At 66.6% G+C, this 55,851-nt stretch carries 50 protein-coding genes (2 of these 50 only partly in view); 25 read left to right on the forward strand and 25 right to left on the reverse strand.

The genetic code is table 11. The annotated features are described in order from the left end of the window. From ACQR0Z_RS05015 to ACQR0Z_RS05055, 9 genes are all read right to left on the reverse strand, one after another. Window positions 1-264: the beginning of a hypothetical protein gene (locus tag ACQR0Z_RS05015; RefSeq protein WP_434917849.1), read on the reverse strand. 1,095 nt of this gene lie to the left of the window's left edge; 264 of the gene's 1,359 nt are visible here — the first part of the coding sequence; it begins with the start codon at window positions 262-264; the stop codon falls past the left edge of the window. A 137-nt stretch (window positions 265-401) separates the two neighbouring features. Beyond that, window positions 402-1,466: a phospholipase gene (locus ACQR0Z_RS05020; protein WP_434917850.1), complete on the reverse strand. Its 1,065-nt coding sequence runs from the start codon at window positions 1,464-1,466 to the stop codon at window positions 402-404. A 224-nt stretch (window positions 1,467-1,690) separates the two neighbouring features. Next, a complete protein-coding gene (locus tag ACQR0Z_RS05025; protein ID WP_434879893.1) occupies window positions 1,691-2,662 on the reverse strand; it encodes a S1C family serine protease in 972 nt (323 codons plus the stop codon). Window positions 2,663-2,831: 169 nt separating this feature from the next. After that, window positions 2,832-3,137, reverse strand: coding sequence for a hypothetical protein (locus tag ACQR0Z_RS05030; RefSeq protein WP_434917851.1), 306 nt, complete (start codon window positions 3,135-3,137; stop codon window positions 2,832-2,834). After that, window positions 3,121-4,224 (reverse strand): hypothetical protein, encoded by a 1,104-nt coding sequence (locus tag ACQR0Z_RS05035; RefSeq protein ID WP_434917852.1) that lies wholly within the window; start codon window positions 4,222-4,224, stop codon window positions 3,121-3,123. The genes ACQR0Z_RS05030 and ACQR0Z_RS05035 overlap by 17 nt, the downstream gene beginning before the upstream one ends. Continuing rightward, window positions 4,221-4,661 carry a DUF4383 domain-containing protein gene (locus ACQR0Z_RS05040; protein WP_434917853.1) on the reverse strand — a complete coding sequence of 147 codons (441 nt, stop codon included), beginning with the start codon at window positions 4,659-4,661 and terminating at the stop codon, window positions 4,221-4,223. The genes ACQR0Z_RS05035 and ACQR0Z_RS05040 overlap by 4 nt, the downstream gene beginning before the upstream one ends. Then, complete coding sequence (locus tag ACQR0Z_RS05045) at window positions 4,658-6,103, reverse strand: FAD-binding oxidoreductase (RefSeq protein ID WP_434917854.1); 1,446 nt, start codon at window positions 6,101-6,103, stop codon at window positions 4,658-4,660. Before ACQR0Z_RS05045 ends, ACQR0Z_RS05040 begins: the two co-directional genes overlap by 4 nt. A 70-nt stretch (window positions 6,104-6,173) precedes the next feature. Continuing rightward, on the reverse strand, window positions 6,174-7,691 hold the full coding sequence (locus ACQR0Z_RS05050; protein WP_434917855.1) for an AMP-binding protein: 1,518 nt from the start codon (window positions 7,689-7,691) through the stop codon (window positions 6,174-6,176). Window positions 7,692-7,758: 67 nt separating this feature from the next. After that, window positions 7,759-8,778, reverse strand: a complete 1,020-nt coding sequence (locus tag ACQR0Z_RS05055; protein ID WP_434917856.1) for a helix-turn-helix domain-containing protein — start codon at window positions 8,776-8,778, stop codon at window positions 7,759-7,761. Window positions 8,779-8,797: 19 nt separating this feature from the next. Between ACQR0Z_RS05055 and ACQR0Z_RS05060 the strand changes: the two genes are divergently transcribed. Together ACQR0Z_RS05060 and ACQR0Z_RS05065 are read left to right on the forward strand one after the other, a co-directional pair. Continuing rightward, the gene (locus ACQR0Z_RS05060; RefSeq protein ID WP_434917857.1) at window positions 8,798-10,918 is read left to right on the forward strand and encodes a primary-amine oxidase; all 2,121 of its coding nucleotides are present in this window, start codon (window positions 8,798-8,800) and stop codon (window positions 10,916-10,918) included. 346 nt (window positions 10,919-11,264) lie between these two features. Continuing rightward, window positions 11,265-11,669, forward strand: a complete 405-nt coding sequence (locus ACQR0Z_RS05065) for a four-helix bundle copper-binding protein (protein WP_434917858.1) — start codon at window positions 11,265-11,267, stop codon at window positions 11,667-11,669. A gap of 122 nt (window positions 11,670-11,791) precedes the next feature. Here ACQR0Z_RS05065 and ACQR0Z_RS05070 read toward each other — a convergent pair whose 3' ends face one another. Then, window positions 11,792-11,962 (reverse strand): Flp family type IVb pilin, encoded by a 171-nt coding sequence (locus tag ACQR0Z_RS05070; RefSeq protein ID WP_434859816.1) that lies wholly within the window; start codon window positions 11,960-11,962, stop codon window positions 11,792-11,794. A 160-nt stretch (window positions 11,963-12,122) separates the two neighbouring features. Beyond that, the gene (locus tag ACQR0Z_RS05075; RefSeq protein ID WP_434917859.1) at window positions 12,123-13,670 is read right to left on the reverse strand and encodes a winged helix-turn-helix domain-containing protein; all 1,548 of its coding nucleotides are present in this window, start codon (window positions 13,668-13,670) and stop codon (window positions 12,123-12,125) included. Between the two features lie 144 nt (window positions 13,671-13,814). On the opposite strand from ACQR0Z_RS05075, the gene ACQR0Z_RS05080 reads away from it, so the two are divergent. Continuing rightward, on the forward strand, window positions 13,815-14,861 hold the full coding sequence (locus ACQR0Z_RS05080) for an alpha/beta fold hydrolase (RefSeq protein WP_434917860.1): 1,047 nt from the start codon (window positions 13,815-13,817) through the stop codon (window positions 14,859-14,861). On the opposite strand, the gene ACQR0Z_RS05085 is transcribed toward ACQR0Z_RS05080, so the two are convergent. Next, window positions 14,858-15,439 carry a GNAT family N-acetyltransferase gene (locus tag ACQR0Z_RS05085; protein WP_434917861.1) on the reverse strand — a complete coding sequence of 194 codons (582 nt, stop codon included), beginning with the start codon at window positions 15,437-15,439 and terminating at the stop codon, window positions 14,858-14,860. The two genes, ACQR0Z_RS05080 and ACQR0Z_RS05085, sit on opposite strands and share 4 nt — an antisense overlap. A gap of 331 nt (window positions 15,440-15,770) precedes the next feature. Between ACQR0Z_RS05085 and ACQR0Z_RS05090 the strand changes: the two genes are divergently transcribed. The 3 genes from ACQR0Z_RS05090 (at window position 15,771) to ACQR0Z_RS05100 (ending at window position 20,454) form a co-directional block, all read left to right on the forward strand. Further along, complete coding sequence (locus ACQR0Z_RS05090; protein WP_434917862.1) at window positions 15,771-17,198, forward strand: hypothetical protein; 1,428 nt, start codon at window positions 15,771-15,773, stop codon at window positions 17,196-17,198. A gap of 2 nt (window positions 17,199-17,200) precedes the next feature. After that, complete coding sequence (locus ACQR0Z_RS05095) at window positions 17,201-18,607, forward strand: hypothetical protein (RefSeq protein ID WP_434917863.1); 1,407 nt, start codon at window positions 17,201-17,203, stop codon at window positions 18,605-18,607. Between the two features lie 401 nt (window positions 18,608-19,008). Then, entirely contained in the window at window positions 19,009-20,454 is a 1,446-nt protein-coding gene (locus tag ACQR0Z_RS05100; protein ID WP_434917864.1) for a hypothetical protein, read from the forward strand. Window positions 20,455-20,463: 9 nt separating this feature from the next. Here the strand turns inward: ACQR0Z_RS05100 and ACQR0Z_RS05105 are convergent, their stop codons facing one another. Continuing rightward, window positions 20,464-21,720 (reverse strand): Hsp70 family protein, encoded by a 1,257-nt coding sequence (locus ACQR0Z_RS05105; protein ID WP_434917865.1) that lies wholly within the window; start codon window positions 21,718-21,720, stop codon window positions 20,464-20,466. Between the two features lie 101 nt (window positions 21,721-21,821). On the opposite strand from ACQR0Z_RS05105, the gene ACQR0Z_RS05110 reads away from it, so the two are divergent. Continuing rightward, a complete protein-coding gene (locus ACQR0Z_RS05110; protein ID WP_434917866.1) occupies window positions 21,822-22,463 on the forward strand; it encodes a WG repeat-containing protein in 642 nt (213 codons plus the stop codon). A 254-nt stretch (window positions 22,464-22,717) separates the two neighbouring features. Here ACQR0Z_RS05110 and prfH read toward each other — a convergent pair whose 3' ends face one another. The 3 genes from prfH to ACQR0Z_RS05125 form a co-directional block, all read right to left on the reverse strand. After that, on the reverse strand, window positions 22,718-23,341 hold the full coding sequence (gene prfH, locus ACQR0Z_RS05115) for a peptide chain release factor H (protein ID WP_434917867.1): 624 nt from the start codon (window positions 23,339-23,341) through the stop codon (window positions 22,718-22,720). After that, window positions 23,338-24,477, reverse strand: a complete 1,140-nt coding sequence (locus ACQR0Z_RS05120; RefSeq protein WP_434917868.1) for an RNA ligase RtcB family protein — start codon at window positions 24,475-24,477, stop codon at window positions 23,338-23,340. Before ACQR0Z_RS05120 ends, prfH begins: the two co-directional genes overlap by 4 nt. 358 nt (window positions 24,478-24,835) lie before the next feature. Continuing rightward, entirely contained in the window at window positions 24,836-25,288 is a 453-nt protein-coding gene (locus ACQR0Z_RS05125) for a hypothetical protein (protein ID WP_434917869.1), read from the reverse strand. Between the two features lie 334 nt (window positions 25,289-25,622). On the opposite strand from ACQR0Z_RS05125, the gene ACQR0Z_RS05130 reads away from it, so the two are divergent. Both ACQR0Z_RS05130 and ACQR0Z_RS05135 read left to right on the forward strand, forming a co-directional pair. After that, complete coding sequence (locus ACQR0Z_RS05130; RefSeq protein ID WP_434917870.1) at window positions 25,623-26,864, forward strand: APC family permease; 1,242 nt, start codon at window positions 25,623-25,625, stop codon at window positions 26,862-26,864. A gap of 28 nt (window positions 26,865-26,892) precedes the next feature. Continuing rightward, window positions 26,893-28,167, forward strand: a complete 1,275-nt coding sequence (locus ACQR0Z_RS05135; RefSeq protein WP_434917871.1) for an MgtC/SapB family protein — start codon at window positions 26,893-26,895, stop codon at window positions 28,165-28,167. An 8-nt stretch (window positions 28,168-28,175) separates the two neighbouring features. On the opposite strand, the gene ACQR0Z_RS05140 is transcribed toward ACQR0Z_RS05135, so the two are convergent. The 5 genes from ACQR0Z_RS05140 to ACQR0Z_RS05160 form a co-directional block, all read right to left on the reverse strand. Further along, on the reverse strand, window positions 28,176-30,134 hold the full coding sequence (locus ACQR0Z_RS05140; protein WP_434917872.1) for a putative bifunctional diguanylate cyclase/phosphodiesterase: 1,959 nt from the start codon (window positions 30,132-30,134) through the stop codon (window positions 28,176-28,178). Window positions 30,135-30,382: 248 nt separating this feature from the next. After that, window positions 30,383-30,940: an HNH endonuclease gene (locus ACQR0Z_RS05145; protein WP_009025578.1), complete on the reverse strand. Its 558-nt coding sequence runs from the start codon at window positions 30,938-30,940 to the stop codon at window positions 30,383-30,385. Between the two features lie 219 nt (window positions 30,941-31,159). Next, on the reverse strand, window positions 31,160-32,134 hold the full coding sequence (locus tag ACQR0Z_RS05150; RefSeq protein WP_434917873.1) for a peptidyl-alpha-hydroxyglycine alpha-amidating lyase family protein: 975 nt from the start codon (window positions 32,132-32,134) through the stop codon (window positions 31,160-31,162). 30 nt (window positions 32,135-32,164) lie between these two features. Continuing rightward, window positions 32,165-33,937: a flavin-containing monooxygenase gene (locus ACQR0Z_RS05155; RefSeq protein WP_434917874.1), complete on the reverse strand. Its 1,773-nt coding sequence runs from the start codon at window positions 33,935-33,937 to the stop codon at window positions 32,165-32,167. Window positions 33,938-34,021: 84 nt separating this feature from the next. Continuing rightward, on the reverse strand, window positions 34,022-34,666 hold the full coding sequence (locus tag ACQR0Z_RS05160; RefSeq protein ID WP_434917875.1) for a DNA-3-methyladenine glycosylase family protein: 645 nt from the start codon (window positions 34,664-34,666) through the stop codon (window positions 34,022-34,024). Window positions 34,667-34,756: 90 nt separating this feature from the next. Between ACQR0Z_RS05160 and ACQR0Z_RS05165 the strand changes: the two genes are divergently transcribed. The 3 genes from ACQR0Z_RS05165 (at window position 34,757) to ACQR0Z_RS05175 (ending at window position 38,137) form a co-directional block, all read left to right on the forward strand. Further along, on the forward strand, window positions 34,757-35,623 hold the full coding sequence (locus ACQR0Z_RS05165) for a nucleotidyltransferase domain-containing protein (RefSeq protein WP_434859834.1): 867 nt from the start codon (window positions 34,757-34,759) through the stop codon (window positions 35,621-35,623). Further along, window positions 35,623-36,492: a tRNA glutamyl-Q(34) synthetase GluQRS gene (gluQRS, locus tag ACQR0Z_RS05170; RefSeq protein WP_434918028.1), complete on the forward strand. Its 870-nt coding sequence runs from the start codon at window positions 35,623-35,625 to the stop codon at window positions 36,490-36,492. The genes ACQR0Z_RS05165 and gluQRS overlap by 1 nt, the downstream gene beginning before the upstream one ends. 469 nt (window positions 36,493-36,961) lie before the next feature. Then, entirely contained in the window at window positions 36,962-38,137 is a 1,176-nt protein-coding gene (locus tag ACQR0Z_RS05175) for an ATP-binding protein (protein WP_434859835.1), read from the forward strand. On the opposite strand, the gene ACQR0Z_RS05180 is transcribed toward ACQR0Z_RS05175, so the two are convergent. After that, window positions 38,064-38,957, reverse strand: a complete 894-nt coding sequence (locus tag ACQR0Z_RS05180; RefSeq protein ID WP_434859836.1) for a YihY/virulence factor BrkB family protein — start codon at window positions 38,955-38,957, stop codon at window positions 38,064-38,066. The genes ACQR0Z_RS05175 and ACQR0Z_RS05180 overlap by 74 nt on opposite strands. Before the next feature lie 130 nt (window positions 38,958-39,087). Between ACQR0Z_RS05180 and ACQR0Z_RS05185 the strand changes: the two genes are divergently transcribed. From ACQR0Z_RS05185 to ACQR0Z_RS05210, 6 genes are all read left to right on the forward strand, one after another. Further along, complete coding sequence (locus ACQR0Z_RS05185) at window positions 39,088-39,282, forward strand: twin transmembrane helix small protein (protein ID WP_434859895.1); 195 nt, start codon at window positions 39,088-39,090, stop codon at window positions 39,280-39,282. A 57-nt stretch (window positions 39,283-39,339) separates the two neighbouring features. Beyond that, window positions 39,340-39,912: a cob(I)yrinic acid a,c-diamide adenosyltransferase gene (locus ACQR0Z_RS05190; RefSeq protein WP_434917876.1), complete on the forward strand. Its 573-nt coding sequence runs from the start codon at window positions 39,340-39,342 to the stop codon at window positions 39,910-39,912. Window positions 39,913-40,030: 118 nt separating this feature from the next. Beyond that, on the forward strand, window positions 40,031-40,780 hold the full coding sequence (locus ACQR0Z_RS05195; protein WP_008964844.1) for an electron transfer flavoprotein subunit beta/FixA family protein: 750 nt from the start codon (window positions 40,031-40,033) through the stop codon (window positions 40,778-40,780). Beyond that, a complete protein-coding gene (locus ACQR0Z_RS05200) occupies window positions 40,780-41,715 on the forward strand; it encodes an electron transfer flavoprotein subunit alpha/FixB family protein (protein WP_434917877.1) in 936 nt (311 codons plus the stop codon). The genes ACQR0Z_RS05195 and ACQR0Z_RS05200 overlap by 1 nt, the downstream gene beginning before the upstream one ends. A gap of 98 nt (window positions 41,716-41,813) precedes the next feature. After that, entirely contained in the window at window positions 41,814-42,692 is an 879-nt protein-coding gene (locus ACQR0Z_RS05205; RefSeq protein WP_434859839.1) for a 3-hydroxybutyryl-CoA dehydrogenase, read from the forward strand. 73 nt (window positions 42,693-42,765) lie between these two features. Next, window positions 42,766-42,963 (forward strand): putative motility protein, encoded by a 198-nt coding sequence (locus ACQR0Z_RS05210; protein WP_172111345.1) that lies wholly within the window; start codon window positions 42,766-42,768, stop codon window positions 42,961-42,963. A gap of 150 nt (window positions 42,964-43,113) precedes the next feature. Here the strand turns inward: ACQR0Z_RS05210 and tlpA are convergent, their stop codons facing one another. Further along, a complete protein-coding gene (gene tlpA, locus ACQR0Z_RS05215) occupies window positions 43,114-43,803 on the reverse strand; it encodes a thiol:disulfide interchange protein TlpA (protein ID WP_434917878.1) in 690 nt (229 codons plus the stop codon). Between the two features lie 95 nt (window positions 43,804-43,898). Between tlpA and argH the strand changes: the two genes are divergently transcribed. The 3 genes from argH (at window position 43,899) to lysA (ending at window position 47,292) form a co-directional block, all read left to right on the forward strand. Further along, window positions 43,899-45,290 carry an argininosuccinate lyase gene (gene argH / locus ACQR0Z_RS05220; RefSeq protein WP_434917879.1) on the forward strand — a complete coding sequence of 464 codons (1,392 nt, stop codon included), beginning with the start codon at window positions 43,899-43,901 and terminating at the stop codon, window positions 45,288-45,290. A gap of 98 nt (window positions 45,291-45,388) precedes the next feature. Then, window positions 45,389-45,667 carry an LPS translocon maturation chaperone LptM gene (gene lptM / locus ACQR0Z_RS05225; RefSeq protein WP_434859842.1) on the forward strand — a complete coding sequence of 93 codons (279 nt, stop codon included), beginning with the start codon at window positions 45,389-45,391 and terminating at the stop codon, window positions 45,665-45,667. 359 nt (window positions 45,668-46,026) lie between these two features. After that, window positions 46,027-47,292 carry a diaminopimelate decarboxylase gene (gene lysA / locus ACQR0Z_RS05230; protein ID WP_434917880.1) on the forward strand — a complete coding sequence of 422 codons (1,266 nt, stop codon included), beginning with the start codon at window positions 46,027-46,029 and terminating at the stop codon, window positions 47,290-47,292. A 220-nt stretch (window positions 47,293-47,512) separates the two neighbouring features. Here lysA and ACQR0Z_RS05235 read toward each other — a convergent pair whose 3' ends face one another. After that, complete coding sequence (locus tag ACQR0Z_RS05235; protein WP_434859844.1) at window positions 47,513-47,809, reverse strand: HigA family addiction module antitoxin; 297 nt, start codon at window positions 47,807-47,809, stop codon at window positions 47,513-47,515. Window positions 47,810-48,002: 193 nt separating this feature from the next. Here ACQR0Z_RS05235 and argC point away from each other — a divergent pair, with 193 nt between their 5' ends. From argC to ACQR0Z_RS05250, 3 genes are all read left to right on the forward strand, one after another. Next, window positions 48,003-48,977: an N-acetyl-gamma-glutamyl-phosphate reductase gene (argC, locus tag ACQR0Z_RS05240; protein WP_434917881.1), complete on the forward strand. Its 975-nt coding sequence runs from the start codon at window positions 48,003-48,005 to the stop codon at window positions 48,975-48,977. A 1,520-nt stretch (window positions 48,978-50,497) separates the two neighbouring features. Then, complete coding sequence (locus tag ACQR0Z_RS05245) at window positions 50,498-51,841, forward strand: DNA sulfur modification protein DndB (protein ID WP_434917882.1); 1,344 nt, start codon at window positions 50,498-50,500, stop codon at window positions 51,839-51,841. Between the two features lie 109 nt (window positions 51,842-51,950). Continuing rightward, complete coding sequence (locus ACQR0Z_RS05250; protein WP_434917883.1) at window positions 51,951-53,417, forward strand: hypothetical protein; 1,467 nt, start codon at window positions 51,951-51,953, stop codon at window positions 53,415-53,417. Window positions 53,418-54,112: 695 nt separating this feature from the next. Here ACQR0Z_RS05250 and ACQR0Z_RS05255 read toward each other — a convergent pair. Then, window positions 54,113-54,385, reverse strand: coding sequence for a hypothetical protein (locus ACQR0Z_RS05255; protein WP_434917884.1), 273 nt, complete (start codon window positions 54,383-54,385; stop codon window positions 54,113-54,115). A 223-nt stretch (window positions 54,386-54,608) separates the two neighbouring features. On the opposite strand from ACQR0Z_RS05255, the gene ACQR0Z_RS05260 reads away from it, so the two are divergent. Beyond that, window positions 54,609-55,851 carry the 5' portion of a TIGR02302 family protein gene (locus tag ACQR0Z_RS05260; protein ID WP_434917885.1) on the forward strand. The gene runs 1,376 nt beyond the window's last position, so 1,243 of the gene's 2,619 nt are visible here — the first part of the coding sequence; its start codon is at window positions 54,609-54,611; its stop codon lies off the right edge, out of view.

The raw sequence follows: 55,851 nt of genomic DNA on the forward strand, positions 1-55,851 counted from the left end.
GAACTGCATCATGAACACCCAGAAGGCGTAGATGCCGACGGAGACCGCGACCGAATAGATCACGGCGGCGAAGAACACCGTCGTGGGACTGCCGTTGAGCAGCTCGCGGACGCCGAGATAGGTGTAGACGCCGGCAGCCAGCGCCAGGATCGCGGTCGTGAGCTTGAGCGTGACCTCGAGGCGGTTCACGCCGTCGGCGAGCACGACGGACGTGGCGGAGCGGGCAGACGAGACTTGCGCAACGGACGCGGCAGGCGAGGGCATAAGCGGACCTTTGGCGGCCTCATGACCGCCCCTGTGCAGCGCCCCCGCTGTATGGCTAGGCTGTTATCAATGAGAACAAAATCCGCCGAGATTGTGTCCCCGGCATTACCGATCGGCCATGTCGGGCGCGACTCGCCTCACCGCATCAGCCAGCGCAGCAGCTCGACATTGGCTTCGCGCGGGTAGCAATGGCTGAGATCGTCGATCTCGCGATAGACGACCTCAGCGCCCGATTTGGCCAGCGCGTCGCGCGTGTGCCGCGCGATCTCGACCGGGAACATCCAGTCGAGCCGGCCGTGCACGATCTGGATCGGCAGGCCGCGCAGGCGATCGCGATCGGCGATCTGCGCCATCAGAGGATGGAACGTCGCGGCGATCGGCGCGAGGTGGGTGAAGGGCGAGCCGGCCTGCAGCCCGCTGACATAGCAGAAGGTGCCGCCGTCGCTCATTCCGGTCAGCAGCATGCGGGCGGGATCGACGGCAACGCGGCTGCGCACGAGATCGAGGATGCGGATCAGGTTCGGCGTATCGGCGTCCTCGCCCATCAGCGCCCAGGTCGGCCCCGTCGCGGTCGGCGCGACCAGGATGGCGCCGAGGCTGCGCGCAGCACGCATCCAGGTCCAGAGAAAATCACGGCCGTTGCCGCTGCCGCCATGCAGCGCCATGACCAGCGGCCAGGCGCGATCGGCCGTGTAGTACTCCGGCACATACAGCGAAAAGCCGCCGCGATTGCCGATCTCGTTGTGATCGTGAAACACGGCGTCCTTGCCGGCGGAGGTCGCCAGCAGCTGCCGTAGCGCGTCGTTCTCGCCGATAGCCGGTTCGAGGAAGAATTCGCTCAGGGGCGGCAGCGTCGCCGCAAGCGGGAACAGCGCCTCGAGGGCGCGCGGCAGCTGGCGAAGGGCCCTGAACACGTCGACGAGATCGCCTTGTCCGCCCTGCACCGCGCGCAGGCCCGCGAACGACATCAGCGCCGCATCGGCTGCGGTATCGAAGGCGATCCGGATGTGGGAAAAGTCCGCCGGCCATGACGTCAGATGTGCGCGCGCGACCTGCAGCGCGTGGTCGGGATCACCGATCTCCGACATCACGCGGTCGAAGTCCGGCGGGTTCAGGTAGCGGGCGACGTAGGACAGGGCTTCGAGCGACTGCAGCAGTGGCGGCAACACGATGAGAATGTCATCCACCACGGCATCCGTCATGCAGGTCTCCTCGATCCAGCGGGGCAGGTCGTCTCACCCACGGGCAATCATCATCTCGGCACGCCGCTCGTCGCGCGATGCGGCAATGTCGTGACGCGGCTCGCCCAAGTCAACACGCGCGAAGGCCGTCAGCGCTTGCTGATGAATTGAGCCGACGCAGGAGGCTCCATGTCGAAGTTGTGGCCGAACTGCGGCGGGATGTGCTGCGCGACGCGCCCGCCCGCTCAGTGCAGCCGCGGCGCCTTCAAGAGCTTGGCGCGATCGGTCGAGGCGATGGTGACGTCGAAGGTGACGCCCTCATGATGCACCGTCAGCGGCACATCGACTCCGGCTGCGCCGAGCGCCCAGAGCTTGCGATAGAATTCGCTCTGGCTCGTGACCTTGTCGCCGTTGATGCCGAGGATCACGTCGCCGGCCTTGAGCTCGGCGCGCGCCGCCGGTCCGTTGTCGGAGACGCCGATCACGACGACGCGGTCCTCGACCTCGGTCGCGTACATGCCAAGCCAGGGACGGGCCGGCTTGTTGACGCGGCCGAAGCGGCGCAGGTCATCGATGATCGGCTTCAGCAGATCGATCGGCACCACCATGTTGACGTGCTCGGCCTTGGCATCGCGCTCGCGCTCGAGCTGCAGTGAGCCGATCCCGATCAATTCACCCTTCGCCGAGATCAGTCCGGTGCCGCCCCAGTTCGGATGCGCGGGATGGGTGAAGATCGCCTCGTCCAGCAGATACTCCCAATAGCCCGCGAATTCCTGCTTGGCGATGATCTGGCTTGCCACCGAGCGCGTCCGGCCGCCGGCGCCGCCGAGCACGACATGGTCGCCGATCTTCGTCTCGGCCGACGATCCGAGCGGCAGCGCCGGCAGATCGAGCTGTCCCAGCGCCTGCACCAGGCCGAAGCCGGTCGTGAAGTCGAAGCCGAGCACATGACCTTGCACCACCCGGCCATCATTGAGGTGCAGCCAGACCGACTCCGCTTCGGTGATCAGATAGCCGATGGTCAGCACCAGCCCGTCGTCGATGACGACGGCGTTGCCGGCGCGCTCGGTGCCCAGCGTTTCCGCGCTGAAGGCATCCGGCGGGATGATGGCATGCAGGCCCACGATCGAGGACAAGACCTGGTCGAGATCATACTGATAGTCTTCGGCACGAGGCTGGAAGGCAAACGGCACTTTCCATTCGGTCAAAGAAGGCATTTCGTTCTCCTGCCAGTCGACCCTCCCCGGAGGGAGCGTCGACCAGGCGTCTGTTCTGTGTCGCGTGACCGCCTCAGCGTGACCGCGAGCTTAACATCTTTGCGCGGCGGCGCCAGTTCCGGGGGCGTCCGCCCGAGTGTCGGAAAACCCAGCGCCCGCCACGCGGTGACTAGAGGCGTCCGCAGCCTTTGCCCATGATCGGCCAGACCAGCCAGGCGCCGGCAGCGTAGAGGCTGCCGATCGTCGTGGCCCCCGGCCGTGCCGAGACGTGGAAACGCCCGGCATCGAGCAAGGCTCCATCGGAGGCGACGATTGCGGGAATCATGCGGTCCGACGGGCCGAAGACGACGACGGCCTCGGGCTTGATCAGCAGCGTCATGGCGGCCATGCCGGCAAACCACGCCACGGCGACCGCCGCCGCGCCCATGACGGGGACGGAGCGGGCCGGCGGGGACCGATCAATAGTCGTAGGCATGCTCGAACGTATATCCGGCGGCGTCGAAACGGGCGATGTCCTGAACCAGCGACCGGACCGGCACGTCGACGCCGATGCGGCGCGCGCCGGGACGGGACTGGACCGGGACACTGAATATAGGCAGCCCGTCGAAAGCTGCCAGCCGGCCGTCGCCGGGCGGAATGACGATGGTCACGAGGATGCGGTGGTTGCCGGCGACCTCGCCGAACGCGGCGCCGGGATGCCGTCCGAGCTCCCGCGCGAAGGCGTCGAACTTGGCGTAGCGCTCGGTCTCGACCAGCACGCCCTTGCCGCCCTTGCTGTCGGTGACCTCGCGGATCACCTTCACGCCGGGGATGGCGGCCAGCTCGGCCGCAGGCAGGCCGGTAACGACGCTCCGGATCGTCAGGACGGCCGGATCGTATCCCGCAGCATAGCCGATGATCGCGGCGTAGGCGGCCCGTCCGGCATATTGCAGGCTGAGGGAGAACCGGCGCTCGACCGCGCGCAGCGATGGCACGAATGGCGTCTCGCGCCAGAACTGATCGAGTTTGGCGGCGAAGGGATAGCGATACCACGGCGTCTGATAGAGAAACGCCGCGTAGTCCTTCAGCAAAGCGAGGTTGAACGCGTCCTCCGCTGTCTTGACGCCTTCGGTGGTCTCCGCGCTGAGCGCGCCGATGGACTTCTCATAGCCGCCCTGCAGCGCCATCTCGGCGGTGAAGCTGAAGCCGATGATGTAGTTGGTGAGCTTCTGGTCCGATGTCGCGGGACCGGATCCCGCCGCCTGGCGTGTCGCCCGGCACAGGCTGCGCCAGAAACCGCTGATACTCGTCAGGTAATGGAATTGCGACTCGGAGCTCTGGCCGGTGACATCGGCGAGATCGCGATAGGCGTGGACGATGTACCATTCGGGGAAGGTCAGGAAGCTGTCGCCCTGCGAACGGGCGTAGCCGGGATCGGTGATTCCGTAGTCCGAAGTCACGGCGGGGGTCGGCACGTCCGCCGTGCACACCGTCTCCACGGTGGCCACGGTGGTCGCGATGCCGATCGCGGCGGCCGCGGCGAGGGCACCGAAAAGAACCAGGGCTTTGCGACGCAGGCTCATGCGACGGCGGCCTGCCTGCGCCAGGGCGACCAGCCGACAGCTATACCGATCGCGCCCAGCGCGAGATGCGGCAGGCTCGAGAGCAGCTTCACCAGCCAGGACGTGTTGCGGATGCCGTCGATGATGATGGACAGATCGAGATAGCCGGAGCCGGTGAACACGCCCATCACGCCGTCGAGGAAATACAGCGAGCCGAAGACGCGCAGGAAGAAGATGGCGCTACGGCGGGACAGCATCGCGCCGAGCGCCCACAGGCCGGAGGCGACATGCAGCGCGTCCTTGTAGATGTCGAGCTGAAACAGGCCGAAGACGCGGCCCTGCGCATCGATGAAGGCGGGGATGTAGTCGGTCGCCGCGGCGAACAGCAGTGCCACGGCGAGCGCGAGGGCTGCGATGCGATAGCGGTCCAGGGAGAATCCGTCGGCTGAGGTCGTCATGCGAAATAGGCGTCCCACATCGCGTTGCGGAACAGAAGGTTCGGATCATAGTGCCGCTTGGCGGCGACGAAGCGCGCAACGGCCGGATAGGCCTTCTCGACCTGGTCGCGGCGCGCATGCAGACGATACGGCAGATAGAACGCGCCGCCAATCGCGGTGATGCGGTCGATGAGGGCTTCCGTCGTGCGCAGCATGTCGACCTCGCCCTCCGGCGAGGTGACTTGCGAGAACGACATCACCGCCGCGATGCGGCGCACCGGCGCGATGGTCAGCGCCGGCGTCTTGTCCTCGGCGACGTAACGCAGGGTGACGTTGAGGAATTCCGCGCGCGCTTTCGGGATGATCTCGCGGCAGGCGGTGAGGAACTCGCCGAACCGCTCGGGCGCGACGAAGTATTCATGCAGAATGTCGGTGCGGTGCATGTCCTTCTGCGCGAGGTTCGCGACCGGCTCGGCCATCAGCGAGTTGCGCGTGTAGTGGCTGTCGGAGATGGCGGGGCCGAGCCGCGTCTCCATGAACCAGCGCAGACCCTTGGCGACCTCCCAGCCGGTCTGCGCGCGATAGATCGTGTTCGCGACGCCGGTCAGCTTGCCCGAGCTCGCCACCGGCGGCAGCGTCGCGGGCGCATCCGGCGCGGGGCGGAAGCTGACGAGCAGCGCGTCGTCGAAGAACGCCTTGCGCGACACCGACATCCGGCCATAGGCCATCTTCACATTGGGATCGCTGTCGATGGTGCGTGTGAACGCCTCAGCAAACTTCTCCGGCGCCATGCGCTCGAAGCGCGGCTCCAGCAGCACGTTCGGCACCATCTCAACCTCGATATCGACAATGATCCCGAACAGGCCATAGCCGCCCATGGCAAGGCCGAACAGCTCGGCATTCTCGGTGCGCGAGCACTGCACCAGCGTGCCGTCGGCGAGCAGCATCCGGATCGATTTCACCGTCGACCCGAACGGGCCGTACGGCACCGGCCAGCCATGGGCGTTGACGCTGAATGTGCTGCCGACGCCGAAATCGCTGTTGGACTGCATCACGGCCGGCGAGAAGCCCTTGGCGTCGAGCGTGGCGATCACGTCCCACCAGCGGTTGCCGGCGGCGGTGCGATAGGTCCGTGCCGCCGTGTCGAGCTCGATGGCGCCGCCGTCGAGCGTGATGGCGGTGCCGTCGCGTGGCAGGCTCTGGCCGCCCATCGAATGCCGGGCGACGGCGGCGGTCACCGGCCGCTTCGCGGCGGCAGCCTCCTTCAGCTCCGCGCGCAGCCGCGCGATGAGATCGTCGGTTGCTGGCTTCGAAATCACGACATGCTTGGCGACCGGCGTCGGGTTAAGCCGGCTGGCGTCGTTGAGGATGGTGCGCGGCTCGGCGCGCGCCCCCGGCATCCGCGCCAGGGGCAGCGCCGCAGCCGTGGCTGCGGTGCCGAGAAACCGTCGTCGTGAGATCATGGCGTGCGCACTCCTGACTGATTGGGGAGTCTACGCCAGCATCGTAAACGTTCGAAAAATTGGCGGCCGATCAGTCCGCCGAGGGACGCAAGCGGGCGGGAACCAGCCGGAAGTCGCGGCCATCCTTCAGCCACGCCGCGCGCTCGTCGCGTAGCAGCGTTCGCCGCACCTTCCCGGAATCGTCGCGCAGCATCATGTCGACCAGCTCATAGCTTTCGGGATGCTTGTAGCGCGACAGCCGGTCCGCCAGGAACGCGCCCATGCCGTCGACGATCGTCTGCGCGTCCTTGGCGCGATCGATCTCGACAATCGCATGCACGCGCTGGCCGAGTTCGGGATCGGGCAGGCCGACGACGACGCAGGAGCGGATGTCGGGATGCGCCATCAGTGCCGCCTCGACCTCGGCCGGATAGATGTTGGCGCCGCCGCGCAGCACCATGTCGGCGAGCCGGTCGCCGAGATAGAGATAGCCGTCGGCATCGAGCCGGCCGATGTCGCCGAGCGATTCCCAGCCGTCGGCGCGCCGCTTCGGCTCGGCGCCGAGATAGTGATAGGTGCTGCCGGGACCATCCGCCGGAAGGAAGTAGATCTCGCCGCTCTCGCCGGGCGCGACGTCATGGCCGTCGGGGCCGAGGATGCGCAAGCCGCAGGTGTCGTCGATCTTGCCGACCGAGCCCTTGTGCTGCAGCCATTCGGCTCCGGAAATGATGGTGCGTCCCTGCCGCTCGGTGCCGCCATACAGCTCGTAGACGCGCTCGGGGCCGAGCCACTCGATCCATTTCTCCTTCAACCATGCCGGCATCGGCGCCGCCATGTGGAACACCATCTTCAGGCTCGACACATCGTAGCTGTTGCGCGCCGCCTCCGGCAGCGCCCAGATCCGGTGCATCATGGTCGGGACGAAATTGACCCACTGAATGCGCTGCGCCTGGATCAGCCGCAGCGTTTCCTCCGCGTCGAACTTCACCATGCCGGTCAAGGTGCCGCCGGCGAACAGCGCGTAGTGCGACACGATGAAGGGGGCGTTGTGATAGAGCGGCCCGGGATTGAGCAACGACGCACCCCTGGGAATCCCGAGCGGCGGCTCGGCTGCGGTGTCCGTCACCGCGGGCTGATGATCGAGGATCACCTTGGGGCGCCCTGTCGAACCGCCGGATGTCATTGCCTTCCAATAGCGCGACACCGGCGCGGTCAGCGGCTCGTCTGAGAATCCCTGGGGTGTGAAATCGGCGGGCAGCGTATTCGGCGCATTCCAATCGGCCTCGCCGCCGACCACCAGCGACGGCTTGAGGATCTCCAGCACGGCCGCGGCTTCGCCGCGCGGCAATCGCCACGACAGCGAGGTCGGCGTGGCGCCGCATTTCCACACCGCAAAACTGGTCTCGAACAGCGCATTGCCGTTGGGCAGGCCGATCGCGACGAAGTCGCCGGGTTTGACGCCTTTGGCGGCGAAGGCGCGGGCGCGCGCATTGGCGCGGCGTTCGAGCTGCTCCCAGGTGAGGCGATCGGCTCCGTGCTGAACAGCGATGCTGTCTTTGGGTTTGCGCTCGGCGTACCAGCGCGGCACATCCGCCATCGGGATCAGCATCTCGTCCTCCACACCATCGGCGCGTTGCTTGTGCGCCGTTCTTGGTCGGCAGATCGCGCGGCCGACGTCAATGATGCGAGACGTTGTGCCTCATCTCGGAAGACGCGTCCATACGCGCACGCCGCAGGGTTTCGGATGGCAGTTCTGCGAAATGGCGCTTGTAGTCGAGCGAGAACTGGCTGAAGTGCCAGAAGCCGTGGCGCACGGCGACGTCGTAAATTCCGTCACGTGGATCGCGCGACGATTTGAGGTCGCGCCGCACGCGATTGAGGCGCACCGCGCGCCAATAGGCCAGGGGACTGGTGCCGAGCACGTCCCGGAAGCAGTAGCTCAGCTTGCGGTGGCTGACGCCGACCGCCTTGCAGACATCCAGCAATGAAATGGATCGCTCCGATGAGGCGAGCATCAGGTCGCAGGCCCGATCGACGATGCGCTTGCGCGCGGCGCCGCTGCGGCTGTCATCGCAAGGCCGTGCGTCCGGCAACAGGTCGGTGATCGCCAGCAGCAGGCCGTCCTGCAACGTAGCGGCGGACGCTGCGTCCTGCGGCAGTTCCGTGTGCGCGCAAGGCGGTGTGTCGAGTATCGCCAGCGCGGCCCGGAAGCGAGCCAGCGTCGCGGCCGGCGCCGAGATCGCGCGCATCTGATGGCGCAGGCCACGCGGCAATTCGATCGCCAATTGGCTGGCGATCTCGTCGATGAGTTGGGCCGACAGGGTTACGCCGCGCAGAGCGAAGCCCCGCGGCGTGCAGATGTCGACCTCGGCATCGAAGGACACGATCAGTGCGTCATGCGTGATGCTGGCGCCGTTGACCTTCACCGGGCCTTCGCCGCCGCAGGGCTCGGCCAGGCCGCAGCAGTCGCGGCCGAGTTCGCCATGCTGCCGCACCTGCTGGCTCGTCACCTCGTGGAAGACGTCGAGGCGCGGCATCGACAACTGCGTAAAGTTGCCACGGAAGGCGCCGGCGCTGATCTGGTCATAGCGCAGCCGCCAGCCGCCGAGCTTGGCGCAATGCTCGTCGACATCGGCGCTCGTCGTCTGCACGAAGCCAGGGCGCGCCACGCTGCTATGGGTCGGGTTCAAGCTCATGACATCACGGCGAAATTGAATGAGCAGGTGCAAGACGCGCGCCAGCGTGGCCCGCCGGCCGGTCCGGCGTGCGATCTTGCCCGATTTCGATAACGCTGTCCTGCGTCTGATTGGCAGTCTCGCACGCCATGACCGGCCCTATCAGGAGATCGTCGTGCAGGACATCGCCGCAATCGCCATCAGCCATCCGCTCGATCCGCTGACGCCGGACGAGATCGCCGCGGCCTGCCGTCTGGTGCGTGCGAGCGCGGCATCCGCCGAGAATTGCCGCTTCCCCATCGTGCGGCTCGAGGAGCCGACCAAAGCGGAACTCGTGGCCGCCGACGGCGGGCAGGCGCTGCCGCGCAAGGCCTTCGTGGTCTCGCTCGACATCCAGAGCGGCGAGTCGGTCGAGCATGTCGTCGATCTCGGCGCCGAGGCCGTCGTCGCGCGCAAGGTGGTGCCAAACCGCGAGGCACCCTATGGCCAGCCCCCGGTCATGCTGGAGGAGTTCTTCCGCTGCGAGGCCGCGGTGAAGGCCGATGCCGGCTGGCGCAAGGCGATGCATCGTCGTGGGCTCACCGACAAGGACATCGAGCTGGTGCAGGTCGATCCGTTCTCGTCGGGCTTCTTCGATCTGCCGTTCGAGCGCGGCGCCCGCATCGTGCGCGCCGTGAGCTATTTCCGCGAGCATCCGCAGGACAACGGCTATGCGCATCCGATCGAAGGCGTGGTCGCCGTCGTCGACCTGATCGCCGGGAGGGTCCTCGATCTGACGGATGAAGATCCGGTCGTTCCGATCCCGCGCAAGAAGCGCAACTACGGCGCCCATGAGGTGACGGCGCCGCGCACCGACATCAAGCCGCTGAACATCGAGCAGCCGCAGGGGCCTAGCTTCACGGTCGATGGCTGGAAGGTCGAGTGGCAGAAATGGAGCTTCCGCGTCGGCTTCACGCCGCGCGAGGGTCTCGTGCTGCATCGGCTGTGCTATCAGGACGGCGAGCGCACGCGCCCTATCATTCATCGCGCCAGCGTCACTGAGATGGTCGTGCCTTACGCCGATCCGACCGCCAATCATTTCTGGAAGTCGGCGTTCGATGCCGGCGAATATGGTCTCGGCATGCTCGCCAACGCGCTGGAGCTCGGCTGCGACTGTCTCGGCAACATTCATTATTTCGACGTGCCCGCCGCCGACAGCAAGGGCGAGCCGTTCGTGATGCAGAACGCGATCTGCATGCACGAGGAGGACTACGGCATCCTCTGGAAGCACTACGAGTTCCGCAACGGCCTGTTCGAGGTGCGGCGCTCGCGCCGGCTCGTCATCAGCTTCTTCGCCACTGTCGGCAATTACGACTACGGCTTCTACTGGTACCTGTACCAGGACGGCACCATCCAGCTCGAATGCAAGCTGACCGGCATCATCCAGACCGCGGCGGTGGCGCCCGGCGCGACCTATCCCTGGGGCGGCATGGTCGATGACAATCTCGGCGGCCCGACGCACCAGCATTTCTTCAACGCGCGCCTGCACATGGACATCGACGGCGGCGGCAACACCGTCACCGAGCACGAATTCGTGCCGCGGCCGTGGGGCCGCGACAATCCGCATGGCAACGTGTTCGACACCACCAGCCGCGTGCTGGCGCGCGAGCGCGACGCGGCGCGCCTCGCCAATGGCGAGACCGGGCGCTACTGGAAGATCTCCAATCCCAACGAAAAGAATTCGGTCGGCGGGGCGCCCGGCTACAAGCTGGTGGTCAATCCGAGCCCGGTGATGCTGGCGCAGGAGGGCAGCTTCGTGCGCAGCCGCGGCGGCTTTGCCACCAAGCATGTCTGGGTCACGGCCTACGATCCGGCGGAGAAATACGCTAGCGGCGACTATCCGAACGTGCACGCCGGCGGCGACGGCCTGCCGCGCTACATCGCGCACAACCGCAACATCGAGAACACCGACATCGTCGTCTGGCATTCGTTCGGGCACACGCATGTGTGCAAGCCGGAGGACTTTCCGATCATGCCGGTGGAGTATGCGGGCTTCATGCTCAAGCCCGTCGGCTTCTTCGTCGCCAATGCCGGGTTCGACATTCCTGCGGAGCGGAATGCGAAGAGTGTGCTGAGTGCAGAGGGGACGGCGGGCACGGATGGCGGCAGTTGCTGTCACTGAGCAGTGCTGTCGGTGACAAAGCTGCTGACACGCGGCGGAGCAGAGGTGCATATCGGTTGTCTCCCGGCATCCGCACCGCTCTGTCCACTCCCCTCCCCCTTGCGGGGAGGGGTCGGGGGTGGGGGTCCCCGCGGGTGGTCTCACCTCCGGGATTCCATTTTGGCCGACGTCCAAACGAAGCTCATCGCCCGGGGACCCCCACCCCCAACCCCTCCCCGCAAGGGGGAGGGGAGTGCACCGCCTTCGTCGCGTGATGGTGGGTTTCAGTGAAATCGCATCATGCTTCTAGAACCTTTTCCGTGCGCGATCATTGACGCGAGGCGGGGGCTGACTGATGGGAGGTCCCATGCACGCCCAACAAATGATCGAAACCCATCCGCATGTCCGCGGGCAGGTCGATGACGCGCTGATCCGCTGCATCGAGGAGTGCTATTCCTGCACCCAGATCTGCACATCCTGCGCGGATGCATGTCTTGGCGAGGAGAGCGTCGCCGAACTGACCCAGTGCATCCGGCTTAACCTCGATTGCGCCGATGTCTGCAACATCACGGGCCGCCTCGCCACGCGGCGCACCGGCTCGGACCAGGAGATGATCCGCCGCATGCTCGATGCCTGTGCCGCCGCGTGCCGGCTGTGCGCGGAGGAATGCGAGCAGCACGCCGGCATGCATGCGCATTGCCGGATCTGCGCCGAATCCTGCCGCCGCTGCATGAGCGCCTGCGAGGATGCTGGCCGCAACATGGCGCATTGAGGCGCCGCGCAGTGTGTAAAAAGAAGTGTGTCAAAAGATAAGGCCGGGCACGAGGCCCGGCCTGTCCGACCATGGCAACCGGATTGCTCCGGCCCTGAGAACGCCATTACAGACGGCAAGTATCAGCCACCGTTCAGCTTGGTCGTGAGCGTCGTGAAGATGCCTTCGAGCGTGAGCCCGAGCTTGTTGAGAATGGTAATGATGGCGAGGGCGATGCCGGCGGCAATGAGGCCGTATTCGATGGCAGTCGCGCCCGATTCATCTTCATAAAATTTGAGTAGCAATGTCGTCATCGATCCCCTTCGCCATCAGGCGAAGTCCCTCATGGAGCAGTGACCGCGAAACTACGGGATGGAACCTAAGGTAGTGTGAATGGCTTGTCGCCAAGTTTCCTCACTTGGATCGAAATGGCAGAAATTCCAGTTGTAGCCGGTGTCGTTGCACGCAGCGGCCTCAGGCCGGCACGCCGGCCGCGCGCAGAGAGTCCGCGTAGGTTGTGGCCATGCGGCTGATGGGAAAGGGAATTCGCGCCAGGAAGCCGGAGACCGTGAGCTGCGGTTCGAGCGTCAGCAACTGACGCGCGGCCTCCGTCGCGCGAGCGAGATCTCCGGCGCCGACGCGCGCGACGATGAGGACACGCAGCGCAACGGCGAAGCGGCGGTTCTGGGCGAGCGCCCGCTCGGCCCAGTGGATCGCGCTGGCGAAATCCTCGTCGGCGACGGCGCACACGGCCATGGCGCCGGCGGCGAGCCAGCTGCGCGGATCGCGCGGATTGAGGCGCTGGGCCCGTTCGATCTGCGCCCGGCCTTCGGCGGCATGTCCGGCCATGGCTTCGATCCAGCCGCTCAGCGTCAGCGCCACGGCGGAGTTCGGATTGATGTCGAGCGATCGCTTGAACATGTCGCGCGCGGGCGCGATGTCGTCGGCCATGTTCCAGATCGCGAACGCCGCCATCCACAGCACCTGGGCATCGTTCGGCGCGCGTTCGCTGGCCTGCCAGGCGCGCGCGACGGCGGCTTCGCGATAGTTCTCGTCGGCTTCGCTCCAGCCTTGAAAGTGGCGCAGCGCCTGGCAATAGGCCGACGCGGCCATCGCCGGCGCGTAGGCGGGATCGATGGCCAGCGCCTCGTCGAGACACGCGATCGCTGCGGCGAGGCTGTCGGGCGTGAACGCGTCGCGCAGGCTCGCGGCGCGCAGCAGCAGATCATAGGCCGCGGGATGCGGCGAGGGCATGGTCCGGCGCCGCTCGCCTTCCGCCTGTTCGAGCGTCGGCTCGATCGCGGCGACGATGCTTCCGGTGATGCGATCCTGCAGCGCGAAGACATCGTCCAGCTGGCCGTTGAACCGCTCGGCCCACAGATGCGCGCCGGACCTGGCATCGATCAGCTGCCCGTTGATGCGCAGCTGCGTGCCGGCGCGACGCACGCTGCCTTCGAGCACGTAGCCGACGCCGAGCTCGCGTCCGACCTCGCGCAGGTCGACGGCCCGCCCCTTGTAGGTGAAGGAGGAGTTGCGCGCGATCACCACGAGGCCGCTGCAACGCGACAGCGCGGTGATGATGTCCTCGGCGATCCCGTCGGCGAAATAGTCCTGGTCCGGATCGCCGCTCATATTGGTGAACGGCAGCACCGCGATCGCGGGGCCATCGAACGCGCTCGCGGCAGCCGGCATGCTGGGTGTCGGTTCACGGACCTCGCCCGTGAAGCGGATGCCCTTGCGCGGGATGGTGCGGATCAGGCGCTGGGTCTCGCCGCTGTCGCCGATCGCGCTGCGCGCCGCGCTGATGCGGCTCGCCAGCGTCGCCTCGGAGACGATGCGCCCGCCCCACACTTCGGCGAGGATCTCGTCGCGGCTGACGACCCGGTCGCGCATCCTGATCAGGAAAGCGAGCAGGTCGAACACTTGCGGTTCCAGCGCGACCAGCACGTCGCCACGGCGCAGCTCGCGGCGGCCGGGATCCAGCACGAAGTCGTCGAAGCAAAACACCACATGCGCCGCCATGTCTGGTCCCGCGGAAACGGCTCACCTTCGGACCTCGGGAGCCGCAGAATCAAGCTGCTCTCCAGGAAAAATCAATGCCGTCTCCAAGCGCATCCGGACAGCAGGGCGCACAAGGGATGACAGACCCCAATCCGGAGACCCGTCATGCCCTTCGTCCCTCACGACCGTCGCCGGTTCTTCACGCTTGCGGGAACCGCCATCGCCGCGCTTCAGCTCGGTTCCGGCGCCGTCCGCGCGCAGGGCTTCAAGAGCGCGGCGAAGCTGCCTGAGATCCGTCCGGGAACCTCAACTACGCTGGGCCCGATCAAGCAGGTCACGGCCGGTGAGCTCAGTATCGGCTATGCCGAGATCGGTCCCGCCGATGGATCCGTGGTGATCCTGCTGCACGGCTGGCCCTACGACATCCACAGCTTCGCGGATGTCGCGCCGGCTCTGGCCGCGGCCGGCCATCGCGTGATCATTCCGCATCTGCGCGGCTACGGCACGACGCGGCTGCTGTCGCCCGCCGCCTTGCGCAGCGGCCAGCCGGTCGCGGTGGCCGCCGACATCGTCGCGCTGATGGATGCGCTGGAGATCAAGGCGGCGACGCTCGCCGGCTATGATTGGGGCGCGCGCACCGCCAACATCATCGCCGCGCTGTGGCCGGAGCGCTGCAAGGCGATGGTCTCCGTCAGCGGCTATCTGATCGGCAGCCAGCAGGCCGGACGCATGCCGTTGCCGCCGGCCGCCGAGCTGCAATGGTGGTATCAGTTCTACTTCGCGACCGAGCGCGGCCGCGAGGGCTACGACAAGAACCGGCGCGACTTCGCCAGATTGATCTGGCGGACGGCGTCGCCGCAATGGGCGTTCGACGATGCGACCTTCGCGCGCAGCGCGGCAGCCTTCGACAATCCCGATCACGTCGACATCGTCGTGCACAATTATCGCTGGCGGCTCGGTCTTGTCGCGGGCGAGGCGAAGTATGATGCGCTCGAAGCGAAGCTCGCGACGTTTCCCGCGATCAACGTGCCCACGATCACGATGGAAGGCGACGCCAATGGCGCGCCACATCCCGCGCCGGAAACCTATGCCAAGAAATTCACCGGCCGCTATGAGCACCGCCTGATCACCGGCGGCATCGGCCACAATCTGCCGCAGGAGGCGCCGCGGGCCTTTGCGCAGGCGGTGATCGACGTGACGGCCGGCGTCTAGCGGTCTCCGGCGGGAAGCGGCTGCGAACCTCGATGGCGCAGCCACGCCTCCCGTCGCACGATCCATTTCTCGGATCGCGTCTCGCCATTGTGGTGCGGGAGTGCGATATGACCGATGAACTCTGCGCCGGTCTTCTGCTTGACGCGGCGCGAGGCGGCGTTGCTCGCGACATTGCAGACATGGAAATGATCGAGCCCGAGCGGGCCGAAGGCGAAGTCGTTCACGGCGGCGATCGCCTCGCTCATCAGTCCCTGATTCCAATAGGGCTCTGCGAGCCAGAAGCCGCGGTGGCCCTTGCGTGACTCGACGCGTGGCCGGAAGTGGATGTTGCCGATCGCCGTGCCATCGCCGTCCCGCAGCACCAGCACCCATTGATAGATCTCCTCGCCGGCCGCGATCTTGTCGAGCTGCAGCTTCACGAAGGTCGCGGCGCCATCGTCCGGATAGGGCCAGGGCACGACGGCGGCGAGGGTGCGGATGATGTTCCAGTTGTTGAAGTGGCGCTGGATCGCGGGCGCGTCTGCGACCGCCAGCGGGCGCAGCAAAAGGCGGGCGGTATGCAACGTAGGCGTGAGCATGCGACATCCTGTCGTTAACCAATACGGACGGCAAGCCCTTGCCGCGACCGCCCATCAAAAAGCTATCCATCTGATTCATAAGGGATCTCAGCCGAATTAAGGTTACGGGGAACTTTCGTTCCCGTAATGGAACCCGACGCTTCCACAACGCTGCATTGCGGTGCATTAATCGAACACACGCAATTGCAAGGATGCAGCGTGTGTACAACCGCCGGAGGTATCATAGGCGGGGCGGGCTCAGGGTTGCGCCCATGAGGTGTTGGAAATGAAACGCGGGACGGCGGGACATCAGTCGCGTAGGTCGCAGGCGCAGCGCGCGTTCGATCCATGCATGTGGCGTACGCGGCAACTCAGCCGGCCGATTCCCTTCTACGGCTCGGAGCTGTTTCAACTCGGCTGTCCGCCGCTGGCCTCCTTCATCGCCGCCTTCCTCGGCTGCCTCATGACCTTGCACATGAGTGCATCCGGCGTGTCGCCGTCGATTGCCTCGTCCACCGCCACGCTGCTGTTGAGCGCGTCGCTGATCCTGACGCGGACGGCGACGCTGGTGCCCGGCACGTTCTTCTCCTCGGCCTATGGCGGGAGCTTCATCGGCATGACACCGGTGGCACTGCTCAACGCCAGCGTCATCCGCGCCGGGCTGCCACTCGACGCCGCCTTCGTGTTGTTGTCACTGTTCGGCGGATTGGTGTTCAGCCTCGGCTGTGCGCTCGACATGTGGGTGCAGGGCGGACTGGCGCGCGGCTATGGCGGCCGGCTGGGCGCGCTCGCAGCGGTCGCATCGTTCCTGTTCGTCGGCCTGGCGCCGCTGGCTGGGCCGGGCGGCGAGCTGTTTCCGATCTCACGCAGGGGCGTGCTGGAGTTCGGTCTCCTCGATGCCGCCATCACGCTGGCGCTGTGCAGCGCCGGTATGCTGGCGACGATGGGCGCATTGCGCTGGGCGCCGGTCGCCGGCTCGGGCCGCGCTGTGCGCATCTTCGCCGCCGCGACCTTGGCGTTCGCAGGTCTCGTGATCCTGCATCTGCTCGGCCGCGATGCCGCTGATCTCGAGGCCTTCTATGCCGGGTGCTTTCTCGGCATGTCGACGCAGCGGCGCCTGCGCAGCCTCGCCCAGGCCGCGGCCGCGGCGGTGCTGCTGACGGGGCTGCTGATCCTGACCTTCCCGATCCTTCCGGCGGTGGGCGGCAGCCTCGGCTCTGTCGCCTTCGTCTCGGTCGTCTTCGTCGATGCATCGGTCCGGCTGTTCGTCGAGGCCGGTGAATCGCCGCGGCAGACGATGGTGGCCTTCGGGCGAGGGCTGCTCGCCGCAGCCGCGATTCTTGCCGTGCTGCTGTCGAGTGAAATGCTGTGGCAACGGCCGCTGCTGCCGGCCGGTCCAATCGTCCGAGCGGACAGCGCCGTCGAACCGCAGGTCCGGCCCGTCACCCCGCCGGTGGACATCAGCGGCGAGACCTCGTTGCCCAGCCGACCGTTTGCGCCGCCTGCGATGCCGCCCGATCTGCCGCCGCAGATCCTGCGCCCCGAGGCCGGTGCGCCGCTCGCCGCAGAAGACTCGCGCGAGCCCGCGAGCACAATCACCGAAGAGCCGTCCCGGCGCATCCGCCCTGGCCCGGTCGTTGCCACGCCAGCGGCGCCGGTAAGGCGTCCGCAGATCCGCGCCGTTCCGCCGGCGATTGCGCGGACCCGCATCATGGCCCGGCACGAGGTGCAGCCCGCTCCGGAATGGCAACCCGATCCGTCGACGTTGGCAGGTCCGTGACAATGGACCCCGAGGAGATGGAGCGGTCGTCCGAGCCCGGCACTTCCGGCAAGCCCCGTCCTTCACTCCACGCTGCACCGCTCGCGTCCTTCGCCGGGGCCTTCCTCGGCTGTCTCGCGACGTTGCACCTGAGCACGCTCGGCCTGACCCCTGCGATCGCATCGGCGGTTGCCACGCTGCTGCTCTGCGCCAGCATCGTTGCGGCGCCGACCCGAAGTCTGCTGCCGGCGACATTCTCCTCCTCGGTCTTCGGCGGCAGCTTCAGCGGGATGACTCCGGTCGCGCTGTTGAGCGAAAGCGTCGCCCGTGCCGGCTTGCCGGTCGAGAGCTCCTTCGTCCTGCTGTCGCTGTTCTGCGGTCTCGTCTTCGGCTGCGTCTGCGCCGGCGAGGTGCGGCTGCGCGTCGTGCTGCTCAAGGGCTATGGCGGCCGCTTCGGCGCGCTTGCCGCGCTCGGCTCGTGCGCTTTCCTCACGCTCATTCCGATGCTCGGCCCCGCGCGGACGCCGCTGCGCATCGCGGGGCTGCCGGGCTACCACGAGGGCCCCGGCCACGCGCTGCTGATGCTGGCGGCTTGCAGCGTCGGGATGTTCGCGACCCTGTTCGCGCTGAAATGGCCGCGCGTGGCCGATGCGGGACGTGCGTCGCGGGTGTTCGTCTCGGCTGCCGTGGCCTGCTCGGGACTCGTCATCCTGCAGCGGCTCACCGGGGCCGATGCCTGTTTCTCCGATGCGTATTACGCCGGGTGTTTCGTCGGCATGTCGTCGCCGCAGCGCTTGCGCTGGACGATGCAGCCGCTGCTGGCGGCCGTTACGCTGACGATGCTGCTGCTGCTGGCGGCGCCGGTCCTGCCGAGCGTCGGCGGCAGCCTCGGTTTGGCGGCCTTCGTGGCGGTCGCAAGCGTCGACGCCGGGCGTCGCATCATCGACGCCGCCACGCGGTCGCTGAGCCGCCCTGCGCTGATCGGGATCGGCAGGTCTCTTGCCACAGCGGTCGCGATTGCCGCGGTGCTGCTGCCGAATGATCTGCTCCTATGGCAGCACCGCGCGGACCCGCAATCGATTCTGCTGCCGCCGGCCGACGAGGACGAGCTGTCAGGCATTGCGATGGAGGCTGAGGTCCCGGTCGATGAGCCCTTGTCCTTTGCGGAGCCGGCGCCCGAACCGCCGTTCCTGACCCTTCCGCCATCGCTGCCCCACGAGCCGCGTGAGCGTCACGCGGCGCCCCAACCGGTGCGTCAGGCCGATCCCCGTCCGTTGGACACGAGGCGCCGCAAACAGCGCGAGCGCACCAAGGCTGCCACGGCGCCGCGCCACCCCGCTGCTGTCGCGCGCAATCAGTCGCGCGTGTCCCCGCCTACGCCGCGGCCGCCGCGACGGATTCCGCAGGATGGGTCACCGCGGCGACGCTGAGCACGCTCAACAAGGTGCCGTCGGGCGGGCGTGGTGCCGCTGCGGCCGCGCAACATGGCACGGCAGGACGCGTAACCCGTGCCGAGAGGACGCCCGATCCGGTCCACATCAGCGGGGCCGTGACGGCGGACCGTCAGCCTTTTTACGGCGATAACCTGCCATCGCCACAGGTTTGCGCGTGTTTCGCCATGTTTCGACATCATCGTGCACAACGCGGTGCTTAGCGGGTCTCGTCTGGCGGTGGGGGCCGCGGGGGGGACCCGGCCGATCCACAGGGGGGTGGTTCGCCAATGCAGCAGGCCTCTGATTGCACGGCATGGCGACCAGGCCTGCCGGTCGTGTACGAGCCGCGTCCTCGGCCGCGGCGTTTCGATCTCCCGGTCGCACTTCTGGTCTCGTTCGTGGGCGCCGGTCTAGGCTGCCTCGCGACCTTGCAGCTGAGCGCGTTGGGCCTGTCACCCGCGCTGGCCTCGGCGGCAGTGACGGTCGTGCTGTGCGCAGGTCTGGTCATTGCGTCCCCGGACAATCTGGCGGCGACCACCTTTTCGTCTTCGGTCTACGGCGGCAGCTTCAGCGGCATGACGCCGATCGGACAGCTCAGCGACAGTGTCGCGCGCACGGGACTGCCTCACGAGGCGTCGCTCTATCTGCTGTCGATCTTCTGCGGCCTGCTGTTCTGCCTTCTGACGGCTGTCGAGGTGCAGCGGCGCATCGTGCTGTTGCAGGGCTATGGCGGTCGACTGGGCGTGCTGGCAGCGATCGGATCGCTGCTGTTCGTCACGCTCGGGCCATGGCTCGCCGGACACGGCGAATCCCTGCGTCTTGCGCATCTCAATCAGTTCGACCAGGAGTTCGCCGGCGCGCTCGCCATTCTTGCGGCCTGTGTCGCCGGGACGTTCCTGACCATCTTCGTCCAGCGGCTTCCGCAGGTGGCAAGAGCGGGGCGGGCCGACCGCACCTTCGCCTCGGCCACCCTGGCGTTCGCCGGAATGGCGATCATGCAGGCGCTCTGGCCCGACCAGCGCTGCCTCGTCGATGCCTACTATGCCGGGTGCTTTCTCGGCATGTCGTCACCGCAGCGGCTGTCCGGACCGCTGCAGCCGATGGTGGCCGCGCTGACCCTCACATTGGTGCTGGTTCAGGCCTCGACGGTTCTGCCGATGGTCGGCGGCAGCCTCGGTCTTGCGGCGTTCATTGCGGCGGCCGGTGTCGACCTGGTCTGGCGCGCCGCTGCCACGCTGCCGGCCCCGATACGATCCATGAAGGTCGGGCTTGGCCCGAGCATGGCCGCCGCCTTGACGGTCGCGGGGTGTCTGGTGCCGGGCCAGATGTTTCACAAGCTGGTCGACGAGACGACCGGCGTCCTGAGCGAGGCCACTCCGGTCTTGGCTCCGGTTGTTGCCGCCCTGCCTGACGAGCAGGTCGTGGACGCGCCCCCGCCGGAAGCCGCATCGCCTGCGCCGCTCGCTGCTGCGGCCGAACCCGCTCCGCTTCTCGCCATTGCTGCGCAGGCCGAGCCCGTCGCGCCTGACGTCACGTCGCGTGTGGAGGCGCCTGCCGACGCCGCCCTCATGCCGGTCCCGGCACCACGTGCCGAGCCGCCGCGGGCGCAGCGCGCGAGGCGGACCGGCTCGGGGTCTTCGCCTTCGGCCAATCCGGGGCCCTGGGGTATCATCCTGACCGCTGAGCCCGCGCGGGCCGGCACGACCGGTGCGCGATCTGGTCGTGCCAGGACAGCGCCGGTCCGTGTCGTCGACACGGCGCCGGCCGTATCGCAGCCCGCAACGCGCTCGCAGAGCGCGTCGCGGAGGCCGGCGCGGTCGGCCGCGACCGCCTCCAGCGAATGAGCCACGCGGTCAGCCGAACTTGCGCCGGGCGTCGAGCGCAAGTCCGATGCCGACGCTGCCGAGCAGGTCGGTCTCGGCGACGCGTGCTGCCGGAAACAGCGCGAGGATCGCCTCACGCAGCGCCGGCACCATGCTCGAACCGCCGGTGAGGAAGATCGTGTTGATCGCCGTGGCCTCCACCGCGGCATCATCCAGCAGCGTCGTCACGGTGCGGACGACGCGCGCGACGGAATCGGCGATGGCGCGGTCGAAATCGCGGCGCGTGAACTTGATGCGCGCCCACTCGTCCTTCTCCGACAGCACCGAGGTCAGCGACTTCGCCGCGGTGAGCGCGATCTTGGCCTGCTCGACGCCGATCGCCAGCGTATGGCCGCGATGCTCCTCGACCACCTTGATGAAGCGATCGACGAGATCGCGCCGCTCGGCCTCGTAGCGGATCTGGCGCAGCTCGTGAACGACGCCCTTCTTGTAGAGCTGGTTGATGCGGTGCCAGGTGGCGAGCTCGTGATAATAGGCGGTCGGCAGCTCGCGCTTGCCGTCGGCGGTCAGGCTGCCATAGCCGAGATGCGGCATGACGCTCTTCAAGCTCAGCAGCCGGTCGAAATCGGTGCCGCCGATGTGAATGCCGCCATTGGCGAGGATGTCGTCCTCGCGGTCAGCCTTGCCGCGCCGCTCCGGCGAGACGCGCACGATCGAGAAGTCCGAGGTGCCGCCGCCGATGTCGACGATCAGCACCAGCTCCTCGCCGTTGACCTGCTGCTCATAGTCGAGCGCGGCCGCGATCGGCTCGTACTGAAAGGCGATGTGCCGAAAACCCTGCTCGCGGGCGATCGCCTCGAGCGCCGCCTGCGCCTCCGCATCCGCCTTGTCGTCCTTGTCGACGAAGCGCACCGGGCGGCCGAGCACGACCTGGCTGACCTCGTGGCCGAGCCTGGTCTCGATCTGTGTCTTCAGATGCGCGAAGAAGAAGCCGAGGATGCCGGAGAACGGCACCGCCTTCTGCCGGATGTAGGTCTTCTCATGGATCAGCGCGGTGCCGAGAATGCTCTTCAGCGCGCGCATGAAGCGGCCGTCATGGCCGGTCAGATAGCGCTCGATCGCCGCGCGGCCGAACTGCACGCCGTGATCCTCGAAATCGAAGAACATCGCGCTCGGCAAGGTGCGCTGCTCGCCCTCCAGCGGGATGAGCTGCGCGGAGGCGGGATCGCTGAGGCCGACCGTGGTGTTCGAAGTGCCGAAGTCGATGCCGCAATGGGCCGCTGCCATGCTCGTCTCGTTGTCCGTCCGGGGAGGGCGGTCCGCTTAGCCGTTTCGCAGCGCAATGTCATGTGCGAATGTAAGGCATGGTGGGCATGAGAATTCCTCACATGGCGCATGGCTCCTCGGTCGCGCAACGCAATCGGTCATCGGTGACCAGGGCAGTGGCTGCCCTGCTGTCATTTGCAGCCTGTTTCGGGGGAAGCCTGATGACGGCAGTGGCAGTTGCCGCCGACCGTGGTCAAATGGCGCCGTATGATTGTTGGCAGTCCGAGACGACCGTCAAGGGCTGTGCGGTGCCGGCCGAGAACGGGCAGCTCCGTCTCACGCCTTCATTCCGAGCGAGCCTGCGATTTGGTCCGGACGGATTGGCGCCGGTCCTTGTGCTCGGAAGGACGAAGGGCGAAACAGTCCGTTGGCTTTACGTCCGTCGCGATGGCGCGATGGCGGCGGTGATGGCCTACGACAATGGCGCCGAAGAGTTCACCAATGGCCGCGCCCGTTCGCCGGTGGGAGCGAAGATCGGATACATCGATCCGTCGTTGCGGCTCGTGATCCCGGCAATCTACGACGGCGCCTATCCGTTCGAAAACGGAGTCGCGGTGGTCTGCCTCGGCTGCTCGCTCGTATCGAAAGGTGAGCATAGCTGGTTCGAGGGCGGAACCTGGGGATGCATCAATCCGGATGGGAGAACGGTTGCTCCATTCAGGGTCGGTGAGCAGAAGGTTTTTTCCGAGATCTGCCGGCCGTGATGGCTGTTGTGACAAGCGATGCTCGCAGTTAGTCACTCCGTCATGCCCGGGCCTGTCCCGGGCATCCACGTGGTTCTCAGGATGCCGAACGACGTGGATGGCCGGGACAAGCCCGGCCATGACGACGTTGAGACACGCGGGCGCCAAAAGTCGGGGCGTGACATGCGACCGACCAACCCGCTCGCGAGCGGGTTGGTTTTCGCGGGGCGCGGGTCTAGCGGCGAGGAAAGTTTCATTCCCCCGCCGCACCTCGCTCACCCCGCCGGCCTGAACGCCGGGCCCTCGAAGCGCAGGCCGGGGGCGCCGCGTTCGACGCCATCATGCGCGGCCTGCACCAGGCGGGCCTCACCCGCCTCGGCGACGCGCGCGCGGCCGTCGAGCAGCGCGGCGAGGCGCGCGAGCGCCAGCGCCTTGTTGCGGTGCTGGGAGCGGCCGTCGCGGGCGATGGCGGCGAGGCCGCTCGGCAAATGGACGGCGCGCACCGCGCTCTCGGTCGTGTTCTGGTGCTGGCCGCCGGGACCGCCGGCGCGGAAGCTCTCGAACCTGACGTCGCCGGTCGCCAGCGCCGGGATCTGCGCGGGCAGCGGCAGGTCGACGACGCCGACGAACCAGTTCTTGCGCCCGTGATGCGGTCGCAGCGGACTGCGGCACACCCAGAGCAGCGAGCCCCGCGTCCAGCGTTGCGCGAGCGCGTCGGCGCTCGGCCCGTCCAGCACGGCGATCGCGCTGGCCGGTCCGTGTCGATCCGTGTCGCCTGGCGCGATCGCGCAGTCGCAATCCGCCGCCTCGGCTTCGGTCGACAGCCGCGCGAGCGCATGGGCGACCGCGATCCGGCATTCCGCCGGACCGCGTCCCGATGTGAGGAGCAGCCGTCTCATCGGCGGTCCTCCTTCGGCCGCCGCTCGGTGGCGATCTTCTTCACCGTCACCAGCGGCCGGAAGGAGGCGACGACGCGCGCGAGTCCGAACGCTTCGAGATCGGCGATCACGCCGGCGATCGGCTTGTAGGCCTCCGGCGCCTCCTCGGCGAGCAGCGCGCGATCCTCGCAGATCACGTGGCCGCCGAACGGATTGCGCGCCAGCCGCTCGCGATCCGATCGGGTGGCGCCGACCCGGCCGATCATCGACGAGCGGTCGAACTTGCGCCCGGCGCCATGCGCGATCGACCACAGCGCTTCCCGAGGCGCCGTCGCGAGCGGCGCGACCAGGTAGGACAGCGCGCCGCGCGAGCCCGGCACGACGACGAGCCCCTGGTCGGATGGCGCCGCCCCCTTCCGGTGCAGCACGCCCTCGCGGCGATGGACCACGCAATTGTGCGAGCATTCGCAGACGGTATCGGCCTCGCAGCGCAACGCCGAGGCCGCACGCCGCGCAATGAGGCCGCGGTTGAGCCGGGCCCAGCGCAACGCATGGTGATGCGCCGCGAGATAGGCCTGGCCGTCCGCGCTGTCAGGCGCGAGCGGCTTCAAGCCATCAGTGACGTGCCGTTCGAGCAGCGCATGGCCAAGGCCGCGCGAGCCCGAATGCACCAGCAGAAAGGCGCGATCGCGATCGATGCCGCAGGTCGCATCGAACACCTGCTCGACCGCCTGCAACTCGCAGAAGTGATTGCCGCCGCCGATCGTACCGAGCGAGGCATCGAAGTCGGACGGCGCCAGCTCATGGCTTGCGAGCTCGCTTTCGATGTCGCCGTCATGGGGCTTGGCGATGTCGCGCAGCCGGTCGGCCGCCTTGTCGACGCGAATGCGGCGCGAGGCGAGATCGAGTGCGAACAAGGCCATGCCGCAGCCCGCGTCGGAGCCGACGAAGGCCGGGTGGATATGGTCGGCGAGGATGGCGCAGCCGACCGGACCGAACTTGCCGGGATGCAGGTCCGGCAGGCCGGCGACCGCGCGCACGCCAGGGATGTCAGCCACCGTTTCGAGCTGGCGCACGGCGGCGCCCTCGATCCAGGAGCTGGACGAGTAAAAGCCGTGGACCGGCGCACGGCCGTCCACGCGATGGGAATTGCCCATGTGGGTACCTTGGAGAGATCAGGAGATATGGCAGGGGACTAACAGCGCGCGCGAACGCACGCGTGCCTGGCCACACCTCGCCTCACGCGAGGATCAGGCCCGGCGGCTCCTGGCGGAGCAACGGATGATCGCAGTCATCGCTCTCTCCTCGTTCGGCGGAGCTGAATGCTCGACGCCGGCGGCGTACTAATCACATCACGATCGCATTGGCAATGTGCGGAATTCAATCGCTATCGCGCTGTGACGCCCAGGACACGGATGCCTCATTTGATCCGGGTCGCTCGCAATGACGTGGTGAAGTCGCGCGGCGACAACGGCGCATCTGCCCGCGGCCGGCAAGGCCACGCGCATCCCGCAATCAGAACAGCGAAAGGAAATCGCCGACGAAGTAGATGATCGCCATCACGATCAGAACGCCCATCAGCACGAAGGAGAGCTGCACGGCGATCGCGCAGCCGCCCAACGTCGTCGCCATCGCCGCGATGTGACGCTCCTCGCGACGGAGCTGGCCGATCACGCCGAGGATGATCGCGAGCAGGCCGAACGACACCGCGGCCAAGGGCAGTTGCTGGTGCAGCCGGTCGGTCCACGATCTCTCGCGCGCCGGCGCCTGGTCGTCGACGCCCTTGATGTGCGCCACCAGCCGGTCCTTGACGCGGTGTCCGACGTCGACGATGACCTTGTCGATGGGCGGCGGCGGATCGATCATCGGCAGCACCCAGTGCGGCAGGATCGCTGCAACGAGAGCGAGCAGCCCCACCAGGCTGCCGATCGAGCCGAGGCGGCGTGAACGCGCGATCGTCTCCGTCATTGCCGTCCGTCTCCCAGGCCGCCATATGCGCAACCCGGCGACGCCGTCGCGACGGGAGCCACACCTGCTGGACCAAATGCCGGATCATCTGTCGGCCGTCGGCGAGATGTGGTTCAAATCGCCTCGCCCAAGGGGGGCGATCGATCAGCACAGCTCGGGCGCTGTGTGCCGCGAGAGCGCAAAGGCATCTGGATCGGCGCTTCGCGATGAAGCGCTGGGCGGCCGAATGCCGCAGCCGCCGGGAGTGGGGCGCATACTCCGATTGACCGGGATCAAGAGCGCTCGCGTTCGGTCATCTAAGCCCCTACAACCTCTGTTGCCGTCGTGACGAAGAATGGACCTCGTGGTGCCGCAAACTGAAATCGTGCCTACGCCCGGCTTGCGGCGGCGGCTCGGGCTTGCCTTGCTCGTCCTCTACGGCACCGGCGTGACCGTCGGGGCCGGGATCTACGTCCTGATCGGCGCGGTCGCGGGGCATGCCGGCAGCTATTCGTCCTGGGCGTTCGCGCTGGCGGCGTTCGTGATGGCGTTCACCGCCGCCTCCTACGCCGAGCTCGCGACGCGCTATCCCGTCAGTGCCGGCGAGGCCGCCTATGTGAGGGCGGCGTTCAAGTCACGGCTGCTGTCCACTGCGACAGGCTCGCTGCGGCTCGCCACCGGCATCATCGCCGCCGCCGCGGTGACGCTGGGCGGCGCCGGCTACATCCGGCAGCTCATTGATCTGCCGACGCCGGTGATCGCAATGGCGATCGTGATCGTGCTCGGCGTGGTCGCGTCCTGGGGCATCCTGGAATCGGTGATGCTGGCCGGCCTGCTGACCTTGATCGAGACCGGCGGACTGGTGTGGATCGTCGTCTCGGCCGTCTCGTCCGGCGTCGCGTTCGCTCCGAATTTGCTAACGCCGCCGCCGCTCGAGCTCGGCGTTCTCTCCGGCATCACCTTTGCGGGCCTGCTCGCGTTCTTCGCCTTCGTCGGCTTCGAGGACCTCGCCAATGTCGTCGAGGAAGCCAAGGACCCGCAGCGGAACATTCCACGCGCGATGGCGCTCACCTTGCTGATCACCTCGGTGCTCTATGTCCTGATCGCGGCGATTGCGGTCAGCGCCGTCCCGCCAAGCGTGCTGGCGGCCTCGCCGGCGCCGCTCAGCCTGGTGTTCAATGCGGTGGCGGGCATCAGTCCTGCGACCTTCACGGCGATCGCGATCGTGTCGACGCTCAACACGGTGCTCGCGCAAATGACGATGACGGCCCGCGTCGTCTACGGCATGGCGGAGCAGGGCGACCTGCCGCGCATCGCCGGCTGCGTCGATCCGCGCACCGGCACGCCGCTGATCGCGACCGGCCTCGTGGTGCTGGCCGTGATCCTGCTCGCTCTGGCCTTTCCGCTCGAGCGTCTGGCGGAAGGGACCTCGCTCGCGACGCTGACGATCTTCGCCATCGTCAATCTGTGCCTGCTGCGGATTCGCGTCATGCACCTCGGCTCCGATCGCGCCCTCGTGCGCGTGCCGCTCTGGGTCCCCGTGCTCGGCCTCGTTACCTGCCTGCTGATGATCATCAGCGCCTTCGTGGCGCCGTGAGCGGGAAGGGCCCTTCAGGACCATGCCGATGCCGGAGCTCATGAGCGTCCATCCCGAGATCGTCGCGATCGGCGTCGCGCTCGGCATCGGACTGCTGATCGGGCTCGAGCGCGAGCGCCGCAAGGGCGAGGGACCGGGGCGTTCGGCGGCGGGCCTGCGTACCTTCGCCGCGGCCTCGCTTGCGGGGGCGATCGGCATGCTGACCGGCGGCAAGCTGCTGCTGGCAGTCGTCGCGGCCGGCATCATGGTTCTGACCGCGATCGCCTATCTGCGCGCGCGCAGCGACGATCCCGGACTGACGTCGGAGACGGCGCTGATCCTCACCGTGCTGCTCGGCGGCCTCGCCGTGGAGCGTCCGGCCCTGGCCGCGGGTGTCGCCGTCGTGCTGGCCGTGCTGCTCGCGGCGCGGCCGGCGCTTCACGGCTTCGTCCGCTCGGTGCTCAGCGAGAGCGAGCTCAAGGACGGGCTGATCTTCGCGGCGGCGACGTTCGTCGTGCTGCCGCTGCTGCCCGATCAGCCGATCGGTCCTTTTGGTGCACTGAACCTGCGCGGCGTCTGGATGCTCGTCGTGCTGATGATGGCGATTGGCGCGGCCGGGCATGTCGCGATGCGGCTGCTCGGCGCGCGCGGCGGGCTGGCGGTCTCCGGCTTCGCCTCGGGCTTCGTCTCCAGCACGGCCACGATCGGCGCGATGGGCGCGCGCGCACGCAAGGCGCCGGAGCTGAGCGGGGCCGCAGCCGCCGGCGCGACGCTGTCCACCGTCGCCACGATCGTTCAGCTCGCGGCGGTGCTGGCGGCAACCAGCCTGCCGGCGCTGCATGCGCTGCTCGTTCCGCTGCTATGCGCCGGCGCCGCCGCCGTGATCTACGGCGCGATCTTCACGATCTCCGGATTGCGATCGAGCGGTGCGGCGGACCTGCCTCCCGGACATGCCTTCAGCCTGCCGGGCGCCCTGTTGCTGGCGCTGACGATCTCGGCGGTGCTGGTGCTGTCAGCGGGCCTTCGCGAGGCGTTCGGCGAGACCGGCCTGGTGGTAAGCGCTGGGGTCGCCGGTCTCGTCGATACGCACGCGCCCGCGGTGGCCGCGGCCACGCTCGTGGCGTCCGGCAAGATCGGCGCAGCTGATGCAGTGGTTCCGATCCTGGCAGCGCTGTCGGCCAACACGATCAGCAAGATCGTGGTGGCCTGGACCAGCGGCGGCTCGTCCTTTGCGCTGCGGCTGATCCCCGGCCTGATCCTCGTCATCGCCGCTGCATGGGCCGGCGCCTTGATGCCGAGCCTTGCTCATGTGCTGCAGCCATGACGGCGCACTCACGCGCTGCGCGGCAGCGGCTCGATCGCGGCGGTCGCGCTGCGGTGCCGGACCAGCCAGGCGATGGCATCGTCCTCCTTCATCGGCTTGCCGTACAGCCAGCCCTGGCCGTAGGAGCAGCCGAGCATGCGCAGGCACTGCGCGTCCTCCTCGCGCTCGACGCCCTCGGCGATGATGCGGTGGCCGAGCGGCAACGCCACCGCGGTGATCGCGGCGACGAGCTGCTGGTCGCGGCGATTGCCGGCGATGCCGTCGATGAAGGAGCGGTCGATCTTGACGGTGTCGATCTCGACCGCCATCAGGTTGGCGATCGAGGAATGGCCGACGCCGAAATCGTCGATGGCGAGCGCAAAGCCGTGCTGGTCGATCAGCTTGAGCTCGTCGGCGCAGCGCTTGGGATCGAACATCGCCTCCTCGGTGACCTCGATCTCGATCCGCTTGGGATCGACGCCGTAGCGTTCGGTGACCAGCTTGAGCGTCTGCGCCGGAGAATGGATCGGAAACTCGCGCGGCGAGACGTTGACCGACACCTTGATGCCGTGCGCCTTCTTGCGGTCAAGCGCGCGCAGGAACGCGCAGGCGCGCTCGCCGACGAACTCCGTGAGCTGTCCGGACAGGCGCAACCGGATCGCGGCCGAGACGATGTCCGGCGGCGGGATCATCCCGGCGCAAGGATGCTTCCAGCGCAGCAGCGCCTCGAAGCCGATGACCTCGCGGCTGGCCATCGCGACCTGCGGCTGGAATTCGACATGCAGCTCGCGCCGCGCCAGCGCGGTCGCCAGCTCGACATCGAGCCGCCGCTGCATGGTCAGCGCCGATTGCATGTTGTCGTCGAAGACGCGCATGCAGGCGCGGCCGTCATCCTTGGCGCGGTACAGCGCGGCGTCGGCGCGCGCGGAGAGCTCCTCGATGTCGATGGCGCCGCTGGGATGCGCGGCGATGCCGATCGAGCAGCTGACGCTCAGGGGCTGGCCTGCGATCAGGACCGGGCGCAGCAGCGCCGCGATCAGCCGCTCGCCAAGCGCGATCGCGCGGCTGCCGGCCTCTGCTCCCTGCAGCACCACGATGAATTCGTCGCCGCCCAGCCGCACCGGCAGATCGTCGTCGCTGCAGGCCGACCGCAGCAGCGCCGCGACGGTCTGCAGCACGCGGTCGCCGGCGTCGTGACCGCGGGTGTCGTTGATGGTCTTGAAGTTGTCGACGTCGAACAGCAGGAACGCCACGCCCCGGCCCGCCGCGCAGGCGTGGCCTGCGACGCTGCGGAAATGGCTGCGGTTGGCGAGGCCGGTCAGCGAGTCCGTCCGCACCAGCCGCTCGAGCGTCTGGTTGGCGACGGCGACGGACTCTGCGAGCTCCGTCGCCGCGATGGTCGTACGCTGGCCGGCGATGAAGTTGCGCTCGCCGAGCCGGGCGGCGCGAAACAGCATCACCGTCAGGAAGGCGATGTCGGCGGCGACGATGGAGCCGACATCGCCGCCGGACAGCAGCATCCGCAGGATCGTGGCCGCCATCAGCGGGGCGCCGAACGCGATGGCCATCGGCGAATAGGCGAGGCTCTGGATGATCGCGCCGGTGGTGGCGCCGGCCATGATGAAGACGATGTCGTTGACGTTGTGGGCCTGGGTGAAGACCGGCAGGCCGAGCGGGACGACCGACCACAGCGATCCGCTGGCCAGCGCCATGACCGTCAGCGCGCGCAGCACGCGCGCCGGATCGCGCTCGATCTGTCCCGACGATTTCAACCGCGAGACCCACGCGGCGCGCAGCACGGCGAAGACGGTCGCGGCAGCCAGCCACCACAGGATCGGCGTGCTGCCCTCCCGCAGATAGATCAGCAGCGCCAGCGAAATCGCGATGGCGACGTTGGCGAACAGCGTCAGCGCGACGTTCTGCAGCGAGCTCGCTGCCTGGGCCTTCGCCAGCGCCGCCGCCTGGGGGTCGGTGGAAGCGGTCTGCATGCGAAGCGGATGGCCCTGCGGATGGATGACATGGGGACGAGCCAGCCCTGTCGGCGGCCCAGGCGGCGGCGCACGAGCATGCTGAACGGGGACCTAAGGCCGGGTTAATCGGACGGATAATACTGCTTACGGTTGACCGCCCGAGCACCGCAACGAAGACGGCGGGACGCTCGCCGGCGGCCGGCGCAACCGGTCGGCATGGCGGCCGAGGCGCCATCCGACTGCAACGACCAGGACGATGCAGCCCGCTACGGATCGAGCTCGGTGTCCCAATAGAGATAGTCGAGCCAGCTGTCGTGCAAATAGTTCGGCGGGAACAGCCGGCCGTTGCGATGGAGCTGGTGGACGGTCGGCGCGTAGGGCGCCTGCTTGGGGAACATCTTGGCCTGCTGCGGCGTCAGATTGCCCTTCTTCAGATTGCAGGGCGAGCAGGCGGCGACGACGTTTTCCCAGGTGGTCTGGCCACCCTTGCTGCGGGGGATGACGTGGTCGAAGGTCAGGTCGTCGCCGGAGTGGCAGTACTGGCAGGCGAAGCGGTCGCGGAGGAAGACGTTGAAGCGGGTGAAGGCCGGATGGGTCGTCGGCTTCACGAAGGATTTCAGCGAGACCACACTAGGCAGCTGGATCTCGAACGATGGACTTCGGATCGCTCTGTCGTAGTACTCGACAATATTGACGCGATCGAGGAACACCGCCTTGATCGCGTCTTGCCACGACCAGAGAGACAGCGGGTAGTAACTCAGCGGCCGGAAGTCCGCGTTCAGCACCAACACCGGCCAACCGCCTTGCGAGACATGTGCGTTCAAGTAACGCTCCTGCCCTCCATAACGGCTGCGAAGCAGCATGCCCCGACATACTACATGCAGCGTGACGGGATTGTGAAGCCCCAAGAATGGCTTGACATGGCTTCTCCCCGCCTTCGCGCATCGGGTCAAAGGGCGTCGGAAGCGTGGCGGTGTCGCGTTCTGCCGCAGTGCAACTCACTTGCAGAAGGGGACCGGTCCGAGGGGCCTATTGGGCCGGTCTCAGGCCGGCACACGCTCCAGCTTCTGCAGGCAGCGGTGGGTTCTGACCTCGTCAGGCATCGGCCGGTCCGGGAAGCTCGTGCTCCAGTTGGTGACGCCGACCTCGCCGACATAGATGTCGCCGCGGCTGTCGATGGCGAGGCCATGCGGCGCCAGAAAACGCCCTGCTTCCAGGCCAGGACCGTGTTCGCCGCCGAGCCGCGCCAGCCGCCGGCCGCCGGAATCCGTGATGGTGAGGCGCGGTCCGAGATTGGGAACGTTGAGATTGACCGGCAGGCCCGGGCCGAGCTCGCCGATGATGAAGGTCTTGCGCTTGTCGCCGCAGGCGCACAGCGCGCAGGGCCGGTGCAGGTTGTTCCACTGCGTCTCGTAGCGGCCGTCGCCATCGAAGATCTGGATGCGGTGGTTCTCACGGTCGGCGACGTACACGAAGCCGTCGGCATCGGTCGCGATGTTGTGAACGATGTTGAACTGGCCGGGGTCCGAGCCCGGCTCGCCCCAGCTTCTGATCAGCTTGCCGTCCGGCGTGTATTTGTGGACCCGCGCATTGCCATAGCCGTCCGACACGTAGATCTCGCCGGACGGCGACAGCGCGGTGTGGGTGCAGCGGTTGAACGGCTCGCCGCTCATGAACGGGCTTGGGCGCTCCGGCAGGCCGATCGTCAGCAGCACCTTGCCGTCGGGCGTGCATTTGCGCACGGTATGGTCGCCGTCATCGGTGCAGTAGAGATTGTCGTCGGCATCGATCGACAGGCCATGGGCGCGGCTGAACAGGCCTTCGCCCCAGCTGCGCAGAAAATTGCCGTCGCGATCGAACACGATCATCGGATGGACGCCGCGGTTGAAGGCGTAGACGCGATCCTTGCTGTCGACGGCGACCGAGGCGACGTCGGTCAGCGCAAACCCCTCGGGCAGCTTCGCCCAGCCCTTGATGACGCGATAGGTGTAGTCGCCGGTGCCGAGGGTCGCGGACATGCCATGGTCTCCGTGTTCCAATCGGGCCATTCAGCCCGATACGCCGGCCGGCAGCAAGCCCTCCTCGATGGCCTTGATCTGCAGCGCGAGGTATTTGGAGTTGATGCGGCACTGCGCGAGGCTGCCGGCGATGAAGTACAGCCCGGGCTGCGGCGTGCGCGTGTACATGTTGCGCAGCTCCTGTCCGTCGCCGAAGCCCCAGATCGGCCCGATCAGGTCGGCGGTGGAGTCGCCGAACAGCCGGCGCACCAGCACCTCCTGCGGCTTGTAGCCGGTGGCGAGCACGATCAGGTCGGCCGCCAGTCTGCGTCCATCCGTCAGCTCGGCACCTTCGGGGCCAAAGCGTGCGATCGCATCGAACTGGATGAGCTGGACCGCGCCGCTGACGAGCAGGTCGGAGCAGCCGACGTTGAAGTAATAGCCGCCGCCGCGGGTGAGATATTTGAACTGCCAGCCGGTGCCGTCCTCGCCGAAATCGAGCTTGAAGCCGATCCGCGCGAGGCCGTCGAGCAGCGCGTGGTCGAGCTGCTTCGACTGTTCCGTCAGCATCTGGTGGCTGCGCCGGCCCAGCGCCAGCGGCATCGACGCCGCGATCAGGTCGTTGTCCTCGAGCGTGCCGTCATTGTAGGCGGCATAAGCGAGCTGCGCCGAAGGCTCGATGTTCGTGACCAGCGTCGGCGCCCGCTGCACCATGGTGACCTCGGCGCCGCTGGCATGAAGGTCCTGCGCGATGTCGTGGCCGGAATTGCCGGTGCCGATCACCAGCGCCCGCTTGCCCCGCCAGGCCTCGCCATCGCCATACTGGCTGGAATGCAGCACCGTGCCGGTGTAGTCGGCGAGGCCCGGCAGCCCCGGCCGGTTGGGAATGCCGCTGACGCCGGTCGCCATGACGATATGGCGCGGCCGCATCGTACGCTCGCTGCCGTCGGCGCGGCGCAGCGTCACGGTCCAGCGCTCCGCCGCCTCGTCATAGGTGCTGCCTTCGAACTCGGTCTCGGTCCAGACGTTCAGCTCCAGCGCTTCGGCATAGGCCTCGAACCAGTTGGCGAGCTTGTCCTTGGGGATGTAGACCGGCCAGCCCGGCGGAAACGGCATGTAGGGCATGTGATTGACCTGCACCTGGTTGTGCAGGGTCAGCGCGTGATAGCGCTTGCGCCAGTTGTCGCCGATCCGGGTCTCGCGATCGACCACCAGCGTGTCGATCTGCAGCATGGTCAGCCGCGCGGCGATGGCGAGCCCCGCCTGGCCGGCGCCGATCACCAGCACGGCGGGATCGCGATCGGCATAGGCGCGCGCGGCCTCGCGCTGGTCGAGCCAGTTCGGCCCGCGGAAGTCGCGCGAATAGGACTGGCCGCGCGGCCGGCGGGCGCCGATCGGTTCCTCGAAGCCTTTGAGTTCGTCCAGCGCTGTCAGCAACGTCCAGGCCTTCAGCCGCTGGCCATCGGCGGCATCCGGGATCAGCCTGGCGATGCCGAAGCCGCGGCCCTGGATGGTTTCGAACTGAAAGAACGCCTCGATGCTGTCGGCGCCGGCGCGCCTGATGTGGCGCGGGGCGGCGCGTCCCGGTGCGATGGCGAAGGCACGCGGCGCGGCCGCGCGCGCATCCGCCGGCAACTCGTGCAGGATCGCCTCGCGCCCGTTGAGCGTCTTGATGCGCCAGCTCAGCGCCAGCACGTCGCGCCAGTAGCTGTCGGCCTGGAACAGGCTTGCGAGATCGCCGGCGTCGGGCGCTGCGAGCGCCTGTGCGAACGCGGCAAGCCAGCCCTCGACAGCAGCCGTGAGGTCGTGCGTCCGGTCGAGCATGCGTATCCTCCCGGCCGTCATGTTCGTGCGGCCTCGTCGTTTGCCGCAGAGCGTAACCCGGGACCGACGCGGACGGATAGGGGTCTATCCGACGACGCCCTCGCGCTGCTTGATCACGCGGTAATAGCTCCACCACAGATGCGCCGCCGCGCCGCGCAGCGGCCGCCAGCCTTCCGCGAGTGGCATCATCTGCTTCGCGGTCGGCCGGGTGGCCAGGCCAAGCCCGACCTTCACCGCCTCCTGCACGGCGAGGTCGCCCGCCGGCCAAGCATCGCCATGGCCGAGACAGAACAGCAGATAGACGTCCGCGGTCCACGGGCCGATGCCGGGCAGGGCGGTCAGCGTCGCGTGCGCCACGTCGGCGTCCTCATTGGCGAGCACGTCGAGGTTCAGCCGCCCGGCGCCGAGCTCGCGCGCGATGTGCTTGAGTGTCTTGATCTTGGCGGCGGACAGCCCGAGCCGCCCCAGCCGGTCGGCCCGGGCGCGGCGGATCGCGTCCGCGTCGAACGGATCGAACGCCGCCTGCAGCCGGCCCCAGATCGCCGCCGCGCTGGCGGTGGACAGCTGCTGGCCGCAGACGATGTGGGCGATTCCGGCAAAGCCCGGCTCCCGTCGCCGCAACGCCGGCATGCCGGTGGCTGCGAGGATCGGCACGAGTCGCGTGTCCTGTCTGACGAGATCGCCGATCGCATCCTCCAGAACGGTCTGGCTGTCGAGATGGAGGGTCACGTCTCGGCACCCCAAGTTGCGCGATGTCTCGCCGGGTGGACGCCACGGAGAGCCGGGGCTAAGGCAGCATCAGTCAAGGTTGGAACTCTCATGAACTTGCGTCACATCCCCTCCGACATGGACCGCGACAAGGTGGCCGGGGTCGACGCCCTGCTCGATCGCGTCGTTCGCGAGCACGGCATGTTTCTGCCTCTCGCCGTCGAAAGCGGCAGCCGCGCCTGGGGTTTCGCCTCGCCCGACAGCGACTATGATTGCCGGTTCGTCTATGTGCGGCGCGCGGCGGATCATATCAAGCCATGGCCGGTCCGCGACGTCATCGAGTTTCCGCTGCAGGATGATTTCGATGCCAATGGCTGGGATCTCGCCAAGGCGCTGCGCCTGCTGCTGAAGGGCAATGCCGTCATCATCGAGTGGCTGCGCTCGCCGGTGGTGTATCGCGGCATGGCGTGGTTTCGGGACGACTTCCTCGCCTTTGCGAGACGCGCCGCGAAGCGTGACGCGATTGCGCGGCACTATCTGCATCTCGGTGAGCGGCAGCGCCGGGTGTATTTCGGCGATGGCACCAGCGTCGCACAGAAGAAGATCTTCTATGCGTTGCGGCCAGCCGCGACGCTGCGCTGGCTCCGCCTGAATCCGACCGAAGCGGTGGCGCCGATGCATTTCCCGACCTTGATGGCGGAGTGCGATCCGCCGGCCGCATTGGGCGCGGAGGTCGCGGATCTCATGCGCCGCAAGGCGTTGACTCACGAGCTGGGCAGCGCGGCGCTGCCGATGGCCGTCGCCGACTTCATCGATGCCGAGTTCGAGCTCGCGCGCTCGGCCTTCGGCGACGGTCGGGGAAGCACGGCCGAGATGATGCAGGAAGCGGAGCAATTCTACCGGACCGTGGTCGAGCGTCTGGAAGCCGAAGCTCAGGGAAGCGGAACGGAGCGATCTGTTTCGTCGATCTCGCCATGATGCCACCCGTTTTCCGATTTGCCCCCAGTCCGAACGGCTATCTCCATCTCGGCCATGCCTATTCGGCGCTGCTGAATGTCCGGCGCGCCCAGGAGAGCGGCGGCCGCTTCCTGCTGCGCATCGAGGATATCGACCCGACCCGCTGCCGGCCGGACTACGAGCAGGCGATCACCGAGGACCTTGCCTGGCTCGGCATCACCTGGGAGCTGCCGGTGCGGCGGCAGTCGGAGCATCTCGCCGAGTATGGCGCTGCGCTGGCGCGGCTGCAGGCGATGGGACTGGTGTATCCGAGCTTCGAGAGCCGCGCCGAGATCGCGCGGCTGGTGGCGCAGCGGGATGCCGATGGCGGCTGGCCGCGCGATCCCGACGGCGCGCCGCTCTATCCCGGCGCGGCGAAGGCCGTGCCTGCAGCGCGTCGTGGGGAGCTGATGAGCAGCGGCGCGCCCTATGCCTTGCGCCTCGATATGGACGCGGCGGTCGCGCGCGCTGGGCGGCTGGACTGGGACGAGGCCGGCTGCGGGCCCGACGGCGAGGCCGGGACGATCGAAGCCAGGCCGGCGGCCTGGGGCGACGTCATCCTCGCCCGCAAGGACACGCCCACCAGCTACCACCTCTCGGTGGTGGTCGACGACGCGCTGCAGGGCGTGACCGAGGTGGTGCGCGGGCAGGATCTGTTTCATGCGACCAGCGTGCACCGACTGTTGCAGGTCTTGCTCGGGCTGCCGGCGCCAGCCTACCGGCACCACCAACTGATTCGCGACGACGAGGGTCACAAGCTGTCCAAGTCCACTCTGGCGACCGGATTGCGCACATTGCGCGCCGAAGGCGTCTCGCCGGCGGAAATCCGACACAGGATCGGCTTGGTGTAGCCGCGTCTCGGCGCAAGTCCCGCTGTCTGCGCATGTTTCCGGCGGGGACAACCTCCGGGGCATCGTGACACCCGGAAACGACCGTGCCATGCTGCCCGATAGCGCGGGTTAATCGGGAGCTTCAATCGAAAGCGGCACGACCAGACATGACAAGAGAAGTGCCCCTTCGTTTTGCGGAGTTCATGTCACAGGGGCCATGATGAAGCGCGTTCGGAACACGAGTACGGGGCGTCGGGCCCGCCCGGCCAAGCCGGCTGCCAAGCGCGCCGGTACAAGTAAGGCGCCTGCTGCAAAGGCGGTCTCGAAAGCATCGCGCCAGACGGCGAAGGCTGCGGCGCCGGTCAAGGAGCGCGCGAAGGCGCGGCCGCTGAAAAAGCACGTTCCTCAGGTCACGGCGATGGCAGGGGGGCAGCGGAGCGCGGCCAAGGCCAAACATCGAAAGCCGGAGGCAGCAAAGCTCGCTCCCGCAATGGCGCCGGGCCCGGGCGTGGTCGAGGCGGCGCTCGCGGTGTTCGCCCACGAGGTCCGCACCCCTCTGACCGGAATTCTCGCGATCAGCGATCTGCTCGCCACCTCCGAGCTCGGCGAGCGCGAGCGGCGCTGGGTGGACACGATCAAGGCCGGCGCGGAGCATCTCTCGAGCCTGGCGACGCTGTTCGTCGATGCCGCCAAGGACGAGACCACCGGGGCGCTGCTGCGGGAGGATCTGTTCGATCTGCGCGTGCTGGCGCGGGCCGCGGGGGACTCGCTGGCGGGCCGGGCCGCGGCCAAGGGGCTGGAGGCCAAGGTCGAGGTCTCCGACGCCTTGCCAGGGCTCGTCGTCGGCGATCCCGTGCGCCTGCGCGCCGCGCTCGAGAACCTGATCGACAATGCGGTGAAGTTCACCGAGCAGGGCGGGGTGGCGCTGGGGATCGCGCTGGCCGGCAAGGCAGGGCGGGGCAAGGCGTCGCGGAGCCCGGCCAAGGGCAGGGTCGCCGTGGCCTTCCATATCTCGGATTCCGGCATCGGCCTGACTCTGCAGGAGATCAAGCGGCTGTTCCGGCCATTCAGCCAGGCCAATGTCTCGATCGCCTCGCGGTTCGGCGGCGCCGGGCTTGGCCTGTCCTCGGTGCGGCAGCTGGCGCGCGCCATGGGAGGCGACGTCGCGGTGGAGCCGCACGAGGGCGGCGGCACGACCTTCACGCTGACGGTGACGCTGACAGTCGCGGCGACGCCGCGGGCCACGGCGGCCGGCGGCGAGGACGGCGTCACCCTGGCGCCGACGCGGCCGCTGCGCATCCTCGGCGTCGAGGACAATCCGTTCGGCCGCGTCGTGCTCAACACCATCCTGAACGAGCTCGGCCATCAGGCCGAGTTCATCGGCCGCGGCGAGGCCGCGCCCGAACGCATCGCGTCCGGCCACTACGACGCCGTGCTGATGGACATGGTGCTGCCGGGCATCAACGGCATCGAGGCGATCGCGCAGATCCGCGCCCTCGACGCGCCGCATGGCGACATCCCGATCATCGGGGTGTCCGGGCGCGGCGAGGACGAGACGGCATCGCGCGCCGCCGGCGCGGACGCGTTCCTGCTCAAGCCCGTTTCGCCGCGGGCTCTAGCGACTGCGCTTCTTGCAGCGACACACCGCGCGGGAGCCGCGACTTGATGATCGACGCGTTCAACTCGCCGCCATACACGAAGATCGCGGCGATGAAATACAGGAACACCAGCGCGATGATCACCGAGGCGAGCCCCGCATACATCGTAACGTAGTTGTTGGCGAAACGCGCCAGATACTGGCCGAACACGATGCCCGACACCAGCGAGGCGACGAAAGTGAAGACGATGCCGGGCATGATCTGCATGAAGCTGCGGCGGCCCGCCGGCAGCCAGGCGTGCAGGATGAACAGCGCGACGATCAGCGCGCTGATGGTGATGCCGTAGCGCGTCAGGTTGACGAAGCTCTCATTGGCCTCGACCGCCAGCGGCAAGTAGCGTCGGGCGGTCGCCAGCATCAGCGGGCCGAGCACGATCAGGAACGACATCGCGAGTGCCGTCACGGCGGCGACCAGCGTGTAGCCGATCGATTCCAGCCGCAGCCAGTACCAGCGGCGCTGCTCGATCACCCCATAGGCGCGGTTCAGCGCGACCCGCAGCGCCTCGACGCCGTTCGAGGCGAAGTAGACCGCGAGCACGGCGCCGATGGTCAGCGCATCGGTCCGGGTCGTGGTCAGGACATCGTGGATCTCGCCGGTCAACGCGTCCGCCACCTGCGCCGGCCAGGTCTCGAGGATCAGGGTGGCGGCCTGGTCGGCGAGGTCCTTGGAGCCGAGGAAGCCCGCCAGCGAGGTCAGGACGATCAGGAAAGGAAACAGCGCCATCAGGGTCGAGAGCGCGATATGGCTCGCGATCGCCCAGCCGTCATCGGCGAGGAACGTGTAGAACGCATCCATGACGACGTGGAAGATGTAGCGAAGCGCCTTCACCTGTCCCTGCACTCCGCAACATTCTTGGGTTCATACCATCCAATAATACGGTCCCGAAAGCCAGCGGTTGCAGGGCCGGATGCGGCGATCCGGCATGGCGCTCCTGCGTCCGCGGTGTTATCTAGCCCAAATGGCTTCACTCCTCGGTAAATTCATCCTTCCGATCGCCGTCGGCGCGGTCGCACTGGTGCTGTTTCTCGGCCTCGTCAACATGACGCGCGGCGGCTCGCCCAACCTGTCGCAGAAGCTGATGCGCTGGCGGGTGATCCTTCAGTTCGTGGCGATCGTCATTGCCATGGCGACGATCTGGGCCATGGGACACTGAAAATGGGCGCTGAGACGGGACGCTGAGACGTCGAGACAAGGATATTGAGATTTCAGCATGGTGGTTCTGAATCGCATCTACACGCGGACCGGCGACGACGGCACGACGGCGCTCGGCAACGGCGAGCGCCGGCCGAAGTTTGATCTGCGCGTCTCCGCCTATGGAACCGTCGATGAGACCAACGCCGCGATCGGGGTGGTGCGGCTGCATCTGGCCGACGCGCTCGAGATCGATGCGATGCTCGGCCTGATCCAGAACGACCTGTTCGACCTCGGCGCGGATCTGGCGGTGCCGCAGCGCGAGGGCAAGGCGGAGCGGCTGCGCGTGGTGGCGAGCCAGGTCGATCGCCTGGAGCGCGACATCGACACGTTGAATGAGCGGCTCGCGCCGCTCACCTCGTTCGTGCTGCCCGGGGGAACTCCGGCAGCCGCGCATCTGCACGTCGCGCGCACCATTTGCCGCAGGGCGGAACGGATCATGGCGGAACTCGCTTCCCGACCGGACGAGCCGGTCAGCGAGGCTGCCATTCGTTATATGAACCGGTTGTCGGATTTCCTGTTCGTGGCCAGCCGCGCCGCAAACCGGAACGGGGCCGGCGACGTGTTGTGGGTGCCGGGGCAAAACCGTTAACCCGGCGGCGTGCGGGGTGGCGTTTTTTCGCCCCTCGCGCGTTGACCGGGGGGTAAGGGCGCTTTAGGTTCCGCGCCCGAAAGATCAACCCCGGACAATTTAGAGCGAAAGAGGATCGATGAAGGTTCTGGTGCCGGTCAAGCGGGTGGTCGACTACAACGTCAAGGTCCGCGTCAAGAGCGACGGATCGGGCGTTGAGCTCGCCAACGTCAAGATGTCGATGAATCCGTTCGACGAGATCGCCGTCGAGGAAGCGCTGCGGCTGAAGGAAGCCGGCAAGGCAACCGAGGTCGTTGTGGTCTCGATCGGGCCTGCGCAGGCCTCGGAGACCATCCGCACTGCGCTCGCGATGGGCGCGGACCGCGGCATCCTGGTCAAGGCCGAAGGCAATGTGGAACCGCTCGCGGTCGCCAAGATCCTCAAGGCCGTCGCTCAGGAAGAGCAGCCGGGACTGATTATCCTCGGCAAGCAGGCGATCGACGACGATTCGAACCAGACCGGCCAGATGCTGGCCGCGCTGCTCGGCTGGGCGCAGGCGACCTTCGCCTCCAAGCTCGAGGTCGAAGGAAGCGACTTCAAGGTCACCCGCGAGGTCGATGGCGGCCTGCAGACCGTGAAGCTCAAGGGGCCGGCGATCGTCACCACCGATCTCCGCCTCAACGAGCCGCGCTACGCGTCGCTGCCGAACATCATGAAGGCGAAGAAGAAGCCGATCGCCGAGAAGACCGCCGCCGACACCGGTGTCGATCTCACGCCGCGGCTCGAAGTGCTCAAGACCGCCGAGCCTGCGGGCCGCAAGGCCGGCGTCAAGGTGAAGGACGTCGCCGAGCTCGTTTCCAAACTCAAGACCGAGGCGGGGGTGCTCTGATGGCCACGCTGCTGATTGCCGAACACGACAATGCCGGGATCAAGGACGCGACCAACAAGGCGCTGACGGCGGCTGCCGCGCTCGGCGCCGACGTCGACGTGCTGGTCGCGGGCCAGGGCGCCAAGGGCGCGGCCGAGGCCGCCGCCAAGCTCGCCGGGGTCAAGAAGGTGCTGCTGGCCGACGATGCGGCCTACGCGCATGATCTCGCCGAGCCGCTCGCCGATCTCGTCGTCAAGCTCGCCGCGAACTACGACGCGGTCGTCGCGCCCGCGACCTCGCGCTTCAAGAACGTGATGCCGCGCATCGCTGCCCTGCTCGACGTGATGCAGGTGTCGGAGATCATCAAGGTCGTCGCGCCCGACACGTTCGAGCGGCCGATCTACGCCGGCAACGCGATCCAGACCGTGAAGTCGAAGGACGCCAAGAAGGTCATCACTGTCCGCACCTCGACCTTCGCCGCTGCGGGCGAGGGTGGCAGCGCGTCGGTGGAGAGCGTGGCGGCGGCCGGTGATCCGGCGCTGTCGAGCTTCGTCGGCGAGGAGGTCGCCAAGAGCGATCGTCCCGAGCTGACCTCGGCCAAGATCATCGTCTCCGGCGGCCGTGCGATGCAGAGCCGCGAGAACTTCGCCAAGTACATCGAGCCGCTCGCCGACAAGCTCGGCGCCGGCGTCGGCGCCTCGCGCGCCGCGGTGGACGCGGGCTACGCGCCGAACGACTGGCAGGTCGGCCAGACCGGCAAGGTGGTCGCTCCGGAACTCTACGTGGCGGTCGGCATTTCAGGCGCCATTCAGCATCTGGCCGGCATGAAGGACTCCAAGGTGATCGTCGCGATCAACAAGGATGAGGACGCGCCGATCTTCCAGGTCGCCGATTACGGCCTGGTAGCGGATCTTTACCAAGCGGTGCCGGAGCTGACGGACGCGCTCGGCAAGTAACGCGATGAACACCGGCCGCATGGGACCTTGGCGGCCGGTGTTCCTTCTTCAAGGGGTTGGACGGGCATCTGCAGTGCGCCGTCCCGGTGGATGACAACATGGCTCAGATCAACAAGCTCGGTGTGATCGGCGCAGGACAGATGGGCAACGGCATCGCGCATGTTGCCGCGCTGGCCGGTCTCGACGTGGTGCTCAACGACGTCACGGCCGATCGCTTGAAGTCGGGCATGGCCACCATCAACGGCAACCTGACCCGCCAGGTGGCGAAGAAGGTCATCACCGAGGAGGCTCGGGGCGATGCGCTCAAGCACATCTCACTGACCGAAACCCTGGATGGCCTCGCCGATTGCGACCTCGTCATCGAGACCGCGATCGAGAAGGAGGACGTCAAGCGCAAGATCTTCCACGATCTCTGCGCCGTCCTGAAGCCGGAAGCAATCATCGCCTCCAACACCTCGTCGATCTCGATCACGCGGCTCGCCGCCTGTACCGACCGGCCGGAGCGCTTCATCGGCATCCATTTCATGAACCCGGTTCCGCTGATGGAGCTGGTTGAGCTGATCCGCGGCATCGCCACCGACGACGCCACCTTCGAGGCCGCCAAGGAGTTCGTCGGACGGCTCGGCAAGCAGGTCGCCGTCTCCGAGGATTTCCCGGCCTTCATCGTCAACCGCGTGCTGCTGCCGATGATCAACGAGGCGATCTACACGCTGTACGAGGGCGTTGGGAACGTCGAGGCGATCGACGCGGCGATGAAGCTCGGCGCGCATCACCCGATGGGGCCGCTCGAGCTCGCCGATTTCATCGGCCTCGATACCTGTCTGTCGATCATGCAGGTGCTGCACGAGGGCCTCGCCGACTCCAAGTACCGGCCGTGTCCGCTGCTGGTGAAATATGTCGAGGCCGGCTGGCTCGGCCGCAAGACGCAGCGCGGCTTCTACGACTATCGCGGCCCCAAGCCGGTGCCGACCCGCTGAAACAATCCGAAACGATCGACACGCTTCGTTAAGGCTGATCGGCTACCGTTCAGCTCAGACGAGGTATATGCGTATGGATATGAGCTTGGTGGCTGCGGTCATGGCGCAGCAGGCGAGTGCGACCCAGCAGCAGGTTGCGACGTCGGTCTTGAAGCAGAATTTGGACGCGCAGAAGGACGCCGTCCTGACCCTGCTCGGCGGCGCCCAGCAGACGCTGTCGCTCGCCAATGTCGGCCCGGGTGTGGGCGGCAACCTCAATATCGCCGCCTGAGCGCGACGACTTCTTTTCCCTCATCCACGGTCATTCCGGGGCGATGCGGAGCATCGAACCCGGAATCCAGAGTTTGTCGGACTCATCTCGAGATTCCGGGTTCAGCCCTTAAGGGCTGCCCCGGAATGACGGCCGTGGTGATGGAACGACCTACAGCCCCGCCGCCGCCTTCGACGTCGCCGCCTGGATGAGCTTGAGCGCGTCGGCGCTGTCCCATTCGGCCGGTCCCGCGATGGTCGCGATCTCGCAGCCTTGGCCGTCGACCAGTACCGAGGTCGGCATGCCCAAGGCGCGACCGACCGCCTTCAGATCCTGGAACACTTTGGCTTTCGCGTCGCTGAAATAGGCGAGCTGCGTCAGCTTGGCGTCGGCGAGGAACGTCTTCGGCTTCTCCGGGTCGCGGGTGTCGATGTTGACCGCGACCACCTGGAAGGCGTCGCTGCCGAGCTTGGCCTGCAGGCCGTCCAGCGCCGGCATCTCCTTGCGGCAGGGCACGCACCAGGTCGCCCAGAGGTTCAACAGCACCGTCTTGCCGCGGAAATCCGACAGTTTCGCCGGCTTGCCCGAGGCATCCTCGAACGCGAGGTCCGGCAGCCGCAGCGGCGCCTTCGCGGCGGTCAGCGCCGCCACCTCACCCGTGATCAGCGGCGCCAGCCGCGCCGCGGTGTCGACCGCCGCCTGGCAGGCCTGGTCGCCGGCCGGCTTGCCCTTCAGGAGGCCCCCGAACGACACCGCCGCGATGCCGGTCACGGCAATCACGGCCACGGCGCCGGCGATCAGCACGGTTCGGCCGCGCGAGGCGGGGCGGGCAGGGGACGTCTCTGGCTTATCGTTTGTCATGTCGGGTCGGTTGCGGCTATCAGAGGCGCGAATTTCGGGGCATCAGACGGTGTGTCCCATCCAGACGCGGTCATCAAGGTTTAAGAGCGGCAGGCATGAGCAACAAGATGTGGGGCGGCCGGTTCACGGAACGTCCCGACGAGATCATGGAGGACATCAACGTCTCGATCGACGTCGATCGCCACCTCTACGCGCAGGACATCGCCGCGTCCAAGGCGCACGCCGCCATGCTCGCCGCCCAGGGCATCATCACGGCTGGTGATGCGAAAAATCTGGCTAAGGGTCTAGACACGATCCTGTCAGAGATCACCAAGGGTTCCTTCGAATTCAAGCGCGCGCTCGAAGACATCCATATGAACGTCGAGAGCCGGCTTTCCGAACTGATCGGCCCCGCCGCCGGCCGGCTGCACACCGCGCGCTCGCGCAACGACCAGGTCGCGACCGATTTCCGCCTGTTCGTCCGCGACACCATTGACGACATCGACGCGGCGCTGGCCGCCTACCAGCAGGCGCTCGCCACCCGTGCGCTCGAATTCGCCGGCACCGTCATGCCCGGCTTCACCCATCTGCAGACCGCCCAGCCGGTCACCTTCGGCCACCATCTGCTGGCCTATGTCGAGATGGCGGGCCGCGACCGTGGCCGCTTTCTCGACGCCCGCAAGCGCCTCAACGAATCCCCGCTGGGGGCGGCTGCGCTCGCCGGCACCTCGTTCCCGATCGACCGCCACGCCACGGCGGAGGCGCTCGGCTTCGACCGCCCGATGGCCAATTCGCTCGACGCCGTCTCCGACCGCGACTTCGTGCTGGAGACGCTCTCGGCCGCATCGATCTGCGCCGTGCATCTGTCGCGCTTCGCCGAGGAGATCGTGATCTGGACCTCGCCGCTGGTCGGCCTGATCAAGCTGTCGGACAAGTTCACCACCGGCTCCTCGATCATGCCGCAGAAGCGCAATCCGGACGCCGCCGAGCTCGTCCGCGCCAAGACCGGGCGCGTCATCGGCGCGCTCAACGGCCTCCTCATCGTCATGAAGGGCCTGCCGCTCGCCTATCAGAAGGACATGCAGGAGGATAAGCAGGGCGCGATGGAGGCGTTCGCCGCGCTGTCGCTCGCCATCCGCGCCATGACCGGCATGGCGCTCGACCTGGTGCCCGACGAAGCCCGCATGAAGGCCGCCGCCGGCGAGGGCTACGCCACCGCCACCGACCTCGCCGACTGGCTGGTGCGCACGCTGAAGATGCCGTTCCGCGAGGCTCATCACGTCACGGGCCGCATCGTCGCGCTGGCGTCGACGCAGGGCGTCGCGCTGCACGAGCTGCCGCTGAAGGCGATGCAGGAGGTCGAGCCCAAGATCACCGCCGACGTGCTCGGCGTGCTCTCGGTGGAATCCTCCGTGAAGAGCCGCACCAGCTTCGGCGGCACCGCGCCGAAGAACGTGGCCGCGCAGGCCAAGGCCTGGCTGAAGCGACTGGAAAAGCAGCGGAAGTAGGGCTCCCGTCCGAAATTTGATCGCCCTGGCGTGGCACTCCGGCACTCGTCAGGGCGGATCAACCTCTGTATGGTGCCGCCCGCATGGGGATTTCACACGTGAATAGCGCTCGCCGTCCAACCTCCGCCGCCCGGATCGTTCTCGTCCTGGGCGCCTCCGCGCTGCTGCTGGCCGCCTGCGGCCGCAAGGGCCCGTTGGACCTGCCCGCCAATTCCCCGCCGGCGCCCCAGCTCTCGGCTGCCCCGACCGATACCGCGACCGAGGCCGCCAACAAGCCCGGCCTGTTCAATTCCGGCTACGGCGCCGACGGCGCCCCGGCCGCCGCCCGCGGCCAGAAGAAATCCTTCGTCCTGGATCCGCTGCTGGACAGCAAATAAGCCTTCGGCTCGCGGGAGCAGTCTCCCTTCGCTACAGTCCCGCTCTCCATGATTTCGTCATTCCGGGGCATTCGCGCGCAGCGCGAATGAGCCCGGAATCCATAGCCACAGGCCGCTGCGGCGTGGCGAGCCGGCAACTCCGAGCGTGCCCCACACGGCATCCTGGGGTTATGGGTTCCGGGCTCGCGCTTCGCGCGCCCCGGAACGACATCGAATGCGATCGCCCGCGCCTGGATGCGCGGAGCTGCGGGACACCCTCCAGGGGAGGGTGGCAGCGCGGGTTTGACATTCCACCCCATTTCCCGGCAATTCGCCGCCACAATCACCCTTTTCGCAGCCCCGCGCGCGGATCAAACCCCATGAACCATTTCGACTACCGCGACGGCGTGCTGCACGCCGAGGCCGTCAATCTCGCCACACTCGCCGCCTCCGTCGGCACCCCGTTCTACTGCTACTCCACCGCCACGCTGGAGCGGCACTACCGCGTGTTCGCGGACGCCTTCGCCGGCCAGGACGTGCTGATCTGCTACGCGATGAAAGCCAATTCCAACCAGTCGGTGCTGCGCACGCTCGCCAAGTGTGGGGCCGGCGCCGACGTCGTCTCCGGCGGCGAATTGAAGCGCGCGCTGGCGGCCGGTATCCCGTCGCGGAAAATCGTGTTCTCCGGCGTCGGCAAGACCGAGGCCGAGCTGCGCGCCGCGCTCGCCGCCGACATCCACTGCCTCAACATCGAATCCGAGCCCGAGCTCGACCTGCTGGCGCGCCTCGCCGTGGAGACCGGCCACACCGCCCGCATCTCCATCCGCGTCAATCCGGACGTCGATGCCGGCACGCACGCCAAGATCTCGACCGGCAAGTCGGAGAACAAGTTCGGCATTCCGCTCGACCACGCCCGCCGCGTCTACGCCCGCGCCGCGAAGATGCCGGGCATCAAGGTCACCGGCGTCGACGTCCATATCGGCAGCCAGATCACCGATCTCGGCCCGATGGAGACCGCCTTCCGCATCCTCGCCGACTTCGTGCAGACCCTGCGCGCCGACGGCCACGACATCTCCCATGTCGATTTCGGCGGCGGCCTCGGCATCCCCTATCACCTGGACCGTACCGTGCCGCCGGAGCCCGCCGCCTACGCCGCGATGGTCAAGCGCGTGTCGCACAATCTCGGCTGCACGCTGATGTTCGAGCCCGGCCGCATGATCGTCGGCAATGCCGGCATCCTCATCGCCAAGGTGATCTATGTGAAGCACGGCGAGGCCAAGAACTTCGTCATCATCGACGCCGCGATGAACGATTTGATCCGCCCGACGCTCTACGAGGCGCATCACGACATCCTCCACGTCCAGCAGCCCGCGCCGAACGCGCCCGCCTTCGTGGCCGACGTCGTCGGCCCGGTCTGCGAAAGCGGCGACTACCTCGCCCTCGACCGCGCGCTGCCCGAGCCCAAGCCCGGCGACCTCCTCGCCATCATGACCGCCGGCGCCTATGGCGCCGTCCAGGCCTGCACCTACAACACCCGAGCGCTGGTGCCCGAGGTTCTGGTCAAGGGCGACCAGTCCGCCGTGATCCGCCCGCGCATCGAGGTCGAGCAACTGATCGCGATGGACACCCCGGCGCCGTGGCTGTGAGGGGCGCTATCGCCCCGACACCTTACCCGCGCTGTTGCGCTCGCCTGTCTCCACAACGTCATGCCCGGGCTTGTCCCGGGCATCCACGTCCATCCGAGCGCGCAGAGCGACGTGGATGGCCGGGACAAGCCCGGCCATGACGGAGTAACTGATAAGCAGGTCGTTCGGCGCACCAGCATAGATCGTCGTGACTGCCACGATCCTCCTGCCGAGTTGTTACTCACACTGCTTCGTAAGCCGCGATCCTCTCTATTTCAGGCGCGAGCGTGTCTTCCGCTGTTTCGAGATCGTATCGCGCCTGCATATTCACCCAGAATGCACCGCCGGTCTTGAAGAATTTGCCGAGCCGCAGCGCGGTGTCGGCCGTCACCGGTTTCTCTTCACGCGCAATGCGCTCGATCCGGGTGCGCGGTACGTTCAGCGCGGCGGCGACCGCATAGGGCGTGAGCTTGAGCGGAACGAGGAACTCCTCCCGCAGGATTTCACCGGGATGAACCGGCGGCAGCTTCTTCGCCATCTGCGTTCTCGCATGTCTGTGGCCACATCGGACTTGTTCCGGCGCTCGGGGGCAAGGCTGACGGCCGCAGCCTGGTTTGCTTATTGACCATGGTGATTTTAGTTTAACCCGGATCAGGCGCCTCCGCGAGATCGCGTTCCCTGGTCAGAATCCCGACCTGATCGGTCACACTGTTCTGCGAGGACCCCCACCCATGAGCATTCGCGTCGGCATCGTCGGGATCTCCGGTTTTGGCGGCGGCGAGGCGATGCGCCTGGTCGCGGGGCATCCCGCGTTCGAGCTGGTCTACGCCGCCGGCGAAGGCAGCGCCGGCCAGCGTCTGGCGGAGCGCTTCCCCGGCGTGCCCGCAAAACTCGCCGATCTCGTGATCGAGAAGTGGGACCCCACAGCGCTGCCGCCGCTCGACGTGCTGTTCGCTTCGCTCCCCACCGGCGCCTCGCGCGAGGCGCTGGCGCGCGTGCCGGGCCAGGTGAAGATCGTCGACATCGGCGGCGACCACCGCTACGCCGACGGCTGGACCTACGGCCTCGCCGACGTCTGGCCGAGCGAGATCGCGGGCAAGACGCGCATCGCCAATCCCGGCTGCTTCCCGGCGGCGGCGCTGACCCCGCTGGCGCCGCTGCTCGCCGAAAAACTGATCTCGCCCGACAACATCGTGATCGACGCCAAGACCGGCATCTCCGGCGCCGGCCGCGGCGGCGACAGTAAATTCGGCTACGCCGAGAGCAACGAGAACCTGATCCCCTACGGCCTGCTCAGGCACGTCCACATGCCCGAGATCGAAAGCACGATCGCGCGCCTCGGTGGCGGCAGCGCCACAGGCCTCGTGTTCACGCCGCATCTGGTGCCGATGACCCGCGGCATCCTCGCCACCATCTACGCCCGCGGCCGCGCCACCACGGCGCAATGCCTCGACGCCGCCCGCCGCTTCTATCGTGACAGCGCCTTCGTCCGCGTCACCGACACGCCGCCGCAGACCAAATGGGCCACCGGCTCCAACCTCGCCTTCGTCAGCTACGCCGCCGACCCCGACCGCAATTTGGTGATCGCGCTCGGCGTCGTCGACAATCTCGGCAAGGGCGCCGCCGGCCAGGCGGTGCAGAATGCGAATTTGATGTGCGGGCTACCGGAGACGGCGGGGCTGGAGGGGGCGCCGGTTTGGCCGTGAGGGCTTGCCGAGTCGATCTTCGTCGCTAGGATGATCGAGATCGGCATGTCGTCGACCCGGTGTGAAAGCGGTGACAGCCTCGCTTCGACCGCGCTCCGCCGGAGGCTCAGCGGGCGATCTCCTCGCCGGGAGTCCGGCACCCACAACGCTCGCGCGCGCTGGTGCGGGAGTTGCTGGAAGTTATCCGGCCGCCGTGATCTGTCTGCGCATCAATGGCGAGCAATTCATCAACTAGACACGCCGACGCCGTTGCTGGACTAACAGTTCATAATCGGTATGATTTGGCGTCGATCACCGTCACAGCAAGCACGTCTTGAGTTCGTTCTTCCGTCGGGAAACCTCGCGATCGTGTCCGATCAGCCAGCGTCATACAAATAGATCTGAATTGAAGGTATAACTTAGTAAATCAGCGCCGAAGCGAACTATGCGGAGGATCTTATGGTGAAGCGCGTCCTCGTACCAGTAGTAGTTAGTTTGTGGTCTGTCGGTCTGTGGTGTGCCGCCGTACTGGCTGACACGGGAGTTCCGAGTGGTGCAGTGGCGAATCCTCCCCAACCAACAATCGACTGGTTCGCCCGCGGCGCCTCTGCGCTAGCGATCTTAATCAGCATGGCGAGTTTCGTTTGGGGGCGAGTTGATAAGCATAACGATCGAAAAGCTGAAAAAGCAGCTAAAGATCCCGTAATAGATCTCGACGTAACTGGCTTCGCCGGTGGCCCATTGAATTATGAGCTGAGAATTGAAAATCGGGCCGATGTTTCGTTGGCCTTGCTAAGTATGTCGTGCACCGGTGGGGTTAGGCTGACTTCGGACGAGGGCCACGTTGGCTCCAAGGGTACCGCGATCGATTACAATGGCCAGAGGATTGATCCTCGCAAATCTGAGACATATGTCGGCGAGATCTATCCTCCAGCCGGTGGCGGAGACGTAGACTTTGTAGTCCGAACACGGGTCAACGAACATCAACCCAGGGTCCACGAAGCCAGAATCAAGCGAAATTTAAGAGGCTGATTCCTTCTTGTTTCACGGTTCGCTGTGGCGTGGTGCCGGCGCGAGATTCTAACCATGTTCAGCGCTGCCGGCCAGGCGGTGCAGAATGCCAACCTAGTCTGCGGCTCCCGGCAACCGCGGGATTGATCGGGGCGCCGGTTTGGCCGTGACGGCCCACTGGCTGTGGAAGCGAACTGGAGCCAGCGGCCGCCCTCGCCATCATCACCGCCGTTTAGGCGCCGGAGATACCATTCACCGAATGCAGAAGAGCCTAGAGCGCGCTTCTGATTAGAGTAATATGGCACCGGCAGCCAGCTTCCGGGGCGGGTGCAACCGATTATTGTCGTCGGGAATTCTTACGCGCCATCAGCGCCATGCCGCGGCGCAGCGCGATTTCGAACGAATTTCTTCGAAGCGAACTGAATTTCGAGTGGATTTCTTCGAAATGGCCTGTTAAACGGCGAAGGCCGCCCCGGCTGGAACCCGAGGCGGCCCTTTGGAAACTCGCGATCATCTTGGAGAAAATCGCTATGCCTATCGTAGTCCCCGCACTAGCCGATATCAACATCCCGCCGCACGTTAAAGTGACGACCACCGATAGCTTCGAATCGTTGATGTCGGAGATCGGACGCCGTTCGATGATGGGGTATGCCGGAGAAAGCTTCTTCGGCACCGCCTTTGTCCAGGGCTCCCGCCTCCAGTTCACCACTGCCATGCCGATCCAAAAGATGGTGGAAGTGAGCAAGGCCGACCGCTCGCGCAAGAAAGATAACGTGCGCGAGGTGACCGAGCACTCGAACAGGCCGCAGGAGTCGAGCCATGCCAAACAGGTGCGCAATTACCTGATGAACACTGCTTGCACCGGCGACAAATTCATTCTGCCAGCCTTCACCTTCAACTACGGCGTCGGCCTCGAAGATGATTCGCCGGTAGCCACGCTCATTCTGTTCGCCAATGGTAGCGACGGTACCAATGCATGGCCGGCTATCCTTCTGCTTCCGCAGGGGGCGAAGCTCGACACCACCGATGGCGCGCACCGCCGTTCTCAGATCGACGAGATCTTAACCAGCCCGAAGGTTGAAGAGCAAGCGAAAGAGGCGCTGAAGCGTAACGCCGTTGACGTCAAAATTGTATTTGAGAACAGCCGATCGGACAGTCATCAGGACTTCGCCGACTGCGGCAAGGCGAAGGCAATCCCGAAATCACTGGTGGCAACCTTCGATGTCCGCGATCTGCGCAACCAGCGCAGCCGCGAACTCGTGATGTCCCTGCCGTTCTTATCGAAGTACGTGGACGCCACTGCGTCGAACGTCAATCTGTCCGGGAAATCTCGGATGATTTGGTCGATGAGCGCGGTGCGAATGTTCATTGCCCACATTGTGGATCATCACTCGAATCAGGATCTAACAGAAGCAGCGAAGACCGCTGGCGCCGAGGATTTCTTCGCGGCGCTCGTCCGCCATCTGCCGCAACTGGCGGCGTTGGAGAAGGCCCGCAAGGACCCATCTTCCGACGTCACCACCGGATCCTTGCGCGACGTGAAGGGCGGTGACGTGGCGTTGCGCGGCATCGGTATGGCGATCTTCGCGCGGGCTTTCCTGTACTGCGTCGAGCACAACATGGACTTTGAAGTCATGGCCGCCGCGTTGGCTCGCCTTGATTGGCACTTGTTGAGCTGCGAGCGCAATGAATTGCCCGAAGGCCCAACGTTCGGCAGTGAAGTCATCAAGAATGCGCAACCGACATGGGCGCATCTTCTGGTTATCGGTGAATCGCGGTATCGCGTCAGCTCTTCTTCCGTGGACGCCGACACCGCATGGGACAAGATTTGTAGCCAAGTCTTACCGGTCACTACCAGCCAGAACGCGGCATAATTTTTTCAAGTGCCAGAAGACCTCGGCTTAAGGCCGAGGTCTTCATCTTACGTACTAGTTCAAGGGTGTCTGCATGTCGGGAGTTTAGTTGCAACTATAAGGTATACTGATGATCTTTTTCTCAGAGCGGTTCGGAATCGATGCGGCGGCGCTCGAAGCTCATGGCGCGCTCGATGTCTCGCTCGTAACGGACCTGCCATTTTTCATCGACCCCTTTCTACTCTTCAATAGCAAGAAGGCGATTTATCGCGCGCTGCACGAGAGCATCATCGCGTATCTGGTTTTTCTTCGCGACAAAGCGGCAGCGGGAGAAATCAGCGAGGCACTGCTCCGCGCGTGGTATTGCTTTCCGGAGGTCAAACAGACTTGGATAGGTTTCTCGGAGAAGGGGAACTCCGGCAGCGGCCTGGGCATCGACTTCGCGCGAGCGCTCCACGAGAACTTACACAAGCTCTTTCCGGAATTCGGCGAGGAGAGCGTGACAAAGGGAAGCCACCTAGAAAAGGTGTGCCTCATTCGAGAAGGGGTCGGTCGCGACAACATCAGTGATTTCGTCACCAATCTGATCAAGGATTTCCTTTGCAAATACACGGAGGAGTTAGCGCGGAAGCACCTGCCGGATGACCAGACGCGCGACGTTGCGATCAACAACTCGATTTTTAACTATGAGACGGAGACATGGGAGAGCAAGACATATCGCCTGCCATGGGCGGATGACGATTACGTTCTATTGTGTCCGAAAGATTTGCTAACTCGGGACGAGAACTGGATTAACAAACTGGATTTGGTGAGGCGGTTCGAAGAAATCCCACTCGCGATCCCCGATGGGCAGCTGCGTGGACTGGTCACCAATTATTTCGAGAAAGCTTTACCTCGGCATCCTCGCCGGCATCCGAATCAGAGGGAGCAGGCAGAAGCCGCGCGTCGCACGATCTTGCAGTTTCCGCAGCTCATCGATTATTACATAAAGGTTAAAGAACAGCGCGGCGCTGAAGCGACCAGTATCGCCAATGAAAAGGTCAGGCTCACGGAACAGCTTCTCGTCACGCAGCTCAAACACCTGCGCGAGTTGCTGCAGCAAAACACGGAGTTTTATCGTGTCCGCGGCACCACATACGATGAAGCGCACCAGCGAGTAGCCTATCTGAAGGACGTGATCGAAAACAAGGGAGGTCACCGGCTGTTTTACAGCGGCGGCGTGGCTATCCAGCGCGAATCCGATCTCCAAATCGCGTATCGTCTCGTCTGGCCTGGCTCTACGTCTGATGTGAGCACCGAAGTGAACGATGGTCGCGGACCGGCTGATTTCAAAATCTCCCGTGGCGCCACGGACAAGACGATCGTCGAGATGAAGCTCGCAAAAAACACGCAGTTGAAACGCAATCTCGAACGGCAAGTCGAAATCTACAAGAAAGCGAGTGATGCGGATAGTGCGATCAAAGTGATTATGTTCTTCACGGCCGAGGAGGAAGAGCGGGTTGCCGCAATTCTTGCGGACCTCGGGCTTTCGGACAACAAAGATATTGTTCTGATCGATGCAAGGAATGACAACAAGCCATCTGGATCGAAGGCGTAGCCCCCCAGCCCAGACTGGAGACGAAGCCGTGAAGGCCAGGGAGGCCAGCAGGAATTGCGTTGCCTGTCTATCTATCCGCATTGCACGACGACCAAATTCAGCATTATCGCCAGGCCCGAGAGTTGATGTACCGAGTCCCGTCGCCCGAAAATATTTCTTGCGCTTTATCCGAAATCGTGCTTTACTCTCCGCATCCCGTCCCGCTGAGGGGGCGCTTCGCGATCGTCACGGACGTCGGGTGCGGGATGCGGTGGGCGCATGGGGACGCAGCGCGGGCTTGCTCGCGCGGACGAACGATCCCGGTGCGACGAGGAAGTCGCGTGGTTCTGGCATCCCGGTGCTGATGCCAAGTGGGCGAGGACGTGTCGTCCGCGACGGGGCCAACAAGCCGGTCCCCGGGAAGAGCGCGTATAATTCGTAACACCATCGCGCAGGGAAGGCCGGGTGATCCCGGCTGAGCCTGTGGTTCTGCCGCGTGCTTATTTGTTGCACGCGGACCGCAGGTGCCAGTCGGCACCTGGCCTTCCCTGCGCCCTCTGTTTGGAGGAGGGCGGTACGTGTTGCAAAGCTCGGGCGGAAACCGCGCCGCGAGAATGGAGCCTCATGCCAGTACGGAGAGCGGTGACGTGACCGTCGGTGCTGTGCGCTGATGGCGTCGTCGAGGCGTATTGCGGCGCGGGCGGGGCTGCTGACCGTTACTTTTGTCCGACGCCCAGCAACATCAGGACCAAGAAACACGCGCCGAACACGAGCAAGCTCATAATCAGCCGCACGCGCGCCCTGTTGCCCTCCGCCGTCCAGAGGCCGGGAATGAAGAGAATGAGTGGGCCAAGCAACGACGTCAGCCAGATGCTGTTGTCGGGCCGTTCGTTCTGCAGCATGGCGAAGAACGAGTAGATCGCGACAACCACGGCGACGAGTGCTCCCAGGAAGCAGATCGGCGCGACTGCCACGAAGAGGAGGTTCATGATGCCTGGTCCGTTTGCGTTCGGGGTGAAGCGTGGGACCCAGCGTAGCCGCGATCGCCGGCTCCGACGAGCGGACCGACGGCGGGCTCCCGTGAATTTTCGGGAACCGCCCCGGTCACACTCCCGTGTGATCCCCCTGCGCAGGCGGGAAAGTCTTGGCACGGTGCGTGCCTCATGGATGCCTTTGTGGTAGGGTGAACATCCGGGCAACCTGGAGAGACTGTTGAGCGGCCTCACGAACGAGCCGGCCTCGCCGGCAAGCAGCACTCCCGATCGGCTTTCCAGCGATGCCCTCGCGCGGCTCAAGCTGGCGCAGGCGCTGAAGCGGGCGCGGTATGCCATCGCCTGGGAGCGCGGCTGGCCGCATCTCGCGCGGCTCTTGATGGTCATCGGCCTGTTCCTGATCGTGTCCTGGGCCGGATTGTGGCTCGGCCTGCCGTTCGCGGCGCGCATGATCGGCGTGTCGCTGTTCCTGTTGCTGCTGCTCGGCGCCGCCGTGCCGATCCTGAAGTATCGCTGGCCAAGCCGCGAGGAGGGGCTGTCGCGGCTCGATCGCGGCTCCGGCATCGCGCATCGTCCGGCCACCGCGCTCACGGATACGCTCACCACCAAGGATCCGATCGCGCAGGCGCTGTGGCAGGCGCAGCGCGAGCGCACGCTCGCCTCCGTCAAACGCATCCGCGCCGGCACGCCGCGGCCGCGGCTGTTGCTGCATGATCCCTGGGCGGTGCGCGCGCTGGTCGTCGTGCTCCTGGTCGCGACCTGGTTTGCCGCCGGCGACGAGCGGCCGATGCGCATCGCCTCCGCATTCGACTGGAACGGCGTGATGACGCCGGTCGCGATCCGCGTCGATGCCTGGGTCAAGCCGCCGCTCTATACCGCCAAGCCCCCGATCATCCTGTCCGCCGCCAACAAGGAAGGCGCAGTGCCGGCGAACGGCCCGATCGTGGTGCCCGCGGGCTCGACCCTGATCATCCGCTCCAGCGGCGGCACGCTCGACGTCATCACCGGCGGCGGCGTGACCGAGGCCGGAGCGAACGAGGTCGCCGCCGGCGAAGCCGCGCCGAAGGGCACCACCGAGAAGCACTATGTCGTCAAGTCCGACGGCACCGTGCATGTGCGCGCGCCGGCGGGCCAGCCGCAATGGGTGTTCGCGGCGACGCCGGACAAGCCGCCGGTCATCAGCATGGCCAAGGACCCCGAGCGCCAGGCGCGCGGCTCGCTGAAACTGTCCTACAAGATCGAGGATGATTACGGCGTCACCGAAGCCCGCGCCAAGGTCGCCGCGCGCGCCGCCGAGACCAAGCCGGACGCGCCCGCGGCGCGGCCGCTGTTCCAGCCGCCGGAGTTTCCGCTGGTGCTGCCGAACGCGCGCACCCGCAACGGTCTCGGCCAGACCGTCAAGGACCTGAGCGAGGACCCCTATGCCGGCGCCGACGTTACGCTGACCCTGACCGCCAAGGACG

It is taken from the genome of Bradyrhizobium sp. HKCCYLS3077 (genome assembly GCF_051167555.1).
GTDB lineage: Bacteria > Pseudomonadota > Alphaproteobacteria > Rhizobiales > Xanthobacteraceae > Bradyrhizobium.

What these genes read in the sequence shown, in the direction of transcription:
- ACQR0Z_RS05130 (WP_434917870.1), top strand. Translation starts at nt 25,623, where the DNA reads ATGGACCTCGTGGTGCCGCAAACTGAAATCGTGCCTACGCCCGGCTTG.
- ACQR0Z_RS05235 (WP_434859844.1), bottom strand. Translation starts at nt 47,809, where the DNA reads ATGGCGAAGAAGCTGCCGCCGGTTCATCCCGGTGAAATCCTGCGGGAG.
- ACQR0Z_RS05150 (WP_434917873.1), bottom strand. Translation starts at nt 32,134, where the DNA reads ATGTCCGCGACCCTCGGCACCGGCGACTACACCTATCGCGTCATCAAG.
- argC (WP_434917881.1), top strand. Translation starts at nt 48,003, where the DNA reads ATGAGCATTCGCGTCGGCATCGTCGGGATCTCCGGTTTTGGCGGCGGC.
- ACQR0Z_RS05090 (WP_434917862.1), top strand. Translation starts at nt 15,771, where the DNA reads ATGTGGCGTACGCGGCAACTCAGCCGGCCGATTCCCTTCTACGGCTCG.
- ACQR0Z_RS05190 (WP_434917876.1), top strand. Translation starts at nt 39,340, where the DNA reads ATGGTGGTTCTGAATCGCATCTACACGCGGACCGGCGACGACGGCACG.
- argH (WP_434917879.1), top strand. Translation starts at nt 43,899, where the DNA reads ATGAGCAACAAGATGTGGGGCGGCCGGTTCACGGAACGTCCCGACGAG.
- ACQR0Z_RS05205 (WP_434859839.1), top strand. Translation starts at nt 41,814, where the DNA reads ATGGCTCAGATCAACAAGCTCGGTGTGATCGGCGCAGGACAGATGGGC.
- ACQR0Z_RS05125 (WP_434917869.1), bottom strand. Translation starts at nt 25,288, where the DNA reads ATGACGGAGACGATCGCGCGTTCACGCCGCCTCGGCTCGATCGGCAGC.
- ACQR0Z_RS05250 (WP_434917883.1), top strand. Translation starts at nt 51,951, where the DNA reads ATGATCTTTTTCTCAGAGCGGTTCGGAATCGATGCGGCGGCGCTCGAA.
- ACQR0Z_RS05055 (WP_434917856.1), bottom strand. Translation starts at nt 8,778, where the DNA reads ATGAGCTTGAACCCGACCCATAGCAGCGTGGCGCGCCCTGGCTTCGTG.
- ACQR0Z_RS05120 (WP_434917868.1), bottom strand. Translation starts at nt 24,477, where the DNA reads ATGGGCAATTCCCATCGCGTGGACGGCCGTGCGCCGGTCCACGGCTTT.
- ACQR0Z_RS05050 (WP_434917855.1), bottom strand. Translation starts at nt 7,691, where the DNA reads ATGCTGATCCCGATGGCGGATGTGCCGCGCTGGTACGCCGAGCGCAAA.
- ACQR0Z_RS05045 (WP_434917854.1), bottom strand. Translation starts at nt 6,103, where the DNA reads ATGATCTCACGACGACGGTTTCTCGGCACCGCAGCCACGGCTGCGGCG.
- prfH (WP_434917867.1), bottom strand. Translation starts at nt 23,341, where the DNA reads ATGAGACGGCTGCTCCTCACATCGGGACGCGGTCCGGCGGAATGCCGG.
- lysA (WP_434917880.1), top strand. Translation starts at nt 46,027, where the DNA reads ATGAACCATTTCGACTACCGCGACGGCGTGCTGCACGCCGAGGCCGTC.
- ACQR0Z_RS05040 (WP_434917853.1), bottom strand. Translation starts at nt 4,661, where the DNA reads ATGACGACCTCAGCCGACGGATTCTCCCTGGACCGCTATCGCATCGCA.
- ACQR0Z_RS05020 (WP_434917850.1), bottom strand. Translation starts at nt 1,466, where the DNA reads ATGACGGATGCCGTGGTGGATGACATTCTCATCGTGTTGCCGCCACTG.
- ACQR0Z_RS05035 (WP_434917852.1), bottom strand. Translation starts at nt 4,224, where the DNA reads ATGAGCCTGCGTCGCAAAGCCCTGGTTCTTTTCGGTGCCCTCGCCGCG.
- ACQR0Z_RS05255 (WP_434917884.1), bottom strand. Translation starts at nt 54,385, where the DNA reads ATGAACCTCCTCTTCGTGGCAGTCGCGCCGATCTGCTTCCTGGGAGCA.
- gluQRS (WP_434918028.1), top strand. Translation starts at nt 35,623, where the DNA reads ATGCCACCCGTTTTCCGATTTGCCCCCAGTCCGAACGGCTATCTCCAT.
- ACQR0Z_RS05025 (WP_434879893.1), bottom strand. Translation starts at nt 2,662, where the DNA reads ATGCCTTCTTTGACCGAATGGAAAGTGCCGTTTGCCTTCCAGCCTCGT.
- ACQR0Z_RS05200 (WP_434917877.1), top strand. Translation starts at nt 40,780, where the DNA reads ATGGCCACGCTGCTGATTGCCGAACACGACAATGCCGGGATCAAGGAC.
- ACQR0Z_RS05175 (WP_434859835.1), top strand. Translation starts at nt 36,962, where the DNA reads ATGGCGCCGGGCCCGGGCGTGGTCGAGGCGGCGCTCGCGGTGTTCGCC.
- ACQR0Z_RS05095 (WP_434917863.1), top strand. Translation starts at nt 17,201, where the DNA reads ATGGACCCCGAGGAGATGGAGCGGTCGTCCGAGCCCGGCACTTCCGGC.
- tlpA (WP_434917878.1), bottom strand. Translation starts at nt 43,803, where the DNA reads ATGACAAACGATAAGCCAGAGACGTCCCCTGCCCGCCCCGCCTCGCGC.
- ACQR0Z_RS05185 (WP_434859895.1), top strand. Translation starts at nt 39,088, where the DNA reads ATGGCTTCACTCCTCGGTAAATTCATCCTTCCGATCGCCGTCGGCGCG.
- ACQR0Z_RS05085 (WP_434917861.1), bottom strand. Translation starts at nt 15,439, where the DNA reads ATGCTCACGCCTACGTTGCATACCGCCCGCCTTTTGCTGCGCCCGCTG.
- ACQR0Z_RS05080 (WP_434917860.1), top strand. Translation starts at nt 13,815, where the DNA reads ATGCCCTTCGTCCCTCACGACCGTCGCCGGTTCTTCACGCTTGCGGGA.
- ACQR0Z_RS05105 (WP_434917865.1), bottom strand. Translation starts at nt 21,720, where the DNA reads ATGGCAGCGGCCCATTGCGGCATCGACTTCGGCACTTCGAACACCACG.
- ACQR0Z_RS05210 (WP_172111345.1), top strand. Translation starts at nt 42,766, where the DNA reads ATGGATATGAGCTTGGTGGCTGCGGTCATGGCGCAGCAGGCGAGTGCG.
- ACQR0Z_RS05065 (WP_434917858.1), top strand. Translation starts at nt 11,265, where the DNA reads ATGCACGCCCAACAAATGATCGAAACCCATCCGCATGTCCGCGGGCAG.
- ACQR0Z_RS05155 (WP_434917874.1), bottom strand. Translation starts at nt 33,937, where the DNA reads ATGCTCGACCGGACGCACGACCTCACGGCTGCTGTCGAGGGCTGGCTT.
- ACQR0Z_RS05030 (WP_434917851.1), bottom strand. Translation starts at nt 3,137, where the DNA reads ATGCCTACGACTATTGATCGGTCCCCGCCGGCCCGCTCCGTCCCCGTC.
- ACQR0Z_RS05070 (WP_434859816.1), bottom strand. Translation starts at nt 11,962, where the DNA reads ATGACGACATTGCTACTCAAATTTTATGAAGATGAATCGGGCGCGACT.
- ACQR0Z_RS05135 (WP_434917871.1), top strand. Translation starts at nt 26,893, where the DNA reads ATGCCGGAGCTCATGAGCGTCCATCCCGAGATCGTCGCGATCGGCGTC.
- ACQR0Z_RS05195 (WP_008964844.1), top strand. Translation starts at nt 40,031, where the DNA reads ATGAAGGTTCTGGTGCCGGTCAAGCGGGTGGTCGACTACAACGTCAAG.
- ACQR0Z_RS05110 (WP_434917866.1), top strand. Translation starts at nt 21,822, where the DNA reads ATGGCGCATGGCTCCTCGGTCGCGCAACGCAATCGGTCATCGGTGACC.
- ACQR0Z_RS05245 (WP_434917882.1), top strand. Translation starts at nt 50,498, where the DNA reads ATGCCTATCGTAGTCCCCGCACTAGCCGATATCAACATCCCGCCGCAC.
- ACQR0Z_RS05060 (WP_434917857.1), top strand. Translation starts at nt 8,798, where the DNA reads ATGAGCAGGTGCAAGACGCGCGCCAGCGTGGCCCGCCGGCCGGTCCGG.
- ACQR0Z_RS05165 (WP_434859834.1), top strand. Translation starts at nt 34,757, where the DNA reads ATGAACTTGCGTCACATCCCCTCCGACATGGACCGCGACAAGGTGGCC.
- ACQR0Z_RS05140 (WP_434917872.1), bottom strand. Translation starts at nt 30,134, where the DNA reads ATGCAGACCGCTTCCACCGACCCCCAGGCGGCGGCGCTGGCGAAGGCC.
- ACQR0Z_RS05075 (WP_434917859.1), bottom strand. Translation starts at nt 13,670, where the DNA reads ATGGCGGCGCATGTGGTGTTTTGCTTCGACGACTTCGTGCTGGATCCC.